This window comes from Metallibacterium sp. (assembly GCF_054637675.1).
On the sequence record NZ_JBTSRB010000025.1, the window covers coordinates 1 to 42,561 of the forward strand.

The 42,561-nt window shown below is 65.8% G+C and carries 39 protein-coding genes, 1 other RNA gene, 1 pseudogene and 1 riboswitch; of the genes and pseudogenes, 27 read left to right on the forward strand and 14 right to left on the reverse strand.

What is annotated here, in order from left to right:
- Positions 1-338 precede the first annotated feature (338 nt).
- Positions 339-575: a hypothetical protein gene (locus ACYDAT_RS09020; protein ID WP_461440923.1), complete on the forward strand. Its 237-nt coding sequence runs from the start codon at positions 339-341 to the stop codon at positions 573-575.
- Between the two features lie 99 nt (positions 576-674).
- On the opposite strand, the gene pepQ is transcribed toward ACYDAT_RS09020, so the two are convergent.
- The 8 genes from pepQ to rph form a co-directional block, all read right to left on the reverse strand.
- A complete protein-coding gene (pepQ, locus tag ACYDAT_RS09025) occupies positions 675-2,003 on the reverse strand; it encodes a Xaa-Pro dipeptidase (RefSeq protein WP_461449702.1) in 1,329 nt (442 codons plus the stop codon).
- Positions 2,004-2,112: 109 nt separating this feature from the next.
- Positions 2,113-2,460, reverse strand: coding sequence for a PilZ domain-containing protein (locus ACYDAT_RS09030; protein WP_461440922.1), 348 nt, complete (start codon positions 2,458-2,460; stop codon positions 2,113-2,115).
- Positions 2,457-4,859: a DUF1631 family protein gene (locus ACYDAT_RS09035; RefSeq protein WP_461449704.1), complete on the reverse strand. Its 2,403-nt coding sequence runs from the start codon at positions 4,857-4,859 to the stop codon at positions 2,457-2,459. Before ACYDAT_RS09035 ends, ACYDAT_RS09030 begins: the two co-directional genes overlap by 4 nt.
- Positions 4,860-5,124: 265 nt before the next feature.
- Positions 5,125-6,945 carry a TonB-dependent receptor domain-containing protein gene (locus ACYDAT_RS09040; RefSeq protein WP_461449706.1) on the reverse strand — a complete coding sequence of 607 codons (1,821 nt, stop codon included), beginning with the start codon at positions 6,943-6,945 and terminating at the stop codon, positions 5,125-5,127.
- Positions 6,946-7,068: 123 nt separating this feature from the next.
- Positions 7,069-7,279: riboswitch (cobalamin riboswitch) on the reverse strand.
- A 31-nt stretch (positions 7,280-7,310) separates the two neighbouring features.
- The gene (locus ACYDAT_RS09045; protein ID WP_461439410.1) at positions 7,311-7,484 is read right to left on the reverse strand and encodes a CPXCG motif-containing cysteine-rich protein; all 174 of its coding nucleotides are present in this window, start codon (positions 7,482-7,484) and stop codon (positions 7,311-7,313) included.
- Entirely contained in the window at positions 7,481-8,659 is a 1,179-nt protein-coding gene (gene hemW, locus ACYDAT_RS09050; RefSeq protein ID WP_461449708.1) for a radical SAM family heme chaperone HemW, read from the reverse strand. The genes ACYDAT_RS09045 and hemW overlap by 4 nt, the downstream gene beginning before the upstream one ends.
- Positions 8,635-9,234, reverse strand: coding sequence for an RdgB/HAM1 family non-canonical purine NTP pyrophosphatase (gene rdgB, locus ACYDAT_RS09055; protein WP_461439412.1), 600 nt, complete (start codon positions 9,232-9,234; stop codon positions 8,635-8,637). Before rdgB ends, hemW begins: the two co-directional genes overlap by 25 nt.
- 209 nt (positions 9,235-9,443) lie before the next feature.
- Positions 9,444-10,172, reverse strand: coding sequence for a ribonuclease PH (gene rph / locus ACYDAT_RS09060; protein ID WP_461449734.1), 729 nt, complete (start codon positions 10,170-10,172; stop codon positions 9,444-9,446).
- 68 nt (positions 10,173-10,240) lie between these two features.
- Between rph and ACYDAT_RS09065 the strand changes: the two genes are divergently transcribed.
- Genes ACYDAT_RS09065 through ACYDAT_RS09095 form a run of 7 tightly spaced genes read left to right on the forward strand, consistent with a single transcriptional unit; the run spans position 10,241 to position 14,996 of the window.
- Entirely contained in the window at positions 10,241-11,104 is an 864-nt protein-coding gene (locus tag ACYDAT_RS09065) for a YicC/YloC family endoribonuclease (protein WP_461449710.1), read from the forward strand.
- A gap of 54 nt (positions 11,105-11,158) precedes the next feature.
- Complete coding sequence (gmk, locus tag ACYDAT_RS09070) at positions 11,159-11,776, forward strand: guanylate kinase (RefSeq protein ID WP_461438814.1); 618 nt, start codon at positions 11,159-11,161, stop codon at positions 11,774-11,776.
- 57 nt (positions 11,777-11,833) lie between these two features.
- A complete protein-coding gene (locus ACYDAT_RS09075; RefSeq protein WP_461449712.1) occupies positions 11,834-12,676 on the forward strand; it encodes an ABC transporter ATP-binding protein in 843 nt (280 codons plus the stop codon).
- On the forward strand, positions 12,673-13,446 hold the full coding sequence (mlaE, locus tag ACYDAT_RS09080) for a lipid asymmetry maintenance ABC transporter permease subunit MlaE (protein ID WP_461449714.1): 774 nt from the start codon (positions 12,673-12,675) through the stop codon (positions 13,444-13,446). The genes ACYDAT_RS09075 and mlaE overlap by 4 nt, the downstream gene beginning before the upstream one ends.
- 16 nt (positions 13,447-13,462) lie before the next feature.
- Positions 13,463-13,948 (forward strand): outer membrane lipid asymmetry maintenance protein MlaD, encoded by a 486-nt coding sequence (mlaD, locus tag ACYDAT_RS09085; protein ID WP_461438811.1) that lies wholly within the window; start codon positions 13,463-13,465, stop codon positions 13,946-13,948.
- A gap of 29 nt (positions 13,949-13,977) precedes the next feature.
- Positions 13,978-14,682 (forward strand): MlaC/ttg2D family ABC transporter substrate-binding protein, encoded by a 705-nt coding sequence (locus ACYDAT_RS09090; protein ID WP_461438810.1) that lies wholly within the window; start codon positions 13,978-13,980, stop codon positions 14,680-14,682.
- Positions 14,682-14,996, forward strand: a complete 315-nt coding sequence (locus tag ACYDAT_RS09095; protein WP_461438809.1) for an STAS domain-containing protein — start codon at positions 14,682-14,684, stop codon at positions 14,994-14,996. The genes ACYDAT_RS09090 and ACYDAT_RS09095 overlap by 1 nt, the downstream gene beginning before the upstream one ends.
- A 32-nt stretch (positions 14,997-15,028) precedes the next feature.
- Here ACYDAT_RS09095 and ACYDAT_RS09100 read toward each other — a convergent pair whose 3' ends face one another.
- A complete protein-coding gene (locus tag ACYDAT_RS09100; RefSeq protein ID WP_461449716.1) occupies positions 15,029-16,057 on the reverse strand; it encodes an MlaA family lipoprotein in 1,029 nt (342 codons plus the stop codon).
- A 133-nt stretch (positions 16,058-16,190) separates the two neighbouring features.
- On the opposite strand from ACYDAT_RS09100, the gene rpoZ reads away from it, so the two are divergent.
- From rpoZ to ACYDAT_RS09135, 7 genes are all read left to right on the forward strand, one after another.
- Entirely contained in the window at positions 16,191-16,487 is a 297-nt protein-coding gene (gene rpoZ / locus ACYDAT_RS09105; RefSeq protein WP_081125846.1) for a DNA-directed RNA polymerase subunit omega, read from the forward strand.
- Positions 16,488-16,538: 51 nt separating this feature from the next.
- Complete coding sequence (locus tag ACYDAT_RS09110; protein WP_461449718.1) at positions 16,539-18,698, forward strand: RelA/SpoT family protein; 2,160 nt, start codon at positions 16,539-16,541, stop codon at positions 18,696-18,698.
- 99 nt (positions 18,699-18,797) lie between these two features.
- Positions 18,798-19,181: a Rid family detoxifying hydrolase gene (locus ACYDAT_RS09115; protein WP_297905287.1), complete on the forward strand. Its 384-nt coding sequence runs from the start codon at positions 18,798-18,800 to the stop codon at positions 19,179-19,181.
- A complete protein-coding gene (recG, locus tag ACYDAT_RS09120) occupies positions 19,159-21,270 on the forward strand; it encodes an ATP-dependent DNA helicase RecG (protein ID WP_461449720.1) in 2,112 nt (703 codons plus the stop codon). Before ACYDAT_RS09115 ends, recG begins: the two co-directional genes overlap by 23 nt.
- 43 nt (positions 21,271-21,313) lie before the next feature.
- Positions 21,314-22,237, forward strand: coding sequence for a nucleoside hydrolase (locus tag ACYDAT_RS09125; protein WP_461449722.1), 924 nt, complete (start codon positions 21,314-21,316; stop codon positions 22,235-22,237).
- A 101-nt stretch (positions 22,238-22,338) separates the two neighbouring features.
- A complete protein-coding gene (locus ACYDAT_RS09130; protein ID WP_297905299.1) occupies positions 22,339-22,593 on the forward strand; it encodes a type B 50S ribosomal protein L31 in 255 nt (84 codons plus the stop codon).
- A 275-nt stretch (positions 22,594-22,868) separates the two neighbouring features.
- Positions 22,869-24,155, forward strand: coding sequence for a citrate synthase (locus ACYDAT_RS09135; RefSeq protein ID WP_461449724.1), 1,287 nt, complete (start codon positions 22,869-22,871; stop codon positions 24,153-24,155).
- 17 nt (positions 24,156-24,172) lie between these two features.
- On the opposite strand, the gene ACYDAT_RS09140 is transcribed toward ACYDAT_RS09135, so the two are convergent.
- Positions 24,173-24,862, reverse strand: coding sequence for a hypothetical protein (locus ACYDAT_RS09140; protein WP_461449726.1), 690 nt, complete (start codon positions 24,860-24,862; stop codon positions 24,173-24,175).
- An 85-nt stretch (positions 24,863-24,947) separates the two neighbouring features.
- Positions 24,948-27,479, reverse strand: coding sequence for a penicillin-binding protein 1A (locus ACYDAT_RS09145; protein ID WP_461438803.1), 2,532 nt, complete (start codon positions 27,477-27,479; stop codon positions 24,948-24,950).
- 297 nt (positions 27,480-27,776) lie between these two features.
- Here ACYDAT_RS09145 and ACYDAT_RS09150 point away from each other — a divergent pair, with 297 nt between their 5' ends.
- The 5 genes from ACYDAT_RS09150 to pilQ are packed head-to-tail and all read left to right on the forward strand — an operon-like array spanning position 27,777 to position 33,030.
- Complete coding sequence (locus ACYDAT_RS09150) at positions 27,777-28,835, forward strand: pilus assembly protein PilM (RefSeq protein WP_461438802.1); 1,059 nt, start codon at positions 27,777-27,779, stop codon at positions 28,833-28,835.
- A complete protein-coding gene (locus ACYDAT_RS09155) occupies positions 28,835-29,566 on the forward strand; it encodes a PilN domain-containing protein (RefSeq protein ID WP_461438801.1) in 732 nt (243 codons plus the stop codon). The genes ACYDAT_RS09150 and ACYDAT_RS09155 overlap by 1 nt, the downstream gene beginning before the upstream one ends.
- Positions 29,563-30,216 carry a type IV pilus inner membrane component PilO gene (locus ACYDAT_RS09160; protein ID WP_461438800.1) on the forward strand — a complete coding sequence of 218 codons (654 nt, stop codon included), beginning with the start codon at positions 29,563-29,565 and terminating at the stop codon, positions 30,214-30,216. The genes ACYDAT_RS09155 and ACYDAT_RS09160 overlap by 4 nt, the downstream gene beginning before the upstream one ends.
- Positions 30,217-30,218: 2 nt before the next feature.
- A complete protein-coding gene (locus ACYDAT_RS09165) occupies positions 30,219-30,737 on the forward strand; it encodes a pilus assembly protein PilP (RefSeq protein ID WP_461438799.1) in 519 nt (172 codons plus the stop codon).
- A gap of 22 nt (positions 30,738-30,759) precedes the next feature.
- Positions 30,760-33,030, forward strand: a complete 2,271-nt coding sequence (pilQ, locus tag ACYDAT_RS09170) for a type IV pilus secretin PilQ (RefSeq protein WP_461449728.1) — start codon at positions 30,760-30,762, stop codon at positions 33,028-33,030.
- 577 nt (positions 33,031-33,607) lie between these two features.
- On the opposite strand, the pseudogene ACYDAT_RS09175 reads toward pilQ, so the two are convergent.
- The 3 genes and pseudogenes from ACYDAT_RS09175 to ACYDAT_RS09185 all read right to left on the reverse strand — a co-directional run.
- Positions 33,608-33,853: pseudogene (locus ACYDAT_RS09175) on the reverse strand (nucleoside recognition domain-containing protein); the annotation flags it as partial.
- A 61-nt stretch (positions 33,854-33,914) separates the two neighbouring features.
- Positions 33,915-34,295, reverse strand: coding sequence for a YraN family protein (locus ACYDAT_RS09180; protein ID WP_461438797.1), 381 nt, complete (start codon positions 34,293-34,295; stop codon positions 33,915-33,917).
- Positions 34,292-36,055 (reverse strand): penicillin-binding protein activator, encoded by a 1,764-nt coding sequence (locus tag ACYDAT_RS09185; protein ID WP_461438796.1) that lies wholly within the window; start codon positions 36,053-36,055, stop codon positions 34,292-34,294. The genes ACYDAT_RS09180 and ACYDAT_RS09185 overlap by 4 nt, the downstream gene beginning before the upstream one ends.
- 76 nt (positions 36,056-36,131) lie before the next feature.
- On the opposite strand from ACYDAT_RS09185, the gene rsmI reads away from it, so the two are divergent.
- The 7 genes from rsmI to ACYDAT_RS09220 all read left to right on the forward strand — a co-directional run.
- Positions 36,132-36,980 carry a 16S rRNA (cytidine(1402)-2'-O)-methyltransferase gene (rsmI, locus tag ACYDAT_RS09190; protein ID WP_461449730.1) on the forward strand — a complete coding sequence of 283 codons (849 nt, stop codon included), beginning with the start codon at positions 36,132-36,134 and terminating at the stop codon, positions 36,978-36,980.
- 39 nt (positions 36,981-37,019) lie between these two features.
- Positions 37,020-37,371: RNase P RNA component class A (rnpB, locus tag ACYDAT_RS09195), an RNA gene on the forward strand.
- Between the two features lie 351 nt (positions 37,372-37,722).
- Positions 37,723-38,169, forward strand: a complete 447-nt coding sequence (mraZ, locus tag ACYDAT_RS09200) for a division/cell wall cluster transcriptional repressor MraZ (protein WP_461438794.1) — start codon at positions 37,723-37,725, stop codon at positions 38,167-38,169.
- A 27-nt stretch (positions 38,170-38,196) separates the two neighbouring features.
- Positions 38,197-39,114 carry a 16S rRNA (cytosine(1402)-N(4))-methyltransferase RsmH gene (gene rsmH / locus ACYDAT_RS09205; RefSeq protein ID WP_461449732.1) on the forward strand — a complete coding sequence of 306 codons (918 nt, stop codon included), beginning with the start codon at positions 38,197-38,199 and terminating at the stop codon, positions 39,112-39,114.
- Positions 39,111-39,386, forward strand: coding sequence for a cell division protein FtsL (gene ftsL, locus ACYDAT_RS09210; RefSeq protein ID WP_461438792.1), 276 nt, complete (start codon positions 39,111-39,113; stop codon positions 39,384-39,386). Before rsmH ends, ftsL begins: the two co-directional genes overlap by 4 nt.
- Positions 39,383-41,140 carry a peptidoglycan D,D-transpeptidase FtsI family protein gene (locus tag ACYDAT_RS09215; RefSeq protein ID WP_461440907.1) on the forward strand — a complete coding sequence of 586 codons (1,758 nt, stop codon included), beginning with the start codon at positions 39,383-39,385 and terminating at the stop codon, positions 41,138-41,140. Before ftsL ends, ACYDAT_RS09215 begins: the two co-directional genes overlap by 4 nt.
- Before the next feature lie 11 nt (positions 41,141-41,151).
- On the forward strand, positions 41,152-42,561 hold a 1,410-nt coding region (locus tag ACYDAT_RS09220), incomplete at its 3' end, for a UDP-N-acetylmuramoyl-L-alanyl-D-glutamate--2,6-diaminopimelate ligase (RefSeq protein ID WP_461449736.1).

The window sequence follows — 42,561 nt, forward strand, 5'->3', positions numbered from 1 at the left end:
GGCGGAGTCGCGTGCGCTTGCCGATCGCCGACTATCTCGACACGATCGAGCCGTGAGCCGCATGGCTTATTGACCCTTTTTTTGAGCGCCGCATGAGTGTGACGACCCGCGCGTACGGGTCGCCGAAGACACCGCGGATCCCTTCCAGCGGGCGAAAACCGGTAAACCGGTACGCGTCGATGAGACGCTTCTTCTTCGTCAAGGTAGCCATTCGCGCATGATCGCAAAACGCGCGATACGCCGGATGCCAGGAAACCTCGCTGTCATGCGGGTTCCGGGCTGTTCAGACCCCGAGATCTACCCACACGACTTTCGGAAGAGCCTATTTCATCTGGGCCGTGTTCTTCGCCTACGTCTGGGTGGGCGCGTTCAAGGCTGGCATCGTGCGCATGCTGTTCCTGCTCGGCCTGTGGCTGACCTTGCTGGCCTTGGCGATTGCGATGTGGTTTGGTCTGACGGGGTTCGCGATGCTGGGCGGTTACCTGGGCTTGATCACCGCCATTCTCGCCGCGATTGTCTCGGCGATGACCGTCATCAGCCATGGTTTCGCGGGCGACCCGAACATCGCCGGCTGAGAATACCGGCGCACTCAAAAGCAGCACGAACGAGCGCAGGTCATGCCAAGCGCGTGGCCTGCGCGGTTTCATGCGCATGCGTTCAAACCGCGGTATGCGTTACGCCAACGCCGCGAACGCCTCGCGGGTGAGATTGTGCGGATCGTCCGTGGTGCACAGCACGTCGTCCTCGATGCGGATGCCGCCGCAGGGCAGCAGCGCCTCGACGCGCGTCCAGTCCACATCGCTGCCGGCGGGCGTGGCGCGCAGCGCATCCAGCAGCATCGGGATGAAATACAGCCCTGGCTCGATGGTCACCACCATGCCCGGCTCCAGCGTGCGCGTCAGGCGCAGATACGGATGCTCGGGCGGCGGCGGCGTGCGCCCGCCATCGGGTGTGCTCTGGTGGCCGCCGATATCGTGCACCTGCAGGCCCAGCAAATGGCCCAACCCGTGCGGCAGAAAGGCGCGTGTGATGCCCTGCGCGAACGCGGCCTCGGCCGAGCAGCGCACGAGGCCGTGCGCGGCCAGCACGCCGCCGAGCAGGCGATGCGCCTCGATGTGCAACTCGGGGTAGGACTGCCCGGCGCGCACATCCAGGCACAAAATCTGCTGCATCTCCTCCATCGTGGCGACCAGCGCGGCGAAGTCGGTATGCGTGTCGGCCGCATAGGTGCGCGTGATGTCGCTGGCGTAGCCGGCGTACTGGCCGCCGGCATCGATCAGCAGGCTGCGGCGCGATTCCGGCCGCGCGCGTTCCAGGCGCGTGTAGTGCAGCACCGAGCCGTGCGTGTCCAGACCGATGATGTTGGGATAGGGCAGCGCGCTTTCCGCCTGGCCGCTGGCAGCAAGGTAGGCGATATGGATCTCGAACTCGCTGGCGCCGGCGTGGAACGCGCGCGCGGCGGCGCGATGGCCACGTGCGCCGATGCGGCTGGCGGCGCGCATCAGGGTGATCTCGTAGGGTGTCTTGCAGGCGCGCGTCCAGTGCAGCCGCGCCAGCAGCGCCGGCGGATTGTTGGGTGCGAGATCGGCGCCAGCCGCACCTTCCTCGCCGAGGATCGCGCTGTGCTCGCCGAGCACGCGCTCCAGTTGCAGACGCGCGGCATTTTCGTCGGCCACGGTGACGATATCGAAGTGCTCGACCCAGTAATCCTGCGGTGTTTCCGGCACCACGTGCCAGTAGTCGCGCGGCTGCAGGAAAATCAGGCGCGGTTTGCTGCCGGGCACGTGCACGATCCACGAGCCGGGCGCGTCGGTCAGCGGCAGCCAGCGCAGGAAATGCGGGCTGGCCACGAACGGCGGCGCCTGATCGTCGAGAAAGCGCAGACGCGGCGTGCCGGCGGCGATCAGCAGGCTGTCGTGGCCGCTGGCAGTCAGCGCGGCATCACTGTCGTGGACCACCTGGGCCAGATGTTGTGCGTAGAGCGAGGCGAGGGCGGCACTCATGGCGAGACTCGTTGGCGACGGAATCCGCGCAGTGTTGCCGCTCGCCGCACAGGGGGCAAGCGGCGCGGCATCATGGTGCGTGCGCCACGCTACTGCCGATGGCAGGGGCTCAGCGCAGCGCGTACTCAGGCTGCTTGAGCCAGTTGTCCAGCACGCTCTGGTCGGCGTCACTGATGTCGATGATGCGCAGGCCGATCCAGAATTGCCCCGGCGTCACCGCCGTGGACGTCCATTGTTCATGCACGCCGATCTCCAGCGCATGCGCGCGACCGTCGCCGCCGGGCAGGGTGAAGCCGATCTGGAACAGCGCGTTCTCGCGCAGCCGCCGCGGCGCGATCAGCATCAGTCCAGTGTTGGACAGGTTGCCGACGCGCCCCAGCGAGGCGCCGTTGAGGCTGTTCTCGACCAGCACCACGCCGCTGATCGGCTTGCGCTGCGCGCGCCGGTGCTCGTTCATGCCGCGGCTCCGGCGGGGGTTGGTTCGGGGCCGCGTCCGGTGAATTTTTTCAACGTGTCGACGATGGTGTTCCAGGCGCGATCGACCAGGCTGGTCTGGGTTTCCGTGACCAGACGGATCTGCCCGCGCACCATGTCGCGCGCCAGCCGCGCCAGCGTGCGCTCTTCGGCGCGCTGGCCGCGCTGATTGACGAACAGGCAGCGCCCGGTGACGGGCGAGAACCAGGCCAGCTTGCGGCGCACGGTGTCGCCCTGCTGGTTGCGCTGGAATTCGAACCAACTGCCGAATGGAATGCTTTTGAGGCGCTCCAGCATGCGCTGCTCCTCGGCGTTCAGCGGCGCGTCGATCGGCTTGCTGGCGGCCTCGCCACCGTCCTCGCCGAGGCGCTGACGCTGTTTGAGTTTGAGCGCCAGCTCGGTTTGCGACACCGGCTCGCCGCTGAAATCGATCACCGGCTGGTCCAACACCTTGCGCGCGATCGCCTCGGCATCGGGTGTGTGCAGGCCAACCTGCTGCAGCCCATGCTGGACCTCGGTTTGCAACTTGCCGGTGTCGTCGCCGGGGTTGCGCTGCAGCAGTGCCTCCACCGTGGCGATGCGCTCGCGGAATACGTCGCTGTCCTCGCCATGACGCAGGATCGCCAGTGCCAGCGCGTCGGTCCAGGCTTGCTCGAGCAGAGTGCGCACTAGGCTGGACGGGCGCGTGCCGACCAGACGCTGGGCGATGATTTCCTCGGCGCGCGCGCGCGCCGCATCCAGGCGATCGCGGCCCTGCGCGGCCTCGACATGGCGGCGCTCGCTCATCTCGGCGCGACGCGCCAGGGTTTGCATGTGGCGTTCGAGATCCGCGAGCAGATGCACGTACAGGCCCGAGTCGCCGTCGTAGTCGTGCAGCAGGCGCTCGGTCACCGTTTGCATCTTTTGCACCAGCGAGGGATCGGCCTCGCCATCGGCGCTGTCCACCCAGTAGGCGGCGGTCTCGGTGACCGTGTTCAGCAGCTTGCGCGCCGGATGGTTGCGTTGCGAGAAGAATGCGGGATCGTCCAGCGCAGTGCGCAGCAGCGGCACCTGCAGCTTGCCGAGGAAACGCTGCGCGGCGCCGCCCATGCGCACTTCGCGCTGCAGGTTGTCGAACAGCATCGACACCAGATCGACGGTATCGCGCTGCACCGGTGCCAGTTGCGGGGTCTTGCCGTCCTTGCTGTAGCGGCGCAACTGGCCCTGCAAATCCTGTCGCAAACGCTGTGTGCTGGCGCCGGGCTTGCCGCCGGCAGGCATGGACCGCGCCTGCAGCGCTTGCAGCGCCGCCTGCACCTGTTCGCGGCTGGCGTCAGGGCCATCACCGCTTTCGTCGACCTGGCCGGTCATGCGTCGACGCTGCGCCAAGAGCTCGCGCAAGGTATCGAACAAGGGCATCTCATCGCTGCCCGCCGCCTCGGCGGGCAGGCCGTGCTGGCCAACGGCGCCACCCAGCCCGCCATGGCCGGCGAGGCCGCCGTGATTCGGTGTGGAGCCGGGGTCGGCGTAAGCGTAGCCGCCGCCCAGCATCGGTGTGCCCTGCACCGTCGCGCCGCTCGCGCGTGGCGCGTGACCCACGGCATCACCTGCGGCGCCCGCACGTGCTGACGGCAGTGGTGTTGGCGTCGCGGGTTCGGCCGGGACACTCGCGCTGGTTTCACTGGCGCCGCGGCTGTGGCGATACACGATCAAGTTGGGCAGGATGCGGCGTGCGATCAGCAGTTGATTGATTTCGGCATAGAATTGCGCGGCCTCGCCCAGTACGCGCTTCTCGAACAGGCGCCAGCCCAGTATGCGGTGCGCAGTGGGCAGGTCCAGATCGGCCACCGCGCCGCGCAGCGCCAACAGCACGCGCTGCGGGCCGCAGGGTACGCGTTCGGACTCGAATACGGGCAGTGCGGCCAGCACCGCGAAACGGTGGCCGAGTTCATACAGTTGCTCGCTGGCGCGCACCTCGGCGCGACTGGCGACCTCGCGCAGCGCGAGGTCTTCCTCGAACACGTGTTCCTGCATCAGCTCAAGCTTGGGGCCGACGCTGCTGGCGGGGGTGGGCTCTGGCTCGCGGTCGAAGCTGGCGAGGTCGGATTCGATTGCCGCGGCAAAGCGCGGGCCGATGTCGGCGCGGCCGCGCTTGACCTCGCGCAGGCTGGCGTATGCCAGCTCCTGCTCGGCGTTGTTGCGCGCCTGCTCGGCCAGCTTGAACAACTGCTGCTCCAGATCATTCAAGGTGCCACGCAGAGCCGACTCGAAACGCGCATTGAGCGTATTACTGAGCTCTTCGAGCACACCGCGCACGCGCACGGAGATGTCCGTACGCTCGGCAATGCGCGCCACTCCCGCACGCTTGCGCGTCTGCCGGCGCCTGTCTACGGGCAACGCCATCGAGTACCCCTCGTGATCCGTCGCGCCTTTATAGCGCGAGCCGGGGCGCGCAGCCAGCCAAAAGCGGCTGCATGCGGCAGGGCCACGCATGCTGACACCCCGAACCCGCCGTAACGGGAAGCCCGGTTGTGCGCGGCGATCTGGCGATGGCGGATTGCGGTACAAAAGGGGGTGCCGACAGGGCCTTGCCGTGTCCCAGCCCCGCGGCTTGGCCGCAGGACCGGGCGCGCACCCTGCGGCAGGATGCCCGGTGGTGCGCATCAAACTAGCCATTCCAGCTCAGCGTCAGCCAGCCCGAGCGTCCCGGGGTGGTGTAGCCGTAGGCGAGGCTGTACGGATGATCGGCCAAGTTCTCCAGAAATACGTGTACGGCGAGGCCGTGATCCAGCTTCCAGTCGAAGTGCGCGTTGATCAGGCTGTAGCCGCCCAAGGTGACACCGCCGTAATCAGCGCTGTTGCTCGCGGCATACAGCTCCAGCCCGGCGCTGATGCGCGTGCCGAAGCTGCGATCGAGCTGCACATCGGCCTTGCGCAGCGGACGCCGCAGCAGACGCGCTCCGGTCACGGCATTGCGCGCGTCGTCGAGGCTGCCGGAAAAGCGCGTGGTCCAAGGCCCGGTCGTCCAGGTGCTGGTCAACTCCAGCCCTTCCATCTTGGCGCGGCCGATGTTGATGGCCTGATAGTTCACCCCGGCGAAGGTGATCAGGTCGCTGACACGCGTGCGATAGGCGGCGAGTTTCAGGTGCAGGTTGTCCAGCGGATGCAGCAGCAGGTCCACCTCGCTGCTGTGCGAGCGCTCCGGACGCAGCGCCGGATTGCCGGCGTAGTAGCCGAAATAACCCGGCGAGAACTGCTCGCTGAGGCTGGGGCTGCGGAAGCCCTGGCCGAAGCTGGCCTCGACGCGCGCCCAGTCGTTGAGGGTATAGCCGGCCGCGGCCGAACCCGTGGTGGCGCCGCCGAACACGCTGTTGTAGTCGTGGCGTGCGGCCAGTTGCCAGTTCCAGCGTTGCGCCTGACCGTACCAGCCGGCATAGGCGCCGAGGTTGTCGCGGCTTTGCGCGTAGGTGTCGGTGTTGTTGCCGGTGTCGCGACTGATGCCGCGCTCGTGCATCCAGTCGACGCCACCGAGCAGTCGCTGGCCGGGCAGGAAAGTCCATGCCAATTGGTATCCGGCCTGCTGGCGGCGGCTCAGCATCAGGCTTTGGTACGCGGGGGTGTTCAGATCCTCGCGGTCGTAGCCGAGGCTGACGTGCTGGCTCAGGCTGGGCGTCAGCGCGCCGTCCAGATTCACCCCGGCGGCTTGCTCGATCACATGCGACGTGCCTTGATTGAAATCGACGTTGGCATCCGAGCGCAGCAGGCTGCCGGACAGCGTTTGCGTGCCGAAGCGCCAGGCGCCCTGCGCGGCGAGGTTCTGGTTGCTGTAGCCGTCCGGCTGCGGGTTGTAGGCATAGTTCTGCGGGTTGGTGGCGGGAAAACCGGCGACGTGGCGCGCACCGACGATGACGCTGGCGCCACCCTTCTCGCCCCACTGACCGTAGCCGGCACTGCCGGAGTAGTCGCCGTAACTGCCGCCGCGCAGCGCGGCATGCGGGCCATCGAGCTTGCGCGTGAAGATCTGGATCACGCCGCCGATGGCGTCCGCGCCCCACTGCGCGGCGCGCGGGCCGCGCACGATCTCGATGCGCTGCACCGCATCCAGCGGCAGTTGTTCCCAGGCGAAGGCACCGGTATTGGCCGAGGCCACACGCACGCCATCGACCAGCACCAGCACCTGGTTGGAGTTGGTGCCGCGCAGGAATACCGAGGTCTGCTCGCCCGGTCCGCCGGTGCGTGCGATGTCGATACCGGCCTCGCGGCGCAGCAGGTCGATCAGATCGGGCGCGCCGCTGGCGCTGATCTCGGCGCGCGTGATCACGCTGACATCGGCGAGGCTGGCGTCCACCGTTTGCGCGATGCGCGCGGCGGTGACGACGATTTCGGGCAGATGGCCGACGCTGCTGGCATCGGCCGGCGCGGCGGCACGTGCCACCGCGGGGGACAGCGCCAGCGCGAGGCAGGCGACGAGCAGGAACTTGCAGGACATGAGGAGGCTCCGGACGCTCACCCGCGAGCCAGGCAGGGGAGGGTCGGAGGCACGCGGCCGGGGCACGGCGCGCGGGCCGTCGCCCGCCGCGACGCCTGGAAGCGCGCACCGCGTGGATGATGTCCACGGTGCGCGCCCGAGGCCGGTCTCCGGGCTTGCAGGGGCGGATCGCTCCGCGTGCCGATCGCCTTCCCACGCTCGCGCGCAGTGGCTGTGTGATCGGTGTTGACCTGCTTACCGTTGCGGGGGCAGCGCCGGAATTGCACCGGCTTCCCGTTTCACCCCGCGCGCAAGTGCTGCACTCGCGCGGGACACCTCGAGGACGCGCAGTGTACGCGGCGCGGGGGTCGCTGTCACAGCGCGGATCAGTCGTCCTCGCGTTGTGGCTGGTGATCGTCATGGCCGCGCGCGTGCAGGTGGATCGGCCGGCAGCAGACGGCGCAGTCGATGACCTGCGACTCGTCGGCCTCGGCCTCGATCGGCGCCTCGAAGGTCTCGCCGCAATACGGGCAATGCAGGCTGATCCAGGATGCATTCACGGCAGAAACCGCTGCAGCAGATCGTTGAGATAGCGCAGGCCCAGCGGCGTGGCGCGCAGGATGTCGGCGTCATCCACCAGCAGGCCATCGCGGCGCGCGCGCGCCAGCGGCGCGGCGATGTCGGCCAGCGCCAGACTGGTGCGCGCGGCGAAACTGGCGGCGGCCACGCCCTCGTTCAGGCGCAGCGCGTTGAGCATGAACTCGAACGGCAGCTCGTCGCGCGTGATCGCGGCGCTGGATTCGAGGCGCTCGACGTTGGCGGCATGCGCCATGTACAGCGCGGGGTTCTTGCGCTTGGCGCGGCGCAGGATGCGGCCGTCATCGAAGCTCAGTTTGGCGTGTGCGCCGGCGCCAAGGCCAAGATAATCGCCGAAGGTCCAGTAGATGCGATTGTGTTGCGCCTGCCGGTTGGGCAGGGCATAGGCCGAGATCTCGTATTGCGCATAGCCGGCCGCGGCCAGGCGCGCTTGACAGGCCTCCTGCATGCGCCACGCGGCATCGCTGTCGGGCAGTGGCGGTGGCGTGCGCGCGAACGGCGTGCCCGGCTCCAGGGTGAGCTGGTAGTGCGAGATGTGTGTCGGCTGCAGCGCCAGCGCGCGCTCGATGTCGTCCAGCGCGGCGTCCTGCGTTTGTCCTGGCAGCGCGTACATCAGATCGAGGTTGATGTTGGCGAAGCCGGCGCCGCGCGCTTCGTCCATGGCGACGAGGATTTCGCCGTGACGATGGATGCGGCCCAGCGCTTCGAGCTGCGTGTCGGCGAACGATTGCACGCCCAGCGATAGGCGGTTGACGCCGGCGGCGCGATAGGCGGCGAAGCGCCCATGCTCGACCGTGCCGGGGTTGGCTTCGAGCGTGATTTCGGCATCCACGGCGATATCCAGGCGCGCAGCGAGGCCCTCCAACAAGCGCGCGATGGCGGAATCCGGGAACAGGCTGGGCGTGCCGCCGCCGAAGAAGATCGTCGCGATGCGGCGCCCGTCCAGCGCCGCGCCGCAGTCGCGCCGATCGGTGTCGAGATCGGCCAGCAGCGCATCGACGTAGGCCTCGAATGGCGGCGTGCCGCGTGGCGCGTGGCTGTTGAAATCGCAGTACGGGCACTTGCGCACGCACCATGGCAGGTGCACGTAAAGTCCCAGCGGAATGGCGCGGTTCACGGCGCGCAGCGCGGAGGCCATTGCGCGCGCAGCGCGGCGCAGGCGCGTGCGCGATGGCTGATGTGGTTCTTCAGCGCAGCGTCAAGTTCTGCGGCCGCAACGCCGCGCGCGGCATCCAGAAACACCGGGTCGTAGCCGAAGCCGCCGCTGCCGCGCGGCGCATGCAGAATGCTGCCACTCCAGCGGCCCTCGCCGAGCAGCGGCAACGGGTCGTCGGCATGGCGCACCAGCGCCAGCACGCACACGAACTGCGCGCCGCGCCCACCGTGCGGCACATCGCGCAGCGCGTCGAGCAGGCGCGCGATGTTGGCCGCGCTGTCGCTGTGGCGGCCGGCGTAACGCGCCGAGTAGATGCCGGGCGCGCCGCCCAGCGCGTCCACGCACAGACCGGAATCGTCGGCCAGCGCCGGCAGCCCGCTGCGGCGTGCGGCATGGCGCGCCTTGAGCAGCGCATTCTCGACGAAGCTCAATCCGGTTTCCTCGACATCATCGATGTCCAGCGTCGATTGCGCCACCAGCTCGATGCCGCTGCCTTGCAGCAGCGCGTCGAATTCCGCCAGTTTGCCGGGATTACTGCTGGCCAGGACGATTTTCATGGTGGTGGCGGGTTGGGGCAAGGCGTGAGACGAAAGTGGGGAGTGGGGAGTGGGGAGTGGGGAGTGGGGAGTGGGGAGTGGGGAGTGGGGAGGCGGCGCGTGCTTGCGTTGTCATCCTGAAGCCGAAGGCTGAAGGATCTCGGCACTTCATGCGTACACGGCACCTGCGTCGCCTTCCAACTTTCTACTCCCCACTCCCTACTTCCAGCTCACCCGGTCAGCGCCGCACGCTGCGCGGTAATGATCTCGCTGATGCCCTTGCCGGCGAGATCAAGCAGCACGTCGAGCTCCGCGCGTCGGAAGGCGTGACCCTCAGCGGTGCCCTGGATCTCAATGATGCCGCCAGCGTCGTTCATCACCACGTTCATGTCGGTATCACAGGTGCTGTCTTCGGCGTAGTCCAGATCCAGCACCGGCACACCGCGCCACAAGCCCACCGATACCGCCGCGACCGCGCCGTGCAGCGGATCGCGTTTGAGCGCGCCGCGCTTGAGCAGCCCGGCCACGGCGTCAGCCAGCGCCACGTAGGCGCCGCTGATCGCGGCGCAGCGCGTGCCGCCGTCGGCCTGCAGCACATCGCAATCGAGCGTGATCACGCGCTCGCCCAATGCCTGGCGATCGACGCAGGCGCGCAGGCTGCGCCCGATCAGGCGCTGGATCTCCTGCGTGCGCCCGCCCTGTTGACCGCGCGCGGCCTCGCGCTGGCTGCGCTCGTGCGTGGCGCGCGGCAGCATGCCGTATTCGGCCGTCACCCAGCCCTCGCCTTTGCCGCGCAGCCACGCCGGGATGCGCTCCTCGACGCTGGCGGTGCACAACACGCGCGTGTCGCCCATGCTCACCAGCACCGAACCCTCGGCGTGGCGCGTGTAGCCGCGCTCGAAGCGCAGCGCGCGCAGGGCGTTGGCATCGCGACCGCTGGGACGTGGCACTGGGCTCATGGGCTGCATTTGGGAATCCGGGGCCGGCGAGCTTACCATTGGCCTCTTTCGCCGCCGCCGGAATGCGCATGATCCGCAGCATGACCGCTTACGCCCAGGTCGAAGGCGACACCCCGCTGGGGCGCGTTGCCGTGGAGCTGCGCGGCGTCAACCACCGCTATCTCGAACTCGGCCTGCGCCTGCCCGATGAGTTGCGCGCGCAGGAAGGCGCGCTGCGCGAGCGCGCCACGCAGCGCATCGCGCGCGGCAAGCTGGACTTGACCTTGCGTCTGCGCGGCGCGGCGCACGGTGCGCCCGAGCTGCGCCTCAACGAGCCCTATCTCAAGCAGCTCTCCGATTTGTCGATGCACATGTCCGCGCGCTTCCCTGATTTGCTGGTTGATTTCAGCGAGCTGTTGCGCATGCCGGGCGTGATCGATTCCAGCGAGCCGGATCAGGTGGCGCTGACGCAGGCCGTGTTGGCGCTGCTCGATAAGGCGCTGGATGCCTTGCTCGATGCGCGGCAACGCGAGGGCGCGCGCCTCGCGCAAGCCATGTTCGAGCGGCTCGATGCGATCGCGGCGCAAGTGGCCGCGGTGCGCTCCGTCATGCCCGAGATCCGCACCCGGCAGCGCGCGCGTATCGACACCTTGCTGGCCGAGCTGCGCGACGCCAGCGAGCCGCAGCGCATCGAGAAGGAACTGGTCGCGCAACTGCTGCGCATGGATGTGGATGAGGAACTCGATCGCCTCGATGTGCATCTCGCCGAAGCGCGCCGCGTGCTGGCACTGGATGAGCCGGTCGGGCGGCGCCTGGATTTCCTGCTGCAGGAGTTCAACCGCGAGGCCAATACGCTGGGTTCCAAGTCGGTCGATGTGCGCACCAGCAACGCCAGCATCGAGCTGAAGGTGCTGATCGAGCAGGTGCGCGAGCAGGTGCAGAACATTGAATAAGCGTGCGCGACCCTTGTCGCCGTGGCGCGCATCGCGCCAGCGCCGGGCGCGGGCATGAGCGGCGTGCTGCTGATCGTCGCGGCACCGTCGGGCGCGGGCAAATCCACGCTGGTCAACGCGCTGCTCGCGCGCGAGCCGGACATGCAATTGTCGATCTCGCACACCACGCGCGCGCCGCGACCCGGCGAGAGCGAAGGGTGCCACTATCATTTCGTCGCGCGCGCCGAATTCGATGCGCGCGTCGCGGCTGGTGATTTCCTGGAGCACGCCGAGGTGCACGGCAACGGCTACGGCACTGCGCGCGCGCCCATCATGCAAGCGCTGGCGGCTGGCCGCGACGTGATTCTGGAGATCGACTGGCAGGGTGCGCGCCAGGTGCGCGCCAGCATGCCGGAGGTGGTCAGCGTGTTCATTCTGCCGCCCTCGCGCGTCGAGCTGGAGCATCGCTTGCGCGCGCGCGCCACCGACAGCGCGGCGACCATCGCGCGGCGTCTGGCCGGTTCGCGCGAGGAAATGCTGCACGCGCTGGAGTTCGATTATCTGCTGGTCAACGATCGCTTCGAGCAGGCTCTGGATGACTTGCGTGCCATCGTGCGCGCCGAACGCCTGCGCGTGGCGCGCGCGCGCCGGCTTCACGCCGCGCTGCTGCAGGATCTGCTGAAATCCCCATGACTCGCCACGACGCCGCGCTTGGCGTTCGTGCCCCCACTCGGTTAACTTGACCGGTCAATGCCTGCCTCCAGCCCCTCATCCGTCGATTCCGCCGCCGCGCCGCTGGTGCAGGTGCGCGGCCTGACCACCGCGCTCAGCGGCAAAAAGGTGTTCGATGCGCTCGATCTGGATATCGCGCGCGGCAAGATCACCGCGCTGATGGGTCCCAGCGGCACCGGCAAGACCACCTTGCTCAAGCACATCACCGGGCAGATGCACGCCGCCGCCGGTACGGTGCTGGTCGATGGCCACGATGTCGCGCGCCTGTCGCGCGAGGGTCTGTACACATTGCGCGAGCGCATCGGCTATCTGTTCCAGAACTCGGCGCTGCTCAGCGATTACGACGTGTTCGAGAATGTCGCCTTCCCGCTGCGTCAGCACACGCGCCTGCAGGAAGACTTGATCCGCAATGTGGTGCTGACCAAGCTGCAGGCGGTGGGCCTGCGCGGCGCGGCGCGACTGATGCCCAGCGAATTGTCCGGCGGCATGGCGCGGCGCGTGGCGCTGGCGCGCGCGATCGTGTTCGATCCGATGCTGATTCTTTACGATGAGCCGTTCGTGGGTCTCGACCCGATCGCGCTCAACCAGGTGTTGAAACTGATCCGCACGCTCAACCGCGAGTTGGGCATCACCTCGGTGCTGGTCGCACATGAATTCGCCGCGGTGCGCGAGGTGGCCGATCACGTGCACCTGATCGCCAACGGCAAGCTCGTGGCCAGCGGCACGCCGGGCGAACTGGCGAAGGGCGACTCACCGTGGACCGCGCAGTTCTTTGGCGGCGCGCTGGAAGGCCCGGTGCCGTTCCAGTATCCGGCACCGCCTCTGGCGCCCGCATTCGGTTTCCCCGGAGCCCGCTCGTGAAGCAACTCGCCGCGCGTTTGTTCGATCCCCTGCTCGATGGCCTTGCCGATATCGGCCGCACCGGCCTGTTTCTGCTTGGGCTGCTGACTGCGTTGCCACGCGGGCTCACCTATCCGCGCGAGTTGCTGCGGCAGCTCTGGTTTGTCGGCGCCAAGAGCCTGATCATCATCATGATCAGCGGCTTGTTCGTGGGCATGGTGTTGTCGCTGCAGTTGTACTACACGCTGTCGATTTTCGGTGGTACTTCGGCGCTGGGTACGGTGATTGCGTTGTCCCTTTACCGCGAGTTGGGTCCGGTGGTCACCGCGCTGCTGTTTGCCGGGCGCGCCGGCACCGCGATTACCGCCGAGGTTGGGCTGATGCGCGCCACCGATCAGCTCTCGGCGATGGAGATGATGGCGGTTGACCCGATGGCCTTTGTCGCCTCGCCGCGCTTCCTGGCCGGGGTGATCGCCATGCCGCTGCTGGTGGCGGTGTTCAACCTCATGGGCATCTTCGGTGGGCACCTGATCGGCGTGACCTGGCTGGGCATCGACAACGGCACGTTCTGGTCCAACATGACCTCCAACGTGGGCGTATGGAAGGACGTGATCAACGGCGAGTGGAAGGCGCTGGTGTTCGGCGTCTTTGTCAGCCTGATCGCCGTGTATCAGGGCTATACCGCGCCACCGACCAGCGAGGGCGTGGCCAACGCCACCACGCGCACCGTGGTGACCAGTTCCATCGCCATTCTGGCGCTGGATTTCGTCATGACCGCTTTTCTGATGTGATCATTGAGACACAGCCATGAATCCCCGCCGTTCCTACGCTGCCGGCACCGGCCTGTTCATCCTTCTCGGTTTCGCCGCGCTGGCTTATCTGGCCACGCAAACCACGTCCCTGGTCAACTTCGACAGTGGGCCCAGCTACGATGTCACCGCCGAGTTCACCAACATCGGCGGGCTAAAAGATCGCGCACCGGTCAAGCTCGCGGGTGTGCGCATCGGCACGGTCAAGCGCATTACCCTGGACCAGCGCAGCATGGATGCCAGGGTGACGCTGGCGATTTCCGATCGCTACAACCAGATTCCCGAGGATTCCTACGCCAAGATCATGACCAGCGGCCTGCTTGGCGATCAATTCATCTCCCTCTCGCCAGGCGGCTCGCCCAAGGTGCTGAAGAGCGGCAGCCTGATCGACAATACCCAGTCGGCGCTGCAGATCGAAGATCTGATCGGCAAGTTCATGACCGGCAGCGGCGGTAGCAAGGCTGGCTCGAGCGGCAACAAGTAACGCCCCATCACGCGCACGGAAACAAGCCCATGAACACGATTCGCTCCGCCTTCAAGTTCAGCGCCATCGCGCTTGCCGTGAGCTTGGCGATTGGCGCTGCGGCCCTGCCTGCCAGCGCGCAGGCGCAAACGCCACCCGCACCCGCTCCAACGCCAGTCGCGGCGCAGACGCCACAGCAAATCGTGCAGCAGATCGCCGATGCGATGGGCGCCGCGCTCAAGGGCCATCGCGATGAATACAAGAAAGACAAGCCCAAGCTGGTGGCCTTGATCAACTCGATACTGCTGCCGCATTTCGATACCAGCTACGCGGCGATTTTGGTGCTGGGGCGCTACGCGCGCACCGCCACGCCGGAGCAGATCAATCGCTTCCAGAAGGCGTTTTACGATGCGCTGATCGACCGCTACGCCAGTGGCCTGATCGATTATCGCGAGGGCCGCGTCACCATCTTGCCGTCGCGCGGTACCAGCGATGACGGCCACCGTGCGCTGGTGCGCTCCGAGGTGACCCTCGACAATGGCAAGAAGATCGCGGTCAACTACGTGTTTCGCCGCGCCGCCGATGGCCAGTGGAAGGCATTCGACGTGGTCATCGAGGGCATTTCCTACATCGCCAGCTATCGCAGCCAGGTTGGCGAGGAGATTCGCCATACCAGCCTCGATGCGCTGATCACGCGCCTGCAAAGCGAGGGCGGCAAGGCCATCGATACCATGAAGAAGCAGGATACGCATTGATGAGTGTCGCTGGGCTCGAAGTCAGCGTCGACGGCGATGTCCTGCGACTCGCCGGACGGCTTGACTTCGGCAATGCCGCAGCGGCATATCGCACTATCGGCACGAGTCTGGCCGCGGGCATCGCGCGCATCGATCTGAGCGCGCTGGGTCAAGCCGACAGTGCCACGCTGGCTTGTCTGCTGGCGTGGCGCGCGCAGAGCGAGCATGCCGGGCGCGCGCTGGTATTTTCCGCCGTACCCGAAAGCCTGCGCGCCTTGGCGCAGGTCAGCGGTGTTGACGTGCTGCTGCGGGACGCCACGCCCGCGGCGGTCTGAGCCGCCTTGCACAAAGAGCGGGTTTCACTCGCTCAGCCACCGCCTGCACTGGTCGCCGGCGCCGGTGTGAGAATCAAAGACCCCTGCGCACGTGTACTGCTGGCGGCGGGCGCCACGCGCGCGGCATGTGCTGGCGGCGCCACCGAACCTGCCGGCGTCGGAGCGATCGAGGCAGGAACTGCGGGTTGCGTCGAGGCTGCAGCAGCCGGTGTCGTGGCGCTTTTCGTCACTTGCGTGGCGTGGGCTTGATCGTAAGCGCGCTGCCGCGCCAACAACGCCTCCATATCCGATTCGCCGCCCCCATTGTCGCTGCTGCCAGCACCGCCGCTGTTTAAATTCTCCTGCAGGCTGGTCGGCGGATTGCCATGGTAGATCAGGTAATTGCGGCGCTGCAGGTAGGCATCGCGCAGCATCACGTAAGGATCGTAGGCCGAACTCAGGAACTGATCGGTATTGAGCAGGCTGGCGCGCAACTGCACCAGATACAGCGTGTACGGCAGGTACTCGGCGTAGTAGCGGAAGTGATGGTCCCTCGTCCAGTAACTCATCGGGTTCAGAAAATAAGTATCGACCAGATACGCGGGGAAATCGCGCATGCTGCTCGGACCCAAAAACGGTATCACCAGGTAAGGGCCTTGCGGCACGCCCCAACGCGCCAGAGTCACGCCAAAGTCGGTGGTATCTTGGTGCAGGCCCAGCTTGCCGGCTGGGTCGAACAGGCCGGCCAAGCCGATCGTGCTGTTGACCAGGAAACGGCCGGTGTTCTGCGCCGCGCCGACCGGGCGCACCTGCAGCACATCGTTGACGATACTGATCGGCATCTGCAGGTTGTCGAAGAAGTTGCTGACCATTAGGCGAACTTCGGCCGAGGTGACCTTGACATAGCCGCGCGCCACCGGCTTGGCGACCGCATTGTCGAATTTCTGATTGAAATTGAAAACCTTGCGGTTCATGCCTTGCCAAGGGTCGTCATCGCGCGCGGGCTGTATCGCGCAGCCGGCGACGGCGACTAGCAGGGCAATAGCGGCGAGCAGGCGCAGAGCACGGGAGAACGAGGGCATGGTGGGACGATTGGTGAACGGTTGAGTTCAGGATTATAACTTAGCCGGTATGCGCAGCATGCGTAATTGCCCGCCACCTTGACCGCAGGCTACACTTACAGTCCGTTCAAATATTTGATGGGAAAGGTCTTTCATGGCTCGCATTACAGTCGAAGATTGCCTTGAGGTGGTCGACAACCGCTTCGAGTTGGTGCTGATGGCCACCAAGCGCGCCCGCCAGATCGCCAAGGGCATCGAACCGCGCGTCGATCCGCAGCATGACAAACCCACCGTGATCGCGCTGCGCGAGATCGCCGAGCGTCGCATCGACCAGCCCACGATCGACGAGATCGAGCGCATCGAGCGCGAGCGCGCCGAGCGCGAGGCGCTGGAGTGGGCTGCCGCGGAAGTGGCCGCCGATGACGAACTGGGCAAGAGCGGGGACGATTGATGTCCCCCGACGGCTGTCCGTGCCGGAGAGCCGCGTGAAGCGGCGCGCACCATGTCCGTGGTCGCGCCCGCCAATGACACCCTGAGCAGCGAACTGCCCGAGTATGTGCTGGCGCTGACGCGCCGACTCACCGACTACCTGCCGCCCGAGCAAATCGCGCGCGTGACCGCCGCTTTCCGCCGTGGCGCTGAGGTCCATGTCGGCCAGACCCGCGCCAGCGGCGAGCCCTACATCACCCATCCGGTCGCCGTTGCCGCGATATTGGCGGACTTGCGGCTGGACGCCGAAACCATGATCGCGGCGATCCTGCATGATGCACTGGAGGACACCGCGTACACGCGCGCATCCATGATCGAGGAATTCGGGGCGCCCGTCACCGAATTGGTCGATGGCGTCACCAAGCTCGACAGGATGCACTTCGCCAGCCAGCAGGAGGCGCAGGCCGAGAGTTTCCGCAAGATGTTGATGGCGATGGCGCGCGATCTGCGCGTGATCCTGATCAAGCTCGCGGATCGCCTGCACAACATGCGTACCTTGGTCGCCAAGGACGCCGATTCGCGTCGCCGCATCGCGCGCGAGACGCTGGAAATCTACGCACCCATCGCACAGCGCCTGGGCATGAGCCTGATCAAGGCCGAACTGCAGGATCTGTGCTTCCGAGCGCTGTATCCAGATCGTTACCGCGTCATTGCCGAGTGCATCCGCGCCCGCCATGGCAACCGTCGTGAGGCGATGGGGCGCATCGAGAGCGCGCTGTCACTGCGTCTCGCTGCCGAGGGCATCGCCGCGCGCGTGGTCAGCCGCATCAAGACACCGTGGAGCATCTACTCGAAGATGCGCGCCGAGCACAAGACGCTAGCCGGGATCATGGACGTGTACGGCTTTCGCGTGATCACCAGCAGCGTCGCGCACTGCTATCAGGCACTGGGCACCGCGCACGGTTTGTACAAACCGGTGGACGGGCGCTTTCGCGATTTCATCGCCATCCCCAAGGCCAACGGCTATCAATCGCTGCACACAGTGCTGTTCGGGCCGTTCAATGCGCCGATAGAGATTCAGATCCGCACCGAGGATATGGACGCGGTCGCCGTGCGCGGTGTCGCCGCGCACTGGGCATACAAGACCGGCGCGGCGCCTAGTGGTGCGCAGGCGCGCGCACATGAGTGGATCGCGGGGCTGGCCGACCGCGAGGCTGGCACGGCGTCATCGTTGGAGCTGCTGGAAAACGTCAAGGTCGATCTGTTTCCCGACGAGGTATACCTGTTCACGCCGCGCGGCGCCATTTTGTCGCTGCCGCGCAATGCCACCGCGCTGGATTTCGCCTACGCGGTGCATACCGGCATCGGCGATCACGCGGTCACGGCGCGAGTGGATGGCCATTTCGCGCCGCTGCGCACGCGCCTCTGCTCGGGGCAGACGGTGGAGATCGTCACCGCGCCGTCGGCGCAGCCCAAGCCGCAGTGGCTGGAGTTCGTGGTCAGCGCGCGCGCGCGCACCGCGATCCGCAATTACCTCAAGCATCTGCAGCACGAGGATGCCGTCGAGTTTGGTCACCGCATGCTGGATCGCGAACTGGTGGCGCGCTCGGTCAGCCTTGACACCATTCCCGCCGTGGCGCTGGAGGCGATGCTGGCCGAGATGCGCTACAAGCGGCTGGAGGAACTGCTGTCCGACATCGCATTGGGCAATCGCATGGCCGGCGCGGTGGCGGAGCGCTTCAAGATACTCGCCGGCGGACACACACAGACGCTGCTGGCCGCGCCGCGCGAACGCCTGACCATCAGTGGTGCCGAACGCGGCGTGCTGAGTTTCGGCAATTGCTGTCATCCGCTGCCCGGCGACGCGATCTTCGGACACCTCTCGGCGGGCAAGGGTATCGTCGTGCATCGCGTGGAATGCCCCAATGCCGCCGAACTGCGCAAGCAGCCCGAGCGTTGTCTGGAGATCGAGTGGGACCGCGAGGCGCGGGGTGATTACCGCGTCGAGCTGCGCATCGAGGTGCAGAACCGCCCCGGCGTGCTGGCCACCGTGGCCGCCGCCATCGCCGAGACCGGCACCAACATCGAGAACGTCGAATATTCCGAACGCGATCTGGCGACTGCGACCTTGCTGTTCGCGCTGGAAGTGCGTGACCGCAAGCACTTGGCCGAAGTCATGCGCCGCGTGCGCCGCGCCAGCGTGGTCAGTGGCGTATACCGGTATCCCGTCTGAGCGCACGCGCTGCGCAGCACAACGGCGCGAAGTGGCGCTGTCTTTGACAGCGCGCGCGGCGATTGTTTCGATAAGTCACCCCCATCTGCGAGCAATGCCATGAAGCGCAGCATCATCAGCAGTAGCGACGCACCAGCCGCCATTGGGCCTTATTCGCAAGCGGTGCGCGTCGCCGATACGGTGTATCTCTCCGGTCAGATTCCGCTGGATCCGCGCAGCGGGCAGATGGTCGAGGGCGATATCAGCGCGCAGGCGCGGCAGGTGTTCGCAAATCTTGCCGCGGTCGCGGCCGCGGCCGGCGGCAGCCTGCAGCAGGCGGTGCGGATCGGCATCTTCCTCACCGACCTCAACGATTTCGCCGCGGTCAATCAGGTAATGGAGGCGCTGCTGCAGCCGCCGTATCCGGCGCGCGCCACCGTGGGGGTGGCGGCCCTGCCGCGCGGCGCGCGGGTCGAGGCTGATGCCATCCTCGTCCTCGGCTGAGCACGCGCTCGGCGCGCTGTCCACGGGCGCGCGGCCCCTCTCCGGCCTTGCCGGGGTTGGTCCGGTGCTGGCCGCAACGCTGGCGCGGCGCGGCTTGCTATGCTTGCAGGATCTCTGGTTCACGCTGCCGCTGCGCTATGAGGATCTGACCAGCGTCATGCCCATCGCCGCGCTGCGGCCCGGGCAGCGCGCCCAGGTCGAGGGCGTGGTCACGCAAGTCGAGACCGGGTTCCGTTTTCGTCCGCTACTGCAGGTGGCGATCGAGGATGGCAGCAGTGCTGCGCTGGTGCTGCGCTTCATCCATTTCCGCCGCGTCCAGGCCGCACAATTTGCGCCAGGCATGCGCGTGCGTGCCTACGGCGAGGTGCGTGAGGGTCACCAGGGTCTCGAGATCGTGCACCCGCGCTATCGCGTGCTCGGCACGCAGGCCCCGCAACTGGCCACGCACCTCAGCGCGGTGTATCCGTTGACCGAGGGCATCACCAACGCACGCATGGCGAGTTTGGTGACGCGCGCGCTGGCGCAGTTGCCGTGCGCCGAGGAACTGGAACTGCTGCCGCCCGTGGACAGCGCCGCGTTGGCGTTGCCCGATCTGCGCAGCGCGCTGCTGGCCGTGCATCAGCCCGCGCCCGATGACGACCTGGCGGCGCTGCTGGCCGGCACGCATCCGGCGCAGCGCCGACTCGCGTTCGAGGAGTTGCTGGCCCAGCATCTGGCTCTGCGCCAATTGCGCCAGCGCGCGCGCAGCCATGTCGCGCCGGTGTGCGCCGATGGTCGTGCGCTGATGCGCCGGTTGCGCGCGGGTTTGCCCTATGCATTGACGGGCGCGCAGCAGCGCGCGCTCGATGAAATCCTCGCCGATCTGGCCGCGCCGCGGCCGATGCTGCGACTGGTGCAGGGCGATGTGGGATCGGGCAAAACCATCGTCGCGGCGCTGGCGGCGCTGGTGGTGGTGGCCAGCGGCCGACAGGTGGCCTTGGCTGCGCCGACCGAATTGCTGGCCGAACAACACTACCGCAGTTTTTCTGCCTGGCTGCAGCCGCTGGGCATTGAGGTGCTATGGCTGGCCGGCAAAGTGCAAGGCCGCGCGCGCAACGCGGCGCTGGCGCGTCTGACCGAGGGCGCAGCCGTGTGTGTGGGCACGCACGCGCTGATGCAGGAAGGCGTGCGTTTCCGCAATCTGGGCCTGGCCATCGTCGATGAGCAACACCGTTTTGGCGTGCATCAGCGCCTGAGCCTGGTCGAGAAGGGCAGCGCTGCGGGCGAAGTGCCGCATCAACTGGTACTCACCGCGACGCCGATTCCGCGTACCTTGGCAATGACGGCTTATGCTGACCTGGATATCTCGGTGCTCGATGAATTGCCGCCCGGACGTACGCCGGTGCAAACCACCATCGTTGCCGCCAGCCGCCGCGCCGAGGTGGTCGAGCGTATCCGTCACGCTTGCGCCAAAGGCCGGCAGGCGTATTGGGTATGCACGCTGGTGGAGGAGTCGGATGTGCTCGCCGCGCAGGCCGCCGAGGTCGCGCATGTCGAGCTCAGCGCGGCATTGCCGACGCTGCGCGTCGGGTTGGTGCACGGGCGCATGAAACCGGCGGCAAAGCAGGCGGTGATGGATGCGTTCAAGCACGGCGAACTGGCGCTGTTGGTGGCGACCACGGTGATCGAGGTGGGCGTGGATGTGCCCAACGCCAGCCTGATGGTGATCGAAAACGCCGAGCGCCTGGGTTTGGCGCAGTTGCACCAGTTGCGTGGCCGCGTCGGGCGCGGCAGCACCGCGTCCAATTGCGTGTTGCTGTATCAGCCACCGCTATCGGTCAACGCACGTGCGCGCCTGAGCCTGCTGCGTGAGAGCAACGATGGTTTTCGTATCGCCGAAATGGACTTGAAACTGCGCGGTGCTGGCGAAATGCTGGGCACGCGTCAGACGGGTTTGCTGGCGCTGCGCGTAGCCGACCTGGTGCGCGACGCCGATCTGTTGCCGATGGTACGCGAGCTGGCCGATCGGCTCCTGCAGGACGACCACGGGCGCGCGGAGCTGATTTTGCAGCGCTGGTTCGGTAGCGCGCGGCGCTACGCACAGGCCTGAGTCAGTCCCATAGACTGCACGCATTCCTGCAACGGAGCCGGACATGCTGTTCATCGACACCGATCCGGGCGTGGACGACGCGCTGGCGATATTGATGGCGCACGCACGCGCACCGGGTGTTGCTGGTCTGGGCATCGCGGCGGGCAATGTCGGGCTGCACCACACCACGGCCAACGCGCTCAAACTGGTTGAATTGCTGGAGGTGCCGACGCCGGTGTTTCCCGGTGCGCCGCAGCCGCTGGTGCGCCGCGCCGCCGATGCCGCGTTCGTGCATGGCGCCGATGGTTTTGGTGACACCGGCTACTTGCCCGCGCGGCGCACGGCGCACAACGAGCACGCGGCGCTGGCGCTGCTGCGTCTCAGCCATGCGCACGCCGGCGAGCTGGTGGTGGTGGCGCTGGGTCCGCTGACCAATCTGGCGCTGGCGCTGAGTCTTGACCCGCAATTGCCCAGTCGCGTCGCGCGCCTGGTGGTGATGGGCGGCGCGGTGACCGGGCAGGGCAACACCAGCGTGGCGGCCGAATTCAATTTCGGTTTCGATCCGGAGGCCGCGCACATCGTGTTTTCACGCTGGCCGCGGTTTGATCTGGTCGATTGGGAGTTGACGCTGCGCCATGCGCTGGATTTCGAGCGCTTCGAGCACTGGTTGGCCGGGGGTGACACACGCGCGGCGTTTTTTGCAGCGATCTCGCGCAAGGCACGCGCCTTCAATCGCGCGCAGCGACGCCCGGGCATCATCGCCGCCGATGCCCTGGCGATGGCGGTGGCGCTGCGTCCCGAGCTGATCATCAACGCCGAGGAGCGCGCGGTCGCGGTGGAACTGGGTGGCGGCCTGACGCGCGGCGCCACCGTGGTGGACTGGCAGCGCCGCACCGGTGCGGTGGCCAATGCGCGCATCGTGCTGGCCGTGGATCAGCCCGGTTTCGAGCAACTGGTGGCAGCGGCACTGGGTGCGCGAACCGGGTGATCCGGTCGCACGCCCCGGACAGGATCAACACGCTTGCCCGTGGCTGGCACAGCGGGCTATCATAGCGATCTTTTCCTTGTCCTTTTGAGCGCGAACCCGTCATGAAGCCCGACATTCATCCCCAGTATCGCGAGGTCGTGTTCCAGGACGTGACCGCCAACTTCGCCATTCTCACCCGTTCCACGATCAGCACCAAGGACACGATCAAGTGGGAGGATGGCAAGGAATACCCGCTGGTCAAGCTGGAAATTTCCTCGGCCTCGCATCCGTTCTACACCGGCAAGCACAAAGTGCTTGACGTGGGCGGTCGCGTGGACAAGTTCCGCAAGCGCTACGCCGCGGGCGGCAAGGCCTGACCCTGACACTAGTCGCCGGTTGCGTGCGCGTCTGAGTTTCATGCACCGCCGCACTCCGAATTGATGTTCGTTGCAACGCCGGCCTCGTGCCGGCGTTGTCGTTTTTGCTGCTGCACCGCAGCGCGCTGTGCGATAATTCGCGACGGATTTGCGGGCTGCGTGCCCGTGTGACACCACCGTTGTGCAAATTGCGCGGTCTTGTCCGTCCGCCCCCCACCCGGCGCCTGCTCCCCGCGTATTTCCGCTCCCGGCGTCCGCAGCAAAGGAGACCTTGCGTGTCCACCTACAAGCTCATCAACGAGTCCACCGGCAGCAGCACCGAGCTGCCCGCCGTCACCGGCAGCGTCGGCCCAGCCGCGCTCGATATCGGCAAGCTCTACCGCGATACCGGCTGCTTCACCTACGACCCCGGCTTCATGTCCACGGCCAGCTGTCGCAGCGCCATCACTTACATCGATGGCGATGCCGGCGTGTTGATGTACCGCGGCTATCCGATCGAGCAGCTCGCCAAGCAGTCCAGCTTTCTGGAAGTGGCTTACCTGCTGCTGCATGGTGAGTTGCCGAATCAAGCGCAGTTCGACGCCTTCGACAATGAGGTGACGCATCACTCGATGATGCATGAGTCGATTCGTCACTTCCTGCGCGGCTTTCACCACGACGCGCATCCCATGGCCATGGTGTGCGCTTCGATCGCTTCGTTGTCGGCGTTCTATCACGACAAGATCGACATCGAGGATCCAACCGCGCGGCGTCTTGCGGCGATCCGCCTGATCGCCAAGATGCCGACCATCGCCGCGGCCTGCTATCGCTATTCGGTCGGCTGGCCGATGCGTTTCCCGCGCAACAATCTTGAATACTGCACGCGCTTCCTGCACATGATGTTCGAGGTGCCCAGCGAGCCATTGGCGCTCAATCCGACCGCGGCCAAGGCGCTGGATCTGCTGTTCATCCTGCACGCCGATCACGAACAGAACGCCTCCACCTCGACGGTGCGTCTGGTTGGCTCCACCGGCGCCAACCCTTACGCCAGTGTCGCCGCCGGCATTGCCGCGCTCTGGGGACCGGCACACGGCGGCGCCAACGAGGCGGTATTGAAGATGCTGGAGGAAATTGGCGATGCAAAACATGTGGGCAGCATCGTGGCCAAGGCCAAGGACAAGAACTCCGGCTTCCGCCTGATGGGCTTTGGTCATCGCATTTACAAGAACTACGACCCGCGCGCGGCGATCATCCGTGAAATGACCCACAGAGTTCTGGCCGACCTGGGTGTATCCGACCCATTGCTGGACGTGGCGCTGGAACTCGAGCGCGTGGCGCTGAAGGACGATTATTTCGTCGAGCGCAAGCTGTATCCGAATGTCGATTTCTACTCGGGCCTGATCTACAAGGCACTGAACATTCCCAAGGAAATGTTCACGGTGATGTTCGCCATCGCGCGCACCGCGGGCTGGATCTCGCACTGGATCGAGCAGCACGAAACCGCCGACACCAAGATCGGCCGTCCGCGGCAGGTTTATACCGGAGCCACCAAGCGCGACTATCGCCCGATCACGACGCGCTGAGGCGCGCCGGCAACACTTCACGCCGTGGATGAGCGTGGAGATTTTCGCGCATCGCAATCCATCAAGCTGGCGCCGGAGGCTGCTTGCAGCAACGCTTCCAGTGCGCCCAGCGAGGCGCGCTGCATGGCGCGCTGACCGATACGATCCAATGGTGCCTGGCGCAGGCCGGCGCGCGGCAGCACGCTGAGGTCGAACGCGATGCCGTCTGCGATGAACAGCAGCACCTCGATCGCCAGATCGCGCTCGCGATCCATGCGCAGCCTGCGTTCGCGCAACTCGCAGCGGATACCGCGCTCGGACAGGAACTGCTCGACCTCGCCGGGCGTATCGCTGAACAGGTGCAGGCACACGGCGGAGTGCTGGTCGGCGGTGCCCTCCAGCACCGCGCCGACCAGTCGCGGCTCGAAACGCTGCAGAAACCGCATCGCCTCGCGCGCTGCCAGACGTCGCGCATGCAGCGCCTCGAGCTGACTGTTGCCCAGAAACAGGCGCTGATGCTCGCGCAGCGCCGATTCGATCTCGTCGTTGCGTGGCAGCGCCTGGTCATCGTGGATGCCGAGGCGTTCGGCGGCGCGCAGTTTCGCGCGGTGGTAGTCGCGCAGCCCATGTTCGCTCATCAAGCGTGCCGCTTCGATCGCGATGCGCCGCCGCAGTTGTTGTCGATTGCCTTGGGCGCGTGCAGTGTGGTGGCCATGGAGACGAGGCATTGACCGCTCCGGCAGTGGGCTGAGCCGATCATCGCAATTCGCGCGCCGGCATGCCAGCAGTGGCGCAACGCGCGTGCCGCGAATTTCAGAACACGTCGTAAGACTTGGCCTGATCGTGCTTGGCGTCCAGCGGCGCCTGCTGCTTGAGGCGCTCGTAGTCCTCGATGCGCATCACCTCGGGCATGGCCAGCGGATTGCTGGGCAACGCGGGCAGGCCGGTATCACGGTTGATCAGCACGGTGACGATACCCGGCGGCATCGGTTCGGGCGCGGGCGGCGTGCCGGCTAGTGCCACCTTCATGTAGCGGATCCAGATCGGCAGCGCCACATAAGCGCCAAACTCGGGATGGCCATCGGCGTGACCGAGCGAGCTGAAATTATCGAAGCCACCCCAGACCGTGGTCACCAGTTTGGCGTTGTAGCCGCCGAACCAAGCATCGCGGTAATCGTTGGTGGAGCCGGTCTTGCCGGACAGATCGGTACGCCCCAGCGACATGGCCGCCTGACCCGTGCCGCTGCGAATCACCGATTGCATGATCGATGCGATCAGGTAGGCGTTGCGCGGTCCGATGATACGTGGCGCCAGGCGCGGCGGCGGCGGCGCGCCGTTGGCCGGCGCCGGCACCAGCACCGTCATGTCTCCCGGCATCGGTGGCAGGCCACTGCTGCCCCCCGGCGCTGGTGTGGCGGGTACGACGGGCGAGGATGGTGGCGATTGCGTGGGCTTCGGCGTCGTGTCAGCCAGCAGGCGCTGCGCGCAATCGCGGCAGGCGCGCAGCGGATCAGCCACAAATACGGCATGACCATCACGGTTGTCGATGCGCTGGATGAAGTAAGGATCGATCAGGAAGCCGCCGTTGGCGAACGTCGCGTAGCCACGCGCCATCTGCAGTGGCGACACTGACGCAGTGCCCAGTGCCATCGACAAATTGTCGGGAATCTGATCCAGCGCGAAGCCGAAGCGCGTGGCGTACTGGCGCGCGTAGTTGATGCCGATGGCATCGACCAGACGGATGGTGACCAGGTTTTTCGATTGCGCCAAAGCCACGCGCAGGCGCGTCGGACCCTGGAACGTATCGGTGTCGTTGGCCGGGGTCCACTCGCCGTTCTTGGCCGATGGATCGGCAAAGATCAGTGGCGCATCGTTGACCACCGAGGCCGGGGTGAAGCCGCGCTGGAACGCCGCCGAGTACAGGAATGGTTTGAAGCTGGAGCCGGGTTGGCGCGCCATTTGGGTGACGCGGTTGAACTGGCTGAGCGTGTAGCTCAAGCCACCGACAAGCGCGATGATGGCGCCATCGTCAGGACGCAGTGATACCAGCGCGGCCTGCGCCTTGGGAATCTCGGCCAATTGCCAGTGGCCTTGATCGTCGATGGCCACCCGCACGATATCGCCGGGCTTGAGCACCTGGTCCACGGCCCTGGGCGCGGGTCCGGTGCGGTTTTCGTTGACATAGCGCCGCGCCCAAGCCACGGCCTTCAGGTCCAGCACCACGGTCTGACCGTTTTGCAGATACACGTGCGCCATGCTGGCGTTGCTGTCGGTGACCAGGCCCGGTTGCAGACCGGCAATCGGATACAGCGTGCTGAGCGCCTTCGACCAGAGCGCAGGATCGGGCGTGGTCGGCAACTCGATGTGCGATTCTGGCCCGAACCAGCCGTGACGGCGGCTGTAGGACAGCATTTCGTGGCGTACCGCGATGTTGGCGGCATCCTGCAGGTGCCCATTGATCGTGGTGTAGATCGTGTAGCCATCGGTCAGCGCCTTGTTGCCCAGCTTTTGCACGGCGAGTAGGCGCGCCATCTCCGCCACGTAGGGCGCTTCGACCTGGATCGGCGGCTCGTGCGGGAACGCGTCGTCCGGTGTAGCCAGCGCTTTCTCGTACTGGTCGCGCTTGATGAAACCCACGTCGTACATGCGCCTGAGCACGTAATTGCGGCGCACCATCGCGCGTTTGAGATCGGTTACCGGATTGGCTGCCGAGGGCGCCTGTGGCAAGCCACCAAGCATGGCGCACTCGGGCAGGGTCAGTTGATCGAGGGTCTTGCCGTAGTAGTACTGCGCCGCTGCCGCCACGCCATAGGCGCGATGGCCGAGAAAAATCTTGTTGAGATACAGAGTGAGGATATCGTTCTTGCTCAGCTCGTCCTCGATGCGGAACGCCAGAAACCACTCCATGATCTTGCGCGTGTAGCTTTTCTCCGGGCTGAGAAAGAAATTGCGCGCCACCTGCTGGGTAATGGTGCTGCCGCCCTGGACCTTGTGTCCGCCGTGGATCAGCACCTCGAACGCCGCGCGCGCGGTGCCGACGAAATCGACGCCAGGGTGGTGATAGAAATCCGCATCCTCGGCCGCCAAGAATGCATCGCGCAGCAGCGGTGGAATCTGTTGAAACGTCACCGGAATGCGGTTGGTCTCTCCGAAACTGGCGATCAGCTTGCCGTCCGACGAGTACACCATCAGCGGTTCCTGCATTTGCACATCTTTCAGCGATGACACCGCGGGCAGGCGTGGCGCCAGTATCCAGTAGGCGATACCCAGCGCGGCCGCGCCGGCCAGGGCACCGACGAATCCCAGGATCACGAACCATTTCAACAGTCGCAGCAGCAGGCGCATCGGACGGGATCGGTGACCGCCAAAGGGCGGACTCTGTGAAGCCGCGCAGTATAGAGGGCTTTGCTGCAGGCTTTGGCACCGCAGCGAGACCCCGCGCGCGCGGTCGTGTATTGTGGATCGACACCGCGCAGGTGCGGCCGCATTGGCTTTGGGGGTGCGCGCAAAGCGCGGCTTTGCAAAGAATTGTGAAGCGGCTCGCAGCTATGCAGTTCAGGGGGCGTTGCCAAAGAGTTAAGACTTGATCTAAGGTATCAGCACACATTTCGCTCGTAAGGGCGCGTGGGAAGGGGAATTCCGGTGGGCTTGTTCACTCCAAAGTCGGCGCCTCTGATTGGCGTGGACGTCAGTTCGACCGCCGTCAAGGTGCTCCAGCTGAGCCAGGCTGGAACCCGTTATCGCGTCGAGCATTACGCCGTCGAGCCCCTGCCGCCCAACGCGGTGGTGGAAAAAAACATTGTTGAAGTCGAGGCCGTGGGCGAAGCCATCCGCCGCGCGGTGGCTCGCTCCGGCAGCAAGATCAAGCACGCCTCCGCTGCAGTAGCCGGCTCGGCGGTGATCACGCGCACCATCACCATGCCCGCCGAGTTGGGCGAGGACGATCTGGAAAGCCAGGTTCAGGCCGAGGCCAACCAGTACATTCCTTACCCGATCGAGGAAGTGAGCCTTGATTTTGAAGTGCTTGGCGCGGTCAGGGACAACCCCGAGATGGTGCAGGTGCTGCTGGCTGCCTCGCGCACCGAAAATGTCGACATGCGCGTGGCCGCGCTGGACATGGGCGGGCTCACCGCCAAGGTTATCGATGTCGAGGCCTTCGCCATGGAGAATGCCTTCGGCCTGATCGCCGACCAGCTCTCGGTCAGCCGCGACAGCGTGATCGCATTGGTGGACATCGGCGCCACCATGACCACGCTGATCGTGCTGCGCCGCCAGCGCTCGATCTACTCACGCGAGCAGGTGTTCGGCGGCAAGCAGCTCACCGACGAAATCATGCGTCGCTATGGTTTGTCCTACGAGGAAGCCGGTCTGGCCAAGCGTCAGGGTGGTTTGCCCGAGTCCTACGAGATCGAAGTACTGGAGCCGTTTAAGGAAGCGGTGATCCAGCAGGTCAGCCGCTTGCTGCAGTTTTTCTACGCCAGCAGCGAGCACAGCAAGGTCGATCAGGTGGTGCTCGCGGGTGGCAGCGCGGCGATCGCCGGGCTTAGCGAAATGATCGAGGAGCAGCTTGGTGTGCCGTGTTGCGTGGCCAATCCGCTGGCCAGCATGGCGCTGGCGCCGAAGGTTTCGCCACAGGCATTGGCGCAGGATGCTCCGGCGCTGATGATCGCCTGCGGACTCGCGCTGAGGAGCTTCGACTGATGGCGCGCATCAACCTACTTCCTTGGCGCGCTGAACGGCGCAAGCAGCGCGAGCGCGAATTTTTCATGCAGCTCGGCGCGGCCGCAGCCGTCGCCGTGCTGCTGGTGATCGGCTGGTCGATGTGGATGGGTATGCGCATCGACAACCAGACTGATCGCAACGCCTACCTGCAGGGCCAGATCACGCAGCTCAAGGCTGAGAACGAGCAGATCAAGAATCTGGACAAGGTGCGTGACCGCCTGCTGGCGCGCAAGAAAATCATCGAGGATCTGCAGGCCAATCGCTCGCAGATGGTGCATCTGTTCGATGAACTGGTGAAGCGCACGCCTGCATCGGTGCGCCTGACCTCGATGGCGCAAAAGGGTGAATTACTCACGCTGGATGGCGTCGCACAGTCCAACGCGGCGGTGGCCGATTACATGCGCAACCTCGAGGCCTCGCCGTGGCTGGGCGCGGCCGATCTTAAGAAGACCGAGAAGAAGGCTGGCGACTCACGCATGCCCTACGAATTTGGCCTTGTAGTCAAACTCGGCATTCCCAAGAGTGACGCCAGCGGCATGGCCCCTGCCGGCAGCCAGAGCGTTGCGGCAGAGGCCGTGCCATCTGTGCCTGTGGCAATGGCTGGCGCGGCCAGAACAACGGTGCCGGCATCGCAGCGCGTCGCCGCGACGACTGCACGAAAGCCTGCAGCCGGCAAGCTTGGAGTCGTCAAGTCTGGAGCGCAGCCGTGAGTTTCCTCGACGATTTCCGCAATCTCGACCGCAACAACATTGGTGCGTGGCCGAACACGGTCAAAACCACGTTCACCGTGCTCGTTCTGGTGGTGATCTTGTTCTTTGGCTGGTGGTTTCATATCAGCAACCAGCAGGACAATCTGAGCTCGCTGGCCAGCCAGGAAGACCAGCTCAAGCAACAATTTGTCAAGGAACAGGCGCGTGCAGTCAACCTTGATGCGCTGAAGAAGCAACTCTCCGAAATGCAGGACATGCTGCGCCAGATGCTGCGCCAGTTGCCCAGCAAGACTGAAATGCCCGAACTGCTGGTGGACATCTCGCAAACGGCGCTTTCGGCGGGTCTGCAGACCGATCTGTTCCAGCCCGAGCCGGAATCGGTCAAGGAGTTCTACGCCGAGAAGCCGATCAAGCTGAAGATGATCGGTACCTACAACCAGTTCGGCACCTTCATCAGTGGCGTAGCCTCGCTGCCGCGTGTGGTGATCCTGACCATGCACAATGTCTCGCTGACGCCATTGCCGGCCGCAGCTGGCAGCAAGGCGCCCAGTGGTCTGCTGCAGCTTGTAGGTACCGTGCGCACCTACCGTTATCTTGAGGAAGATGAAGGGGCCAAGGATCGAGCCGAGGCTGGCAAGGGAGGCAAGTGACCATGTACAAACTGCTTGCCCGATTGCTGGTGATCTGCGCGGTGCTGGTTGCCCTGGGTGGTTGCACGCGCGGCACATCCGATTTGCATGCGTGGGTCGCGCAGGAAAAGGCCAAGAAAGGCCCACCGCTGCCGCCGCTGCCGGTGATCAAGACCTTCGAGAGCTTCACATACAAGGATCAGAGCCTGCGTGACCCGTTCAGCCCAAGCCCCTTGGAAGCTGGGGGCTACAACAGCAATGGCCCGCGCCCTGATGCCAACCGTCCCAAGCAACCGCTGGAGATGTTCCCGCTGGATTCGCTGAGGATGGTCGGCACCATCGGTACTGGCCCGGATGCACAGGCCTTGATCAAGGATCCGACCGGCGTGATCCATCGCGTCGTGATCGGCAATTACATGGGTCAGAGCGACGGGCGGATCACCAAGGTCACGCCGGGTCAAGTCGATCTGACCGAACTGGTACCGAACGGCAATGGCGGCTGGATGGAGCGCAAGGCCGAAATCGCGATGAGCGAGCAATGAGGACCCTGTGGGGGTGATGTACATGACGACGCAAGCCATTCGCAAGAACGCACACGCCTGGCGCGCCCGCGTGGCCGCACTGTTGGCCGTGCTGCTGCTCGCAGCGCTGCCCATGGGTGCGCAGGCCGGCACCCTCAAGGGCATGAGCTATCAGGCTCTGCCCGGAGGCAAGGTGGATGTCACCTTGCAATTTGACGGGGTGCCACCGCAGCCAAAGATATTCACTACCAACAATCCACCGCGCATCGCTGTGGATCTGGACGGCACCTCATTGGCGCTGGCCAAGCGTCGGCTTGATGTCGGTAGTGGTGCTACCTCCAGCGTCACCGCGGTGGCCGCGGGTGGGCGCACGCGCATCGTCGTCGATTTGTTTCAGCACGCCGGCTACACCACACGCGTTGAGGGCGACAGGCTGATTCTCGCGATCGGCAGCGGCAATGGCGGCACGCTGGCCTCCGATGCAGTGGGCAATCCGAGCAAGGCCCTGCCCAATACCAACTCGTTGGCCATCGCCAACATCGATTTCCAGCGCAACAAGGACGGCGCCGGGCAGGTGATCATCCGCTTCAGCGGCACCGGCGCCAACGTCGACATGCATCGCTCGGGCGATCACATGATCGTCGATTTCGCCAACGCCACGCTGCCCCCCAAGTTGGCGCAACGGCTCGATGTGAACGACTTCGCCACGCCCGTCACTAACGTCACCACACGCCCCCAGGGCAATGGCGCGCGCATGGAAATCGCGGCGCGCGGGGCGTTTGAGCCATCGGCCTACCAGAGCGGTGACGAGTACGTGGTCGAGATCGCACCCAAGCAGGTGCAGAAGGCTGCCGGTGTCATCGGCAATGTTACGGGAGCCGAGCCCAAGTACACCGGCGCACGCGTCACTTTCAACTTCCAGGACATCCCCACGCGTTCAGCGCTGCAGTTGATCGCCGATGTGTCCAATCTCAACATCGTGGCTTCCGACAGCGTTGGTGGCAGTGTCACCCTGCGCCTGGTCAACGTCCCCTGGGATCAGGCGCTGGCCGTGATCATGCGCGCCAAGAGCCTTGGCATGCAGCGTGACGGCAACGTCATCTGGGTGGCGCCGCAGTCCGAGCTGGCGTCCTACGAGCGCGCCAAGGCGGAAACGCGCATGCAAGCCGAGGAAGCCGCACCGCTGGTTACCGATTACATCCCGATCAGCTATGGCAAGGCCTCGACCATCGCGCAGATGTTGACGCAAAAGAGCCTGCAGAACACCGCGGGAGGAGGGGCGAGCAGTAACGCCAACCGCGGCTTCCTGTCGTCGCGCGGCAGCGTCACGTTTGACAACCGTACCAACACGCTGATCGTCAGTGACATTCCTGAGAAGATTCGTGAGATTCGTGCGCTGGTCGCGGTGCTGGATCGCCCGGTCAAACAGGTACTGATCGAATCGCGCATTGTTATCGCCAGCAACAGTTTCACGCGCGAGCTGGGCGCGCAATTCGGCGCCAGCGGTTTCATGGCCAACCCGAGCGGACAATTGCTATCCACGAGCGATTCAACTGGCAGCAACACCAGCCTGCTCAACAGCATCGCGGCGCAGAATACAGTCATCGCGCAGAACAGCCTCAATCAGCAATATGCGACCCAGACGGGTGGCACCGCACCGCAGCCCACCTTGCCGCCGGCCATCACCTTTCCGGGCGGGCTCAACGTCAACTTGCCGATCACCACTCCTGCGGGAAGTTTCGGGCTGGCTATCCTGGGTTCCAACTATCTGCTCAACCTTGAATTGCAGGCCGCTCAAACCGAGGGCAAGAGCGATACCATCTCCAGTCCGCGCGTGATCACCGCCAACCAGCAGATGGCGACCATCAAGCAGGGCCAGGAGGTTGGCTATGTCACTTATCAGAACGCACCCGGTGGAGCGCTCGGTGCAGGTGCGGGTACCGCGACAGTGCAGTTCAAGAATATCGTGCTGCAGTTGCAGGTCACGCCAACCATCACCGCGGATGGTCGTATCTACCTGGAGCTGGATGTGAAGAAGGATGACTTGACGGGTTTCATCAACAATCCGGGTGGTGGACAGGTTCCAGAGATCAGCACGCGCCAGATCCAGACGGGCGTGCTTCTCGACAACGGCCAGACCGTGGTGCTCGGTGGCATCACCGACGTGACCAAGAGCAACACGGTTACCAAGGTGCCGCTGCTGGGCGATATCCCGGGCCTGGGCGCGCTGTTTCGGAACACCAGCCGCATTAATTCCAAGGACGAACTGTTGATCTTCGTCACGCCGCGCATTCTCAACGACGGCTTGAAATAACGCGCGCGGGTAATGCATGTTCATGAGGCGGCCTTCGGGCCGCCTTTCATTTGTGCGCCCGGCGGCGCGCACTCACTTGGAGGTGCAGGTCCTCTACTCGCCCGGCAAGGGGAAGAGTTAGCCGAACGGCAAGGGCGTTGCGGACGACTGTGAATCTGGAGGAAGCGGAAGGCAAAGCGCTGGCCGTAGCCTGCCCCAGACTTGATCCGGGGAACAGGAAGCGGCTAGGAGGCGGCACAATGGGGTGAGGCGGCAAATATCGTCAAAGCCCGCCCCTTGCACGGAACGCTGTGATGTAGATCCGACGGGCATGAGCATGAAGGTGGGTGTGTCATACCCGGGGCGATCGGCACGGGTGTCAAGAGGGTACCGGCATCGAGAGGTGCCGGGATGCGTGTGCAGAAGTCAGCCGAAGCCATCCCCCAAGGGGACTTCCTGCGGGGCGTAGGTGCTGATACGGGCCGATGGGCCGAACATGAGAGAACGCGAGTAGGCGGTGGTATCAGTGCCGAGTGCCGGGACGGCAGCGGCGAACCACCTGTGGACGCAAGCGGAGAAGAAGCAGGAAAGCGGTCTGATGGAAGCCGTGGTTCATGGGCTCCCTACCCGATCGTCCAAGCAGGCCGACACAAGCGGCAATCACCGAGCCGGCGATGCGCGCCATGCCATCGATCATCACCGTCATCAGCTCGGCTGCGGTCATGTGCTTGATGTACGGCTTGATGGTCAGTGGCACCTCGATCTGGCCGATGAACATGCTGGCGCAGACGCTGGTGGTTTCTGCACCCGACACGCGCATCACCTTGGTGATCACCCAGGCCACGCCTGCACGATCTTCCGCAAACAAGGCGTTTGCGGCATGTGCGCCGTGCGCCGCATGCGTGTCAATGCGCCTCGAATGCCTGACGCACCCACTCGCAGCGCGCCGCGCTGCCGTGGCCCTCGTAGCCGACCACGTCGAAGCGGCAGGTGCGCTGCGCGTGCGCCGGAAACGACGCCAGAAACTCGGCGGCGGCGCGCAGCAAACGCCCTTGCTTGGTTACGCCCACCGAGGCCAGCGCGCCACCGCCGAGAGGGTTGCCGCGCGCGCGCACTTCCACGAATACCAGCGTGGCGCCATCGAGCATGATCAGGTCGATCTCGCCATGGCGGCTGTGGTAATTGCGCGCCACCGGTTTGAGCCCCGCGGCCTCGAGTCGCTTCAGCGCCGCGGCCTCGCCGGCGGCGCCCAGGCATTGCCGCGACGTGGGCGCGGCCGCGGTCACTGCGTCGGTGCGCTCAGATTGAGCGTGCCGGCCATTGGCGTGGCCACGCCATTATTGAATTGCACCCAGATCGGCGTGCGCTGCACGTGACCTTGTGCATCAACGCTGAGCTGACCGGTGGCACCAGCGACGTAGCTGCCCGGATGCTGTTGCAGCCAGACGAAGTAGGGGCTGAGCAGATCCGCATCCATGCCGAAGGCGAACAGGCGCGCACCGCGTCCCGCGACCACGGGCAGATCGCGCATCAGGCTGGCGCGTACCGGCAGTCCAGGTTGCGCGTCATACAGCCACGGCGCATCGGGAAACTGCACGCCGTCCAGATCCTTGTCCAGCGCATTGGACGATCCACCATAAACCTGCACGCTGGCGAACACCGGCTGGCGCAGTCGCGCCACGCGGATCTGCGGCATCAGCAGGCGCGCGGTTTCCGGTGGCACGGCGATGAAAATCCCGCCGTTGGCGCCGAGCCCGGGCATGGCGTTGCGGATTTCATTGGCGTAGTTGACCGTGCCCTGCGGCAGCGTTTGTACCGTCAGCACATCACCGCCACCCGCCTCGAATTGCGCCTTGAACGCCTGCGCGGCGCGCTGCTCGTTGTCCGATCCGGCGATGAATACCACGGCGCTATGGATGCCCTGTTGCAGCATGCGCGCGGCGGCCTGGGTGCCATCGTTCGCGGGCATCAAGCCGAACTCGGCGCTGCCCTGTGGCGGATTGACGGTGCTGTCCGGATGATTCAGCGCCAGCACCGGCAGCGCGGGGTTGCTGTCGAACAACGCGGCGACGGCATCGCGCGCCAGCGGCCCCACCACCAGATCAGCGCCGTCGCTCTGCGCCTGCTGGTAGGCCGCCAGGGCGCCCGTCGGGGTGCCCTGCGTGTCGTATACGCGCAGTAGTGGCCGCGGCTGCGCTTGCGGCGTGTTGAAGTAAGCGGTGAGAAAACCCTCGGCAACCGCTTCACCGGCGACTTTCAGCGGACCGCTGAGTGGCAGCAGCAGCGCGATCTGGCGGTAGGCATGGAAACCCTCTTGCGTGGAGCCGCCACCTTGCGTAATGACGGTGCCGGCCGGCCGCATGAGTTGCGGCAGATTTTTGGGCAGGGCGCTGCCAAGCCGATGCAGCGCGCGTCCCAGCCACGGCAGCATGGGATCGCCTGCGGGCAATTCGCTGGCCTGCTTCTGCAGTGTCGGCACGCCCAGTGCCACCAGCATGCGCTCGATGTCGCGCGCGTTCCGCTGCCGCGCCTTGCCGCTGAGCAAGTTGTCCATGCGCACGCGCGCACGCGCCGACGCCCAGCGATCGCCCAGCGCGCCGGCCGCTTCGGCTTGCAGGCGCGCGGCGCGCAGATCGAGGGCCGGTGGCAGCGTGCGCGGCAGCATCGCGGCGATGGCCAGCGCTTGCTGCGGGTCGTGCGCCAGCGCCAGCTCACCCTTGAGCAGGTTGTAGCGCGTGGCATCCAGCGCGCGCAGGCGCGCACCATCCACCGTGGCCAGCAGTTGCGCGGCGCGCGCGTGTTGACCAGCGACATACCACGCATCGGCGGCGCGCAACCGATAGTCGTTGCCCTGATTGCTGCTCGGGCTTTGCGCGCTCAGGTTGTCCCAGGTGCGCGCGGCGCCCTGATAGTCACCGCGCTGATAGAGCGCATCGGCTTGCGCGTTGGCAGCCTGCTGCGCCGGGGTCGGGCCACCCAGGGAGGCGCAGCCGGCCAGCAGCAGGAGCAGCAGCGCGAGCAACAAAATGGACGATGAGCGCATCATGGATCCGCGTAATCATAGATAGCCTTTGCGATGATAGCGGAACGTGCGCGCCCGACTGCGCCCGAGGGAGACCTGCATGGCAACAGCAAGCGGCACGCTGTGGGTGGTGGCTACGCCCATTGGCAACCTCGATGATTTGAGCGCGCGTGCGCGCACAGTACTAGGCAGCGTCGTGGCGATCGCCGCTGAGGACACGCGCCATACGCGCCATCTGCTGCAACATTTCGGTCTGGCCACACCGCTGCTGGCGCTGCACGAGCACAACGAGGCCGGCGTGGTCGCGGCGCTACTTGCGCGCCTTGCTGCGGGCGAGGATCTGGCGCTGGTTTCCGATGCTGGCACGCCGCTGATCAGTGATCCCGGCTTCCGCCTGGTGCGTGCAGCACGCGCGGCCGGCTTGCGCGTGGCGCCAGTGCCGGGACCCGCGGCGCTGATCGCGGCGTTGTCTGTGGCCGGCTTGCCCAGCAAGCGTTTCGTGTTCGAGGGTTTTCTGCCGGCCAAGGCCGGCGCGCGGCAGCAGTGTCTGGCCGAACTCGCCGGCGAGGCGCGCACGCTGGTGTTTTACGAAGCGCCGCATCGACTCGAAGCGGCGCTGGCCGATCTGGCCGCGGCCTTTGGTAGCGAGCGCCCCGCAGCGCTGGCGCGCGAGCTGACCAAGCTGCACGAAACGGTAATCGACGCCACGCTCGGCGATCTCATCTCGCGCGTGGCTGCGGATGCCGATCAGCGTCGCGGCGAGATCGTGCTGATTGTCGGCGGCAACAATGCGCGGGCGGCGCAGGCGCTGGCCGAGGGTCGGCGCCTGTATGCGCTGCTGCGCGGCGAACTGGCGCCAGCGCGCGCCGCGCGTATCGCCGCTGAGTTCACCGGCGCGCCGCGCCGCGCGCTGTATGCCGAAGCCGGCGCGGCGGACGCCGATGCGTGACGCCAGCAGGCGCAGTACACGTCGGCTACACTTCGCGATGGAGTCGGCCGGGCAGTCGCGTCGCGCAAGCGCCGAGGAAAGTCCGGGCTCCATAGGGCAAGGTGCCAGGTAACGCCTGGGCGGCGCGAGCCGACGGAAAGTGCAACAGAAAACAAACCGCCGAACGGTGTCGCAAGACATGCGTGGCAAGGGTGAAACGGTGCGGTAAGAGCGCACCGCGCGTGGGGACAACGCCACGTGGCACGGCAAACCCCACCTGGAGCAAGGCCAAATAGGGAGGCGATGGCGTGCCCGCGCCGCTTCCGGGTTGGCTGCTGGAGCCTGACGGCGACGTCAGGCCTAGAGGAATGACTGTCTAGAACAGAACCCGGCTTACGGGCCGACTCCTTCTTCTTTTCTTTAATCTTTCTTCTTTAATCTTTCTCACACACGCCCGACGTTCAGGCCATGCGCCTTGCGGGGTTTGCGCGTCGAGTTGTGCGCCATTTTCTGTTGCGCACTCGTCCACCGCGACGCTGTGACTCAATTCAGGTCTTGCGCGCCGTACGCAGGTCGCTGCACGCGGATGGTCTGCGATCATTTTCCAATAATTTCATACGTCTTGCGATGTTTTCTCAGGGATTGCATGAAATTTGCCAGCCCGCCCATTAGTCCTTGATCTGCAAGGCAAAAACCCATTGACAGTCGCAAAACCTGAGACTAAGGTGGCGATTAGTGTGAAAACGTGGGGAAAGGTGGGCAAGTGTTCCAGGGTGAAACGGCCATCACGGTTGACGACAAGGGACGGCTGGCGATCCCCACCGCCTACCGCGAGCTGGTTGCGCGCGTCTGCGACAACCACTTGGTCAGCGCCTACAACCCCTTCGAGCAGGGTTGCCTGTGGCTGTTTCCGGCCAGCGCCTGGGAGCAGGTGCGCGATCAGGTCAACGCGCTGCCCAGCGTCAAAGCCGTGCATCGCGCGCTGCAAATGAAATTGGTTGGTGCCGCCGCTGCGCTGGAACTGGATAGCGCCGGGCGCGTGCTGTTGCCGGCCAGCCAGCGTGCCGCCGCGGGCATCGAAAAGCGTGCGGTGCTGCTGGGCATGGGCAGCAAGTTCGAGCTGTGGAGCGAGCAGGCGCATGTCGCCAAGATCCGCCAGACCATCGGCGAGGATGAAATCAGTGCGGACATGTCCGCGCTGAGGCTCTGAGCAGTGGCGGCGCGAGGAGCCGCGATCATGTCGGCACAGGAACACATCCCGGTCATGCTTGCCGAGGTGCTCGTCGGACTTGGTGTGCGCGCCGATGGAACGTATCTTGATGGCACCTATGGTCGCGGTGGCCATGCAGCCGAGATCCTGCAACTGCTGGGGCCACACGGCAGCCTGTTGCTGCTGGATCGCGACCCCGAGGCCATCGCCGCGGCGCGCGCGCGGTTTGCCCATGATGCACGCGTGCAGATTCGTCACGGCAGTTTCGCCGCGCTGGGCGAGTGGGATGCAGCGCAGGCCGGACTGGATGGCGTATTGCTGGACCTGGGCGTGTCCTCGCCGCAGCTCGATCAGGCCGTGCGCGGTTTCAGCTTCATGGCCGATGGCCCGCTGGACATGCGCATGGACCCGACGCAGGGCCTCAGCGCCGCCGAGTTTCTGGCGCAGGCCGATGCCGAGGAAATCGCGGCGGCGCTGTGGCGTTACGGCGAGGAGCGCATGAGTCGTCGCATCGCGCAGGCGATCGTGCAGGCGCGCGCCGAGCAGCCGCTGACACGCACCCTGCAATTGGCGCAACTGGTACAGCGCGCGATCGGCCGGCGCGAGCCTGGCAAGCATCCGGCCACGCGTACATTCCAGGCGCTGCGTCTGTACATCAACGGCGAACTGGACGCGTTGCAGCAAGGGCTTGACGCCGCCAGCACTTGCCTGAAGCCGGGCGGACGTCTGGCGGTGATCAGTTTTCACTCGCTGGAAGATCGCCTGGTCAAGCAATTCATCCGCGGCCCCGACCTGCCGCGCGTGGCGCGCGGTCTGCCGGCACCGACACCCGTACTGGGCGCTTTGCGCGCGGTCAGGCGCAAGCACTTCGCCAGCGCGGAGGAAGTGGCGCGCAATCCGCGCGCGCGCTCGGCGGTACTGCGCATCGCGGAGAAACGCGCATGAACGGCGTCATCGGACGCGTGGTGACCTGGCTGCTGCTGCTTGCAGTGCTGGTCAGCGCGATCGCGGTAGTGTGGGCGCGCAACGAAAACCGCGAGTTGTTCATCCGCCTTACCGGTTTGCAGAGCACGCGCGATCACCTCAACATCGAGTACGGGCGGCTGGAGCTTGAAGATGCCACCTGGGCCGATCCGGCGCGCGTGGCCTCGGTGGCGCGCAGCCAGCTGGATATGGTCAATCCCGATCCGGCGCAAATTCGCATGGTGCGCGAATGAAGCCGACGCCGAAGCTGCCGCAGTCGACCCGTTTGCGCGCACGGGGTCCGCGCGTGCGTTGGCGCTTGGCGTTGGTGTTCGCGCTGCTGGCGCTGGTCGGGGTCGGGCTGCTGGCGCGCGCGGTGGATCTGCAAGTGGTGCGCCGCGAGTTCCTGCAGCAGCAGGGCGATATGCGCTTCCTGCGCGAGCTGCCGATTCCGGTCTCGCGCGGGAGCATTTTCGATCGCAACGGCGAGCCGCTGGCGGTGTCCACGCCGGTCGATTCGCTGTGGGCCGATCCGCCGGTGCTGCTGGCGCACGCGGATCGCATCCCGGATCTGGCCAGGGCGCTGGATGTGAATGCCGCCGAGTTGCAGCGCCGCCTAGAGCAGCGCTCGAACATGGAGTTCGTGTACCTGCGCCGCATGATGGACCCGGTCGCCGCGCAGGCGGTGCTGGCGCTGAAGATTCCCGGCGTCAACAAGCAGCGCGAGTACCGTCGCTACTACCCCACCGGTGATGTCACCGCGCAGGTGCTGGGTTTCACCAACATCAACGATCAGGGTCAGGAGGGTCTGGAGCTGGCCTACAACCACTGGCTCAGCGGCACGCCAGGCTTGCAGCGCGTGATTCGCAACCGCCTCGGGCAGGTCGTGCAAAGCGTTGATCTGGTACGCGAGCCGGTGCAGGGACACAGCCTGACGTTGAGCATCGATCGCAGCATCCAGTACCTCGCCTATCAGTACCTGTCCGAGGCCTACATCAAGTACCACGCGCGCGCGGCCTCGATGGTGATCATGGATGCACGCACCGGCGGCATTCTCGCCATGGTCAATCTGCCCTCGTTCAACCCGAACAATCTGGCCGGCAGCACGCCGCGCGACTGGCGCAATCGCGCGGTCACCGATGTGTTCGAGCCGGGCTCAGTGATGAAGGCGTTCACGCTGTCCGCGGCGCTGGACAGCGGCAAGTGGACGCCCACTTCGCCGATCAACACCACACCCGGCTGGTACATGATGGACGGCTACACCATCCGCGACGTGGCTGACTTCGGCAAACTGGATCTGACCAGCGTCATCACCAAGTCCAGCAACGTCGGCGCCTCGTTGATCACGGCGACGTTTTCGGAAAAGCGTCTGTACGACATGCTGCGCGGCTTCGGCTTCGGGCGCAGCACCGAAAGCGGCTTTCCCGGCGAGGCTTCGGGCCTGCTGCCGGTGTACACGAGTTGGCGGCCGATCAATCGCGTCACCATTTCCTACGGCTATGGCCTGAACGTGACCGCGCTGCAATTGGCGCAGGCCTACTCGACGCTGGCCGACGGCGGCGTGTTGCATCACCCCACTTTCGTCAAGGGCGATGACGGCGCGCCGGTGCGCGTGCTGCCGGCGAAGTACGCCATGGAAATGATCGGCATGCTGCGTACCGTGGTCAGCCCGAGCGGCACCGGATCCGCGGCGATGATCGCCAACTACACCGTGGCCGGGAAAACCGGTACCGCGCATCTGGCCGGGGCCGGCGGTTATCTCAAGGGTGAGTACTACGCGGTGTTCTGCGGCATCGTGCCGGCCACCGATCCGCGCCTGGTCGCGGTCGTGGTGGTGCGCGATCCCAAGCCCGACCATTACGGTGGCGTGGTTTCTGCGCCGGTGTTTCGGCGCGTGATGGAAGGCGCGCTGCGCCTGCTCGATGTGCCACCGGACAACGTGCAGCACTGGTACGGGCAGACGCCGCTGCCGACCGCTGCGGCCAACGCGGCGGGAGGCGCGCCGTGAGCGCTGTCGCGATGCGCGCCGATGCGCTGCTCGACGGCTTGGCCGAAGCCGGTGCGGCCGCCGCGATCGCGGTGCGTGGTTTGCAGCTGGATTCGCGCCGCGTGCAGCCAGGCGAAGCCTTCGTCGCGCTGCGCGGCACGCAGCGCCATGGCATCGATTTCGCCGCACAGGCGCTGGCCGCAGGTGCGGCGCTGGTGCTGGCCGAGGCACCCGCACCGCTGGATGCACCGCAGCTGCCGCAAGTGATCTGGGTCGATGATCTCGGCACGCAACTGGGCAGCATCGCTGCGCGTTTTTACGGCGATCCCTCGCGTGCGCTGCGCGTGATCGGCGTGACCGGTACCAACGGCAAGACCTCAAGCGTGCAGCTGCTGACGCAGGCGCTGGAGCTGCTCGGTCGGCGCGCCGCCAGCATTGGCACATTGGGCGCAGGCCTGCACGGTCAGCTCGATGCCGGCGCGCGCACCACGCCGGATGCCATCAGCGTGCAGCGCCTGCTGCGCGAATTCTCAGACGCGGGCGCCAGCGATGTCGCCATGGAAGTGTCCTCGCATGCGCTGCAGCAGGGCCGCGTCAATGCAGTGTGCTTCAGCGTGGCCGCGTTCACCAATCTCACCCGCGATCATCTGGACTACCACGGCAGCATGCAGGCCTACGGCGCGGCCAAGGCGCGCCTGTTCGCGTGGCCCGGTCTGCGCGCTGCGGTGCTCAACATCGACGATGCTTTCGGCGCGCAACTTGCGGCTGACATGGCGTCGAAAGTGCGCGTTCTGCGCGTCAGTGCCGCGGGCGACGCGCGCGCCGAACTGCGCGCCGAGGCCATCGTCAGCTCACCGCAGGGCATTGCATTCACCCTGCATACGCCCTGGGGCAGCGGCGTGCTGCGCAGCGCGTTGCTGGGGTGCATCAATGTCGATAATCTCCTGTTGGTGGCTGCGTGCCTGGGTGTGCTGGAATTCCCGTTCGCGCGCGTGCTGCACGTGCTGCAGCAGCTTGAACCGATTCGCGGACGCATGAACCGCCTCGGCGGCATTGGTGCCCAGCCGTTGGTGGTGATCGATTACGCGCACACCCCCGATGCGCTGCAGCAGGCGCTACGCGCGCTGCGCGCGCATTGCGCGGGTCACTTGTGGTGTGTGTTCGGCTGCGGCGGCGAGCGCGATGCCGGCAAGCGTCCGCAAATGGGCGCGCTGGCCGCGGATCTGGCTGATCGCGTGCTGCTCACCGACGACAATCCGCGCGGCGAAGACGGCGATGCCATCGTCGCCGCGATTCGCGCCGGCATGCCGGCCAGCGCGACGGTGATCATCGAGCGCGATCGCGCGCGCGCCATCGCCTTGGCCTTGCGCGAGGCGCACGCCGGCGACGTGGTGCTGATCGCCGGCAAGGGCCATGAGACTTATCAGGAAAGCGGCGGCAAG

Bases quoted from the DNA above. Each gene is read 5' to 3' on its own strand.
- ACYDAT_RS09215 (WP_461440907.1), top strand. From the start codon at position 39,383: ATGAAGCCGACGCCGAAGCTGCCGCAGTCGACCCGTTTGCGCGCACGG.
- mlaD (WP_461438811.1), top strand. From the start codon at position 13,463: ATGAATCCCCGCCGTTCCTACGCTGCCGGCACCGGCCTGTTCATCCTT.
- rsmI (WP_461449730.1), top strand. From the start codon at position 36,132: ATGGCAACAGCAAGCGGCACGCTGTGGGTGGTGGCTACGCCCATTGGC.
- ACYDAT_RS09155 (WP_461438801.1), top strand. From the start codon at position 28,835: ATGGCGCGCATCAACCTACTTCCTTGGCGCGCTGAACGGCGCAAGCAG.
- ACYDAT_RS09130 (WP_297905299.1), top strand. From the start codon at position 22,339: ATGAAGCCCGACATTCATCCCCAGTATCGCGAGGTCGTGTTCCAGGAC.
- ACYDAT_RS09090 (WP_461438810.1), top strand. From the start codon at position 13,978: ATGAACACGATTCGCTCCGCCTTCAAGTTCAGCGCCATCGCGCTTGCC.
- ACYDAT_RS09065 (WP_461449710.1), top strand. From the start codon at position 10,241: ATGATCCGCAGCATGACCGCTTACGCCCAGGTCGAAGGCGACACCCCG.
- ACYDAT_RS09040 (WP_461449706.1), bottom strand. From the start codon at position 6,945: ATGTCCTGCAAGTTCCTGCTCGTCGCCTGCCTCGCGCTGGCGCTGTCC.
- rsmH (WP_461449732.1), top strand. From the start codon at position 38,197: ATGTCGGCACAGGAACACATCCCGGTCATGCTTGCCGAGGTGCTCGTC.
- ACYDAT_RS09115 (WP_297905287.1), top strand. From the start codon at position 18,798: ATGAAGCGCAGCATCATCAGCAGTAGCGACGCACCAGCCGCCATTGGG.
- ACYDAT_RS09095 (WP_461438809.1), top strand. From the start codon at position 14,682: ATGAGTGTCGCTGGGCTCGAAGTCAGCGTCGACGGCGATGTCCTGCGA.
- recG (WP_461449720.1), top strand. From the start codon at position 19,159: ATGCCATCCTCGTCCTCGGCTGAGCACGCGCTCGGCGCGCTGTCCACG.
- hemW (WP_461449708.1), bottom strand. From the start codon at position 8,659: ATGGCCTCCGCGCTGCGCGCCGTGAACCGCGCCATTCCGCTGGGACTT.
- ACYDAT_RS09110 (WP_461449718.1), top strand. From the start codon at position 16,539: ATGTCCGTGGTCGCGCCCGCCAATGACACCCTGAGCAGCGAACTGCCC.
- ACYDAT_RS09100 (WP_461449716.1), bottom strand. From the start codon at position 16,057: ATGCCCTCGTTCTCCCGTGCTCTGCGCCTGCTCGCCGCTATTGCCCTG.
- rpoZ (WP_081125846.1), top strand. From the start codon at position 16,191: ATGGCTCGCATTACAGTCGAAGATTGCCTTGAGGTGGTCGACAACCGC.
- ACYDAT_RS09140 (WP_461449726.1), bottom strand. From the start codon at position 24,862: ATGCCTCGTCTCCATGGCCACCACACTGCACGCGCCCAAGGCAATCGA.
- pepQ (WP_461449702.1), bottom strand. From the start codon at position 2,003: ATGAGTGCCGCCCTCGCCTCGCTCTACGCACAACATCTGGCCCAGGTG.
- ACYDAT_RS09075 (WP_461449712.1), top strand. From the start codon at position 11,834: ATGCCTGCCTCCAGCCCCTCATCCGTCGATTCCGCCGCCGCGCCGCTG.
- ACYDAT_RS09030 (WP_461440922.1), bottom strand. From the start codon at position 2,460: ATGAACGAGCACCGGCGCGCGCAGCGCAAGCCGATCAGCGGCGTGGTG.
- ACYDAT_RS09185 (WP_461438796.1), bottom strand. From the start codon at position 36,055: ATGATGCGCTCATCGTCCATTTTGTTGCTCGCGCTGCTGCTCCTGCTG.
- rdgB (WP_461439412.1), bottom strand. From the start codon at position 9,234: ATGAAAATCGTCCTGGCCAGCAGTAATCCCGGCAAACTGGCGGAATTC.
- ACYDAT_RS09145 (WP_461438803.1), bottom strand. From the start codon at position 27,479: ATGCGCCTGCTGCTGCGACTGTTGAAATGGTTCGTGATCCTGGGATTC.
- rph (WP_461449734.1), bottom strand. From the start codon at position 10,172: ATGAGCCCAGTGCCACGTCCCAGCGGTCGCGATGCCAACGCCCTGCGC.
- ACYDAT_RS09035 (WP_461449704.1), bottom strand. From the start codon at position 4,859: ATGGCGTTGCCCGTAGACAGGCGCCGGCAGACGCGCAAGCGTGCGGGA.
- ACYDAT_RS09125 (WP_461449722.1), top strand. From the start codon at position 21,314: ATGCTGTTCATCGACACCGATCCGGGCGTGGACGACGCGCTGGCGATA.
- ACYDAT_RS09165 (WP_461438799.1), top strand. From the start codon at position 30,219: ATGTACAAACTGCTTGCCCGATTGCTGGTGATCTGCGCGGTGCTGGTT.
- gmk (WP_461438814.1), top strand. From the start codon at position 11,159: ATGAGCGGCGTGCTGCTGATCGTCGCGGCACCGTCGGGCGCGGGCAAA.
- pilQ (WP_461449728.1), top strand. From the start codon at position 30,760: ATGACGACGCAAGCCATTCGCAAGAACGCACACGCCTGGCGCGCCCGC.
- ftsL (WP_461438792.1), top strand. From the start codon at position 39,111: ATGAACGGCGTCATCGGACGCGTGGTGACCTGGCTGCTGCTGCTTGCA.